Raw genomic sequence first — 55879 nt, 5'->3', positions numbered from 1 at the left:
ACGGTGCCGTTGGTCAAGCGGTCGATGACGATAAACGCACCGGTGGTGCGGTTGCTGTCATAGCCATCCAACGCGATGGCGGCGTCGAGGCTGACCTTGACCCGGCCGATCTCGTTCAACTGCAGCGAACTCGCCGGGCCTTCGGCCAGGGTGTTCACGTCCACACGGTGCACGATGCTGGTGATGGAACCCGGCACGTAGCTGGTGGCGCGCTTGATGTCGTATTTCTTGCCCGGCAGCATCGGCTCTTCGGCCATCCACACCAGCATGGCGTCGAAGGCGTCGGTCACTTGCGGCACGTTGTCGGCATGCACCAGCAGGTCGCCACGGGAGATGTCGATCTCGTCTTCCATGGTCAGGGTCACGGCCTGGCCTGGGCCGGCGTGTTCCAGCTCACCTTCGAAGGTGACGATGGATTTGACGCGGCTGCTCTTGCCCGACGGCAGTACCACGACTTCGTCGCCCTTGTGCACGATGCCGCTGGCCAGGGTGCCGGCGAACCCACGGAAGTTCAGGTTCGGACGGTTGACGTACTGCACCGGGAAACGCAGGTCGGTGTAGTTGCGGTCGTTGGCGATCTCGACGGTCTCGAGGATCTCCATCAGCGACTGGCCGGTGTACCAGGGCGAGTGCTCGCTCTTGTTCACCACGTTGTCGCCCTTGAGCGCCGACATCGGCACGAATGCCATGGTGCTCGGCTTGAAGGCGATGCCCTCGGCGAACTTCAGGTAATCGGCCTTGATCGACTCGAACACGCCTTGGTCAAAGCCATTGATGTCCATCTTGTTGACGGCGATCACGATGTGCTTGATGCCCAGCAGCGAAGCGATATAGCTGTGGCGACGGGTCTGGGTCTGCACGCCGTAGCGTGCGTCGATCAGGATGATCGCCAGGTCACAGGTGGATGCACCGGTGGCCATGTTGCGGGTGTACTGCTCATGGCCGGGGGTGTCGGCGATGATGAATTTGCGCTTGGCGGTAGAGAAGTAGCGGTAGGCGACATCGATGGTGATGCCCTGCTCACGCTCGGCCTGCAGGCCGTCGACCAGCAACGCCAGGTCGATGTCGTCACCGGTGGTGCCGGACTTTTTCGAGTCACGGGTGATGGCTTCCAAGTGATCTTCGTAGATCATCTTGGAGTCGTGCAGCAGGCGCCCGATCAGGGTGCTCTTGCCGTCGTCGACGTTGCCACAGGTCAGGAAGCGCAACATTTCCTTGCGCTCGTGCTGGCCCAGGTAGGCGAGGATGTCCTCGCTGATCAAATCAGATTGATGCGACATGACAGCCCCTTAGAAATAGCCTTGACGTTTTTTATCTTCCATCGAGCCTGCACCATCGTGGTCGATGACACGGCCCTGGCGCTCGGAAGTTCGCGTCAGGAGCATTTCCTGAATGATGTCCGTCAGCGTCTCGGCTTCGGACTCCACCGCGCCCGTCAACGGGTAGCAGCCAAGGGTACGGAAACGTACTTTCTTTTTGACGATTCGGGCTTTGTCTTCGTCGGACAGGTGCTCGAGGATGCGGTCGTCGTCGATCATGATCAACGTGCCGTTCTTCTCGATGACATCGCGTTCGGCGGCGAAGTACAGCGGCACGATCGGGATGCCTTCCAGGTAGATGTACTGCCAGATGTCCAGCTCGGTCCAGTTGGACAGCGGGAACACACGGATCGACTCGCCCTTGTTGACGTTGCCGTTGTAGACGTTCCACAGCTCCGGGCGCTGGTTCTTCGGGTCCCAGCGGTGCTTGCTGTCGCGAAACGAGTACACGCGCTCTTTGGCGCGGGATTTCTCTTCATCGCGACGGGCACCGCCGAAGGCCGCGTCGAAACCATGCTTGTCCAAGGCCTGCTTGAGGCCTTCGGTCTTCATGATGTCGGTGTGCTTGGCGCTGCCGTGGGTGAACGGGTTGATGCCCTGCGCCACGCCATCCGGGTTGACATGGGTGATCAGGTCCAGGCCCAGTTCCTCGACCATTTTGTCGCGGAACTTGTACATCTCCTGGAATTTCCAGCGGGTGTCGACGTGCATCACCGGGAACGGCAGCTTGCCCGGGAAGAAGGCCTTGCGCGCCAGGTGCAGCATCACGGCGGAGTCTTTACCGATCGAGTAGAGCATCACCGGGTTATCGAACTCGGCGGCGACCTCGCGGATGATGTGGATGCTTTCCGCCTCCAGCTGTTTCAGATGCGTCAGTTTGTCGACCATGGTTACTCACGGAAAAACGATCTTATGGACGGCCAGCGGGCCGTGTTCGAGCGGGGCATGCTAGCACAGCACCTTCTTCTATTCAGGGCGCCAGCTAGATCGAAACGGTATATCAATATGCCCCAAGGTTTGGCCATCAAATCGGGTTGGGGCAATCGATGAACAGATGCTCCAGGGCGAAGCGCCGCGCCAGGTAATCGCCCAGCGCCTGTACGCCGTAACGTTCGGTGGCGTGGTGGCCGGCGGCGATAAAGCTGATGTCGTTTTCCCGGGCACTGTGGAAGGTTTGCTCGGAAGCTTCGCCGCTCAGGAACAGATCGACGCCCGCGGCGATGGCGTTGTCGATGTAACCCTGGCCGCCACCGGTGCACCAGCCGACGCGGCGGATCATCTGGCTGCCTTCGATCAGCAGCGGCTCGCGGCCCATCACGTCCTGCACACGCCGGGCGAAGTCGCGGGGCGACAGCGGTTCGACGAGCGAGCCGACCAGGCCGACGACCCTGGGGTTGCTCGGGTCCAGTGGGCCTTCGACGGTGATATCCAACTGGCGGGCGAGTTGCACGTTATTGCCAACGTCGGGGTGCAGGTCCAGCGGCAGGTGGTAGGCCAGCAGGCTGATGTCGTGTTTGAGCAGGGTTTTCAGGCGGCGTTGCTTCATGCCGGTGATACAGGGGCTTTCGCCTTTCCAGAAATAACCGTGATGCACCAGGATCAAATCGGCCTGGGCTTCGACGGCCGCGTCCAGCAGGGCCTGGCTGGCAGTGACGCCGCTGACGATGCGCATCACTTGCGGCCGCCCCTCGACCTGCAGGCCATTGGGGCAGTAATCGGCAATCTTTGCGCTGCCGAGGTAGCGGTCCGCTTCCTCGACGAGGGTGGTAAGGGGGACGGCCATAAAAGACTCCTAAATATCCCGTTCCGAGGCGCTCGCAGCCTCGTATAATGCGCGACATTATGGGCGCTCTCCCGCCCCCTGCAACCTGTCAGGACTTACTTGATGCTCAAGGCACTGCGTTTTTTTGGATGGCCATTGCTGGCTGGCGTGCTGATCGCGATGCTGATTATTCAGCGTTATCCCCAGTGGGTGGGCTTACCCAGCCTTGATGTCAACCTGCAACAGGCGCCCCAGACCAGCTCGGTGGTGCAAGGCCCGGTGACTTACGCGGACGCGGTGGTCATCGCCGCTCCTGCGGTGGTCAACCTGTACACCACCAAGGTCATCAACAAGCCGGCCCATCCGTTGTTTGAAGACCCGCAGTTCCGCCGTTATTTCGGTGACAACGGGCCCAAGCAGCGCCGCATGGAGTCCAGCCTGGGTTCCGGGGTGATCATGAGCCCCGAAGGCTACATCCTCACCAATAACCACGTGACCACCGGCGCCGACCAGATTGTGGTGGCCCTGCGTGACGGCCGTGAAACCCTGGCCCGCGTGGTGGGCAGCGACCCGGAAACCGACCTCGCGGTCCTGAAGATCGATCTGAAAAGCCTGCCGTCCATCACCCTCGGCCGCTCCGATGGGCTGCGGGTGGGTGATGTGGCACTGGCTATCGGCAACCCGTTCGGAGTGGGCCAGACGGTGACCATGGGCATCATCAGCGCCACCGGGCGAAACCAGCTGGGGCTGAACAGCTACGAGGACTTTATCCAGACCGACGCGGCGATCAACCCGGGCAACTCCGGCGGCGCACTGGTGGATGCCAATGGCAACCTGACCGGCATCAACACGGCGATTTTCTCCAAGTCAGGCGGCTCCCAGGGCATCGGCTTTGCGATCCCGGTGAAGCTGGCGATGGAAGTGATGAAGTCGATCATCGAGCACGGCCAGGTGATTCGCGGCTGGCTGGGGATCGAAGTACAGCCGCTGACCAAGGAGCTGGCCGAGTCGTTCGGCCTGACCGGGCGCCCAGGCATCGTGGTTGCCGGGATTTTCCGCGATGGCCCGGCGCAGAAAGCCGGCCTGCAGCTGGGGGATGTGATCCTCAGCATCAACGGCGAACCGGCCGGTGATGGGCGCAAGTCGATGAACCAGGTGGCGCGGATCAAGCCGACCGACAAGGTGGCGATCCAGGTGATGCGCAACGGTAAAGAGATCAAGCTGCTGGCGGAAATCGGCCTGCGTCCACCCCCTGCACCGGTCAAGGAAGAGGAATAAACCACCTCGCCAGGTACCCGTTCGCGGGTACCTGTAAGCATATATTTCAAAGCAAAAGCATTCTCATTAGACATGTTATATTGTTTCAATATCGCTATTGGAACGCTCTATCATGCCGTCTCGAAAGTTTGCCCCCCTGGCTGGCCTGGCCTTGGGTCTGCTGCTGGATCCCGCGTTTGCCGAAGAAAACACCGTTGAGCTGGATACCATCAGCGTCACTACCGACGCCTATGAATCCGCCACCGGCCCGGTCAAAGGCTACCGTGCCACCCGCTCTGCCAGCGCGACTAAAACCGACACCGCCCTGCGCGACATCCCACAGTCCATCAGCGTGATTCCCGCCTCGGTACTCACGGACCTGGGCAGCACTAACGTGGAACGCGCCCTGGAGTTTGCCGGCGGGGTGTCCAAGCAGAACAACTTTGGCGGCCTCACGCTCTACGAATACAGCGTGCGCGGCTTCACCACCTCGGAGTTCTACCAGGACGGTTTCAGCGCCAACCGCGGCTACCCGAGCACACCGGACGCGGCCAATATCGAACGCATCGAAGTGCTCAAGGGCCCCGCAGCCAGCCTGTATGGCCGCGGTGATCCCGGTGGCACGGTGAATATCGTCACCAAAAAACCCCAGCCCGAAGCCTTCACCACCATGCAAACCAGCGCGGGCAGTTGGGACCGTTATCGCACTGCCGTCGATATCAATACGCCGCTGGACAGCGAGGGCGACCTGCTGTCGCGGGTCAACCTGGCGGTGGAGGACAACAACAGCTTCCGCGATCACGTCGAGAGCAAGCGCGTATTCGTCGCGCCCTCATTCAGCTGGCAGCTGGACCCGGACACCCACCTGCTGGTGGAAAGCGAATTCGTACGCCACAGCTCCACCTTCGACCGGGGCATCGTCGATGCCCCAGGCGTATCGCGCTCCACCTTCCTCGGCGAACCCAACGACGGCACTATCGACAACCACAACAACCGCATCCAGGCGACCCTCGAGCATCATCTCAACGACGCCTGGAAACTGCGCCTGGCCAGCCATTACAAACAAGGCAGCCTGTGGGGCGACGCCTCGGAAAACCGCGCGCTGAACACCGACGGCCATACCCTTAACCGCCGTTACCGCGAACGCTCCACGGGCTGGCACGACAGCATCACCCAACTGGAACTGCGCGGCCTGTTCGACCTTGGCAGTTGGCAGCATGAATTGCTGGTCGGCACCGAATACGAGGACTACCGCAAGAAGGAGCGCGTCACCGCCATAGCCGGCAGCCCCTACGCCATCGACCTCTACAACCCGGTCTACGGCCAGCCCAAACCCAATGGCGCACGCTCCGGCACCGACTTCTTCGAACAGACCAAAAGCCAGGCACTGAACCTGCAAGACCAGATCATCTTCACCGACCGCTTGCGCGGCATGGTCGGCGCTCGCTTCGAGCATTTCGAACAGAGCACCGACGACTTCACCCGCAACCACGCCAAGAGTCGGCAAACCCACGACGCACTTACCCAGCGCGCCGGTCTGCTGTATCAACTGACGCCAGAGGTCGGCGTATTCGCCAACGCTTCCACCTCGTTCAAGCCCAACAGCGGCCTGGACGCCAGCGGTAAGACCTTCAAGCCCGAAGAAGGCGTGGGCTATGAGGTGGGGATCAAGAGCGAGCTGTTCGACGACCGCCTCAGCGCCACCCTCGCCGCCTTCCATATCGAAAAGGAAAACGTGCTGGCCCTGGACCCGGCCACCAATACCAACCGCGCCATGGGCAAGGCACGCAGCCAGGGCTTCGACCTGCAACTGACAGGACAACTGACTGATGCGGTACGCGTGATCGGCGCCTTTGCCTACATCGACGCCGAAGTGACCAAGGGTGATAAAGCCATTCCTGCGGGCAGCCGCATCCTCGGCGTAGCCAAGCGCAGTGGCAGCCTGTTGGGGGTGTATGAATTCCAGGACGGCGCGCTGCGCGGTTCAGACCTGGGCGCGGCGTTCACCTATGTGGGGGATCGCTCGGGTGAAGCGGGCAGCCGCTTTGAACTGCCCGCCTACCACACCGTCGACTTGCTGGCCCATTACAAGGCCACGCAGAGCGTCACCGTGGGCCTGAACCTCAACAACTTGTTCGATGAAAAGTACTACGAGCGGTCCTACAGCAATTACTGGGTCAATCCCGGCGAGCCGCGCAATCTCACCGTCAGCCTGACCCTCAACCTGTAACACAATCAAAAACGTGAGAGGGGTTAAGCCCCTCACATTTGGATGACGTGATTACAGCGAAAGCGGGGCTCTTTCACACAAGGTATTGAGCGCCGCCGCCCACTGCGGATCGTCATTCAAACACGGCACCAGCACCAACTCCTCACCGCCCGCCTCGCGGAATTGCTCCCGACCACGATCACCGATCTCTTCCAGGGTCTCGATGCAGTCGGCAACAAACGCGGGGCACATCACCAGCAGCTTTTTCACCCCTTGCCGGGCCAGCGCTTCCAGGCGTGCCTCGGTGTAGGGTTCGATCCACTTCGCACGGCCCAGGCGCGACTGGAACGCCACCGACCATTTGTCGTCGGGCAAGCCCAGGCGCGCGGCGAAGTCGCGGGCAACGCTGAAGCATTGCGCGCGGTAGCAGGTCGCGAGCACCTCAGGCGAGGCGTTCCTGCAGCAGTCCGCATCCTTGAAGCAATGCTGGCCGGTCGGGTCGAGCTTTTTCAGATGGCGCTCGGGCAAGCCGTGGAAGCTCAGCAGCAAGTGGTCGTAATGCGCGTCTATATAAGGTCGGGCGCTGGCTGCCAACGCGTCGAGGTATTCCGCCTGATCGTAGAATGGCTGCAGGATCGAGAACTGTACGTTGAGCTTTTTGTCACGCACTACCCGCTTGGCTTCTTCAATCACTGTGGCCACGGTGCTGTCGGCAAATTGCGGGTACAAGGGCGCCAAGGTGACTTTTTGAATACCTTGGGCGGCCAACCGCGTGAGCGTCGTTTCCAGGGAAGGCTCGCCATAACGCATCGCCAACTCCACTGGCCCCTGGGTCCACTGCGCGGTCATCTGCTGTTGCAGGCGACGGCTGAGCACCACCAGCGGAGAGCCCTCGTCCCACCAGATCGAGGCGTAGGCATGGGCCGATTGCTCGGGGCGCTTGATCAGGATCAGGGACACCAGCAAGCGCCGCACCGGCCACGGCAGATCGATGACATAAGGGTCCATCAGGAACTGATTGAGGTAGCTGCGCACATCGGCCACCGAAGTGGACGCCGGTGAACCCAGGTTGACCAGTAACAACGCGTGATCCGTCATGCAACATCCTATCTCTTAGCGGCGGCTGGAAACGTCGTCCAAGGCCGCACGCAACTCAGTGAACTGGAAAGTGAAACCGGCCGCCAGCAGGCGTTCGGGCAATGCTTTCTGGCCGCCCAGCAACAAGCCGGACAACTCGCCCAAACCCACCTTCAACACAAAGGCCGGCATCGGCATGAACGCCGGGCGGTGCAGCGCCTGGCCCAATGTCCTGGCGAACTCGCGGTTACGCACCGGGTGCGGCGCGCAGGCATTATAAGGACCGCTGGCGTCATCCTTGTGCAGAAGAAAATCAATCAAGGCGATTTGATCCTTGATATGCACCCACGGCATCCACTGCCGCCCGTTGCCGATAGGCCCGCCCAGCCCGAGTTTGAACGGCAGCAACAGGCGCGACAAAAAGCCGCCCTCGGCCGCCAGTACCAGGCCGGTGCGCACCAGCACCACGCGGATGCCCATCGCTTCGGCACGTTGGGCGGTTTCTTCCCAGGCGATGCACAGTTGGCTGGGGAAATCGTCCTGTACCGGCCCACTCGCCTCGGTCAGTTCGCGCTCGCCGCCGTCGCCGTACCAGCCCACCGCCGAACCGGAAACCAGCACCGCCGGCTTCTGCGCCTGGCTTTCGAGCCAGGCCAGCAGGGTTTCGGTCAAGCCGATGCGGCTGCTCCAGAGCAGCGCCTTGCGTTTGTGGGTCCAGGGACGGTCAGCTATCGGCGCGCCTGCCAGGTTGACCACCGCGTCCACCGCGCCAATCACCTCCTCCAAGCGAGCCACCCCGAGCACCGTTGCACCGCATAACCGGGCGACGTCTTCAGGATGGCGGCTCCACACCGTCAGGCGATGACCTTGGGCAATCCAGTGTTGGCAGAGTTGGCGACCGATCAGGCCGGTACCGCCGGTCAGCAAAATATGCATGGGACGCTCCTCATGTAACGTTCGCCGCCGATCACTAGTCTATTTTATAAGCAGGGATCAATTTGTAATCGAGCGTGACTTTTGTTTAAGCCTCATGCTTAACCATAGGTCACGCCAAGCGATCAGGTACGCCAAAACTTATACCAAAAAATAATATTGTACAGCTATTGGTGTCGGCGTAGCCTGTACCCAACGGTAAAACGAGGCCTCCCATGACTGTCCCCATCGCGATCATCGGCACCGGCATCGCCGGTCTCTCCGCCGCCCGAGCGTTACAAGACGCCGGGCACGTTGTACAACTCTTCGATAAAAGCCGCGGCAGCGGCGGCCGCATGTCCAGCAAGCGCAGCGACGCCGGCGCATTGGACATGGGCGCCCAATACTTCACCGCCCGCGACCGACGCTTCGTCAACGAAGTGCAGCGCTGGCAAAGCAACGGCTGGGCCGAGCAGTGGAAGCCCCAGCTGTACAACTTCAAGTCCGGCCAACTCACGCCCTCCCCCGATGAACAGATCCGCTGGGTCGGCACGCCGCGCATGAGCGCCATTACCCGCGCCCTGCTCGATGACCTGCCGGTGGAGTTCGGTTGCCGGATCACCGAAGTGTTCCAAGGCAAGCAACACTGGAACCTGCTGGATGCCGACGGCGAAAACCACGGCCCGTTCAGCCATGTGATCATCGCCACGCCTGCGCCCCAGGCCACGGCCCTGCTGGCGGCAGCGCCCAAATTGGCGAGTGCCGCCGCCGGCGTGAAGATGGACCCGACCTGGGCCATTGCCCTGGCCTTCGACAAGCCCCTGGATACCCCCATGGAAGGCTGCTTCGTGCAAGACAGCCCGCTGGACTGGCTGGCGCGCAACCGCAGCAAGCCCGGGCGCGATACGACCCTCGACACCTGGGTGCTGCATGCCACCAGCACCTGGAGCAAGGCCCACCTGGACCTGTCCAAGGACGCGGTGATCGAACACCTGCACGGCGCCTTCGCCGAATTGCTGCACAGCGCCATGCCCGCACCGTCCTTCAGCCTGGCCCACCGCTGGCTCTACGCACGGCCGTCAGCCGCCCATGAGTTCGGGGTGCTGGCCGACGCCGACCTGGGCCTGTACGTGTGTGGCGACTGGTGCCTCTCGGGCCGCGTGGAAGGGGCGTGGCTCAGTGGCCAGGAAGCCGCGCGACGGTTGATCGAGCACCTGCAATGAACCGCATCAACCCGGCCAAATTGCTGCTGTCGAAGTGGACGGCAGCCCGGCCCCGCAACAAGGAAAAACACTTTCTGGTGACCGAACTGTTTCGTGACGAAGACGGCACAGTGCTGGAAATCGAGTTGCAAGCCGTGATGACCCTGCGCGCCCAGCGCCTGGCCTGGCAAACCCTGCAAAATGCCGAGGCTTGGCAAATCGGCTGGAAATAGCCCTGCGCAAATACTTGTACAAAATATTTGACTTGTACAGCATCAAACCTATGATGAGATTTAGTTGTACAGATTTCAGATCTTGTACAGGAATCTTGCAGAGGTTTGGCCATGCCCAGCACACCGTCCATCAAGCCGAAGATTGGCATCAGCGCCTGCCTGCTGGGCGAGAACGTGCGTTTCAATGGCGGTCACAAGCAATCCCAGCTATGCAGCGAGGTCCTCGCCGAGTACTTCGACTTCGTGCCTCTGTGCCCGGAAGTGGCGATCGGCCTGGGTATCCCCCGTGAAACCATTCGCCTGGTGGGCGATGCCGAACAGCCCCAGGCCGTCGGCACCGTACACCGCGAGCTGAATGTCACCGCGCCGCTGGACGCATACGGCCGCAAAATGGCCGCCGAACACACCGACCTGTGCGGCTACATCTTCATGCAGAAGTCGCCGTCCTGCGGCCTGGAACGCGTCAAGGTCTACCGTGAAAACGGAGCGCCGGTGGAGGGTGGCGGGCGTGGCATCTACGCCCAGGCGTTCTGCGCGCGCCACCCGAACCTGCCTGTGGAAGAAGACGGCCGCCTGAATGACCCGGTACTGCGGGAAAACTTCCTGACCCGCGTCTTCGTCTACGCCAGTTGGCAGCAACTGCTGGCCGAGGGCCTGACCCGCCACCGCCTGCTGGCGTTTCACGCGCGCTACAAGTATTTGCTGATGGCCCACAGCCTGATGCACTACAAGAGCCTGGGCCACCGCCTCGGCAGCATGGCCAGGGACGTCAACCTCGACGAGGTGGCCGCCTGCTATTTCAGCGACTTGATGACCGGCCTGAAAAAGTGCGCCACCCGCGGCACCCACACCAACGTGCTGCAACACATCAGCGGTTACCTCAAGCAGGCCATCAGCGCCGATGACAAACAGGAAATGCAGACAGTCATCAGCCAGTATCACCAGGGCATCGTGCCGCTCGTGGTGCCGTTGACTCTGCTCAAGCATCACTTTCGCCAACACCCGGACCGCTACATCGCGCAGCAGGCCTACTTGCAGCCGCACCCGGAAAATCTCAGCCTGCGGAATGCGATCTAAACCATGAAAAGCGTCATGACCGCTATCTTGCAAGACGAACCCGGCGCAGACATCGCCCAAGCCCTCGAAGACGGCTGGCTGCCGATCCGCGAAGTGGCGCGCCAGACCGGCGTCAACGCCGTGACCCTGCGCGCCTGGGAACGCCGTTATGGCCTGATCGTGCCCCAGCGCACCCCCAAGGGCCATCGGCTGTTCAATGCCGACCATGTCCAACGCATCCACACCATCCTCACCTGGCTCAATCGCGGCGTGCCGGTCAGCCAGGTCAAAGGCCTGATCGATTCCGCCCAGGCCCTTCCCGATGCCGTCGAGAACGAGTGGCACGCCTTGCGCCAGAACCTGGTGCAGGCCGTCAGCGAACTGGCCGAACGCCGGGTGGACGATGTGTTTAACCAGGCGATGGCGCTGTACCCGCCGCGCACCCTGTGCGAGCAATTGCTGCTGCCGTTGCTGCAGGAGCTGGAACAGCGCTGGCAAGGCCAGTTTGGCGCACAGATGGAGCGGGTGTTTTTCCTGTCCTGGCTGCGCAGCAAGTTCGGTGCACGCATCTACCACAACAACCGGCAGTTGCACGGCGCGCCGCTGCTGCTGGTCAACCACTCCGACCTGCCCCTGGAGCCGCACCTGTGGCTCAGCGCCTGGCTGGCCAGCAGCGCCGATTGCCCGGTGGAAGTCTTCGACTGGCCGTTGCCCACCGGCGAGCTGGCCCTGGCGGTGGAACACCTGCAACCGCGCGCCGTGCTCCTGTATTCGAGCATGGCCCTGCAATTGCCGGCACTGAGCAAGCTGCTGGCTGGCGTCAATTGCGCAAAACTGCTCGTCGGACCCACGGTCTGCATCCACCAGACCGAGCTGTCCGTATTAACCCAAGACATTGCGCAATTGTTCGTGGCCGAAGACCCGTTGTCGGCCCATCAGCTCCTGATCCAGCGTGGACTTATCTAAATGCACTTGATCTGGCTGCGCACCGACTTGCGCCTTCACGACAACACCGCCCTGGCCGCGGCCTGCCAGCGAGGCCCGGTGGCGGCCGTGTACCTGGTCACGCCCGAGCAATGGCTGGCCCATGACGATGCCCCCTGCAAAGTGGATTTCTGGCTGCGCAACCTGCAGCACTTGAGCCAGGCCCTGGGCGCCCTGAACATTCCCTTGCTGATCCGCCATGCCGCTGACTGGGATCAGGTTCCCGCCATGTTGAGTCAACTGTGCCGGGAACTGGCCGTGGAGTCGGTGCACGTCAACGAGGAATACGGCATCCATGAAAGCCGTCGCGATGCCGCCGTTGCCAAGGCCCTGGAGGCCGTCGGCGTGACGTTCCACAGCTACCTGGACCAACTGCTTTTCCAACCGGGCAGCGTGCTGACCAAGACCGGCACCTACTTCCAGGTGTTCAGCCAGTTCCGCAAGGTCTGCTACGCGCGCCTGCACAGCGCCCTGCCGCGTCGGGTCGCAACGCCCAAGGCCCAAGCCCCGCTCGCGCTCAAGAGCGATCCGATTCCCGAACAGGTCGACGGCTTCGAACCGCCCAGCGACACCTTGCGCGCCCTCTGGCCCGCCGGCGAAGACGAAGCCCGCCGCCGCCTCGACGCCTTTGCCGACCAGCAGATCAGCTACTACAAAGACGAACGGGACTTTCCGGCCAAGCCCGGCACCAGCCAGCTCTCCGCCTACCTGGCCGCCGGTGTGGTTTCGCCGCGCCAATGCCTGCACGCCGCCCTGCAAACCAACCAGGGCGAGTTCGAAAGCGGCGACATCGGCGCCATCACCTGGATCAACGAACTGCTATGGCGTGAGTTCTACAAGCACATTCTGGTCGGCTACCCGCGGGTCTCCCGTCACCGCGCTTTCCGTCCCGAGACCGAAGCCCTGGCCTGGCGCGATGCGCCCGAGGACCTCGCCGCCTGGCAACAGGCGCGCACCGGCCTGCCGATCATCGATGCCGCGATGCGCCAGTTGCTGGAAACCGGCTGGATGCATAACCGCCTGCGCATGGTAGTGGCGATGTTCCTGACCAAGAACCTGTTGATCGACTGGCGCGAAGGCGAGCGCTTCTTCATGCGCCACCTGATCGACGGTGACCTCGCCGCCAACAACGGCGGCTGGCAATGGAGTTCATCCACCGGCACCGATTCGGCGCCGTATTTCCGGATTTTCAGCCCGCTGAGCCAGTCGGAAAAATTCGACGGCGACGGCGTGTTTATCAAGCGCTGGCTGCCGGAGCTGGCCACGCTGAACAAGAAGGAAGTGCACAACCCGCAAGCGCTCGGCGGCCTGTTTGGCGTGGCGGATTACCCGCGCTCGATTGTCGACCTGAAAAAATCCCGCGAACGCGCCCTCGCAGCCTTTCGCAACCTGCCTTCACGCCAGGAGGTCGCCGAACATGAGTGACTTCCTGCGCCGCTTCGCCCAGGCCTTTGCCTCGCTGGACAAGCACAATCTGCAGCTGCTCGACAGCCTCTACAGCCAGGACATCGCGTTCACTGACCCACTGCATGAAGTCCATGGACTGACCGCGCTGCACACGTATTTCGCCGAGTTGTACAGCAACGTCAGCCAGCTGCGCTTCGACTTCCATGGTTTCGACCAGGTGGCCGAAGGCGAAGGTTACCTGCGCTGGAACATGAGTTTCTGCCACCCGCGCCTGGGCAAAGGCAAGGTCATCCGCGTGGAGGGCTGCTCGCATTTGATGTGGCGTGACAAGGTGTACCGCCACCGCGATTACTTCGACGCCGGCGCCCTGTTGTACGAACACCTTCCCGTGTTGGGTGGGGTCGTCAGTTGGTTGAAAAGGAGAGTGGGATGAACGCACTGCCGCCCCGTCGTTATTGGCTGACCGGTGCCAGCAGTGGCATCGGTGCTGCGCTGGCCGTGGAGCTGCTCAACAGCGGCGCCCACGTGGCCCTCAGTTCACGCACCAAAGGCCCGCTGGAAGCACTCGCCCAACGGTACCCCGGCCAGGTGCTGGTGGTGGCCGGCGACCTGACCAACAGCCAGACCGTGCGCGAGATCGGTGAACACATCGGCGCGACCTGGGGTTCGGTCGACACCGTCATCCTCAACGCCGGCACCTGTGAATATGTCGACGCCAGGCAATTCGATGCCTCGATTATCGAACACGTGGTGCGCACCAACCTGCTGGCCAGCAGTTACTGCATTGAAGCGGCGCTGCCGTTGTTGCGCGCCGGGCGCACGCCACACCTGGTGGGCGTCGCCAGCGCCGTGACCTACCTGCCGATGCCACGGGCCGAAGCGTATGGCGCGTCCAAGGCCGGGCTGCGCTACCTGTTCGAATCCCTGCGCATCAGCCTGTCGACCGAAAACATTGATGTCACGGTGATCAGCCCGGGCTTCGTCGACACCCCACTCACCGAGCGCAATGACTTCCCGATGCCCCTGAGCTGGCCAGCCGACAAGGCTGCGCGGCATATCTTCGCCAAGCTGGAAAAACGCCCCCTGGAGATCGCCTTCCCCGCGCTGTTTATCGCCACGCTGTGGCCGCTGTCGAAACTGCCGAACCGCGCGCAATTGATCATCGGCAAACGCATGTTGCGCAGCCCGCCACCGAAAAAGGACGACCTGTGAAGATCGCCATTATCGGCAGCGGCATCGCCGGGCTGACCAGTGCCTACCTGCTCAGCCGCCGCCACGACATCACCCTGTTCGAGGCCGGCGACCGTATCGGCGGGCACACCCACACGGTCAACGTCACCGTCGAGGGCAAACCCTATGCCGTGGACACCGGCTTCATCGTGTTCAACGACTGGACCTACCCCAACTTCATCCGCTTGCTGGGGCAGATCGGCGTGACCTTCAAACCCACCGAGATGAGCTTTTCGGTGTGCGACCAGGGCAGCGGCTTCGAGTACAACGGCAACAACCTCAACAGCCTGTTTGCCCAGCGCCGCAATATCCTCTCGCCAGGCTTCTGGGGCATGCTGCGTGACATCCTGCGCTTCAATCGCGAGGCGCCGCGGGACCTGCAAGAACAGCGCATCAACGCCGAGATGACCTTGGGTGACTACCTCGAAGCCGGGCGCTACGGGCCTCGGTTTATCCGGCATTACATCGTGCCGATGGGCGCGGCGATCTGGTCGATGTCCCTGGCGGACATGCTCGACTTTCCGTTGCAGTTCTTTGTGCGTTTCTTCAAGAACCACGGTTTGCTCTCGGTGAACAATCGGCCGCAGTGGTGCGTGATCGAAGGTGGCTCCAACCGTTATATCGAACCGTTGACCCGCAGCTTTCGCGAGCAGATCCGCCTCGACTGCCCGGTGCATCTGGTCGAGCGTGACACAGAGGGCGTAATCATTTACAGCGCCGCCGGCACCGAAGCCTTCGACAAGGTGGTGTTCGCCTGCCACAGCGACCAGGCACTGGCCCTGCTCGGCGACCCAAGCCAGGCCGAGCAGGAGATCCTCGGCGCCCTGCCCTACGCCGACAATGACGTGGTGCTGCACACCGACACGCGCCTGCTGCCCGAGCGCAAACTGGCCTGGGCCAGCTGGAACTACCGGCTGAGCGGCGACACGCAGACCCAGGCCGCTGTCACCTATGACATGAACATCCTGCAAGGCATCGACAGCGCCACCACCTTTTGCGTCAGCCTCAACCAGACGTCGATGATCAACCCGCTGAAGATCCTCGCGCGCTATACCTACGCCCACCCGCAATACAGCCTGGCCGCCGTGGCCGCACAAGCACGCTGGGAAGAACTGAACGGCACCCGCCATACCTGGTACTGCGGCGCCTATTGGGCCAACGGCTTCCATGAAGACGGCGTCGTCAGCGCCCTGCGCGTAGCCGAAGCCTTCGGGGAAAGCCTGTGAACAGCGCCCTGTACAGCGGCTGGATCGCCCATCGGCGGTTTGCCCCCAAGGCCCATGCCTTTCGCTACCGCATCGGCCTGCTGTATCTGGACCTCAGCGAACAAGACGAAGTGCTCGGGCTGTCGCCCCTGGCCGGTGCAAGTCGCCTGGCGCCCTTCGGCTTTCGCCAGCAGGACTACCTGCGTGAATTCACGCGCCACGGCATGAGTTTGACCGATGCCGTGCGCCAGGAAGTCGGCAAGGCCCTGGGGCATACACCCCTGGGCGTTATCTGCCTGCTGACCCAGGCCCGCAGTTGGGGCCTGGCTTTTAACCCGGTGAGTTTCTTCTACTGCTTCGAGGCCGATGGGCAACTGGCCGCGATCCTGTGCGAAGTGACCAACACCCCATGGCGCGAGCGCTATCACTACGTGCTGCCGGCCCAGGCCCTCGGCGCGGATCAGCACCAACACTTCGCCGTGGCCAAGGCGTTTCACGTGTCGCCGTTTTTGCCGCGCGACCTGGAATACCGCATGAGCTTCAGCCCGCCCGCCACCAGGCTCGGCGTGCACATGGCCGATTGGCAGGGCGAGGTGAAAGTCTTCGACGCCACCTTGAGCCTGCGCAGGGAAACCCTGAACCGCGCCAGCCTGCACCGTTACCTGTGGCGCTATCCGTGGATGACCGCCAAGACCTGCCTGGCCATCTATTGGCAGGCCCTGCGCCTGTTGCTCAAGCGCACACCGATTTTTTCCCATCAGGCCGCCGACGGCGCTTCTCGCACAGCAGTCGGGTACACCAAGGATCGCCGCCATGAAATCCCCTAGCTTATCGGTCAAGACCCACCGCCTGAACGTCAACGGCATGACCGGTGCGCTGCTGCGCAAGGGCGTGCTGCGCCAACTCAGCCAACTGCGCCATGGCCAGTTGGTGGTGATCGAGGACGGCGAGCGCCAGGTATTCGGCGCACGGGAAGCGCACCTGCTGGGGGAAATCCAGATTGTCGATTCGGCGGTCTGGGGGCTGGTGGCGGCCAACGGCTCCATCGGTGCGGGCGAGGCCTTTATCCACGGCTATTGGACCAGCCCGGACCTGACGGCGGTGGTGCGGGTGATGGTGAGTAACCTGGATGTGCTCGATGCAATGGAGGGTGGCCTGGCCAGATTGGCACGGCCGTTCACCCAAGGCCTGCACTGGCTCAACCGCAACACGCGCAAGGGCTCGCAGAAAAACATAGCCGCCCACTACGACCTCGGCAATGAGCTGTTCGAAGAATTCCTCGACCCGACCATGATGTATTCGGCCGCGCAGTTCCTGACGCCCGACGACAGCCTGGAACAGGCGCAACTGAACAAACTGCAACGCATCTGCCAGAAGCTCGCGCTCAAGCCCACCGATCATCTGCTGGAAATCGGCACCGGCTGGGGCAGCATGGCGCTGTATGCGGCGCAGCAGTACGGCTGCAAAGTCACCACCACGACCTTGTCCAAAGAGCAGTTCGCCTACACCGAAAAACGCATCGCCGCCTTGGGCCTGCAAGACCAGGTCACGTTATTGCTGCAGGACTACCGCGACCTGACCGGCGAGTACGACAAGCTGGTGTCCATCGAAATGATCGAAGCGGTGGGCCATCGTTTCCTGCCGACCTACTTCAAGCAGTGCGCGCACCTGCTCAAGCGTGATGGCCTGATGTTGCTGCAAGCCATCACCATCCGTGAGCAACGCTTTGAGCAGGCGAAGAACAGCGTCGACTTTATCCAGCGCTATATCTTCCCCGGCGGCGCCCTGCCCAGTGTGCAGAACATGCTGCATATCGTCAGCCGCGACACCGACATGAACCTGTTGCACATGGAGGACTTCGGCCTGCACTACGCGCGAACCCTGCGCCTGTGGCACGAGAACTTTCGCCACGCCCACGGCCGCCTGACGGAGTTGGGCTACGACGAATATTTCCTGCGACTGTGGGAGTTTTACCTGTGCTACTGCGAGGGCGGCTTTATGGAGCGCACCATTGGCACAGCGCAATTGCTGTTGGCCAAACCGTCGGCCATCAACCCTCCGTTGCTCGGGCGCTTCAGTGCTTAAACCACTGATCAATGCCGTGCTGTTCCAGTGCGGGTGGTTTGCCTGCGTACTCGGTGGCGATAGCCCTTGGTTGCTGGTGGGGCTGGCGGTGCTGGCAATCCACCTGCTGTGGATAAGTTCGTGGGCCACCGACGGCGCGCTGATTATCCGCGTGACGCTGCTGGGCACGGTACTGGATACGTTGCTGCGCAGCCTGGGGGTGTTTCACTTCAGCGAGCCCGGACCGCTGATTCCCTTTTGGCTGATCCTGCTGTGGGCGGTGCTGGCCACCACCCTGCGCCATTGCCTGGCCTGGAGTGCACGGCCCTGGTGGCGTGCGGCCGCATTGGGGGCGATCGGGGGGCCGTTGTCGTATTACGCCGGGAGCCAGTTGGCGGGCGTGCATTTTGGCTACCCACTGCTACCCACCCTGGCGGGGCTGGCGCTGCTTTGGGCGGCGGTGTTCGTCGGACTGCATCGGCTGGCGCGCTGACGCCTGTCAGACCTTTCACACCTGCGTCACCCGCTTGCCTTACACTGCGCGCCTATGACCAACATCCCCCACATCCAGATCACCGAACCCGCCGTCACCTGCTCGACCTGCGCGGCCTGCTGCTGCCAGTTGGAAGTGATGCTGATCACCGACACCGGCGTGCCGGAGCGCTATATCGACACTGACGATTGGGGCGGTGAAGTGATGCTGCGCCTGGATGACGGCTGGTGCGCGGCGCTGGATCGGGACACGATGATGTGCACGATTTACGAACGTCGGCCGTTGATTTGCCGGGAGTTCGAGATGGGTGCACCGGAGTGCCTGACCGAACGCGAAGGCATCGCCACGGCCTACCGCTGATCTCAGGCCAGTGAGGACCTTAATGTGGGAGGGGGCTTGCCCCCTCCCACACTGTCTTGCAGCGTTCCTGGGAATTACAGCGGCATGGTGTAGTGCAGCGAGTAGCTTTCTACACCATCGTTATTGCTGCTGATCCCGGCATTGGAGTAGTGCGTGGCGCGAATGCCGACTTCATGCCCACCGGTGAAGCGCAGGCCAAAGCCCAGGCGGTCTTCGAACTGGAAAGCCTGGCCGATGTTGTTGTCTTCCAGCTTGGTACGCGAGAACACCGCCACGCCAATCCCGGCTTCGATGTAGGGCTTGACCGACTGCCCGGCAAACTCATACACAAATACCGGCGAGAACGACAGGCTGCTGGCACCTGCACGGTCATCACCCTCCCAATAGGTATAGGCGCCGCTCCAATAGCCGGTCAGGCGACCGACGTCGCTCTGCATCCAGCTTTTATCCCAATCCGAGGTCAGGCCCAGCCGATAGGTCAACGTCGAATCGCTGGTACTGCCCACCCCAAACTCCAGGCCTGCAGCCTGGGCCGAAACAGAGTGTCCCACCACTACGGCCGCAATCGCGGCCAAACAGAACAAGCGCTTCATAAGAAACAGTCCTTTGAAAACAAAGTTTGTATGAATTTTTACAGGCCATCTCGCTATAGAAGCTGACGCACACTCAGAAGTTCAGCGACATTTCACGAAATTTTCACGACCCGAAGCTTCGCACAACTGCAGAATGTTTCCATAGTGTCGGTAGGATATTTCTTAGGTGATACACATCACCACTGGTCCAGAACTGTGCAGGCTCAGGATCGCCGAGGGCCAGCAGTTCGCGTTCACCCAGCAAACGCTTGAGCTGTCGCGCGACAGCAGCGCCGGTGTCGATGAGGATGATGCTGGCGGGCAGCATCTGCGCCAGCAGCGGCTTGAGGAAGGGATAGTGGGTACAGCCGAGGATGATGGTGTCGCAGCCGGCGCTGAGCAGCGGGTCGATATAGCCCTGCAACAACTGACGCAGGGCCGGGCTGTCCAGATCACCGGTTTCAATCAGCTCCACCAGGCCCGGGCACGGCTGGGTGATCACCCGCACATCGGTGGCAAACCGATCGAGCAACGCGGCGAACTTGGCGCTTTGCAGGGTGCCGGTGGTGGCGAGCACCCCGACCACGCCACTGCGCGTGGCCGCCGCGGCGGGTTTGACCGCGGGCTCCATGCCCACCAGGGGCCAATCGGGGTAGTCCTGGCGCAAATCCGCGACGGCCGCCACGGTTGCGGTGTTGCAGGCGATCACAAAAGCCTTGGCGCCCTGCTCGCGGAAAAATTCGGCGACAGACCGGGAACGCTCAAGAATGAACGCCGGGGTTTTCTCGCCGTAGGGGATATGCCCGCAATCGGCCACGTACAACAGGGACTCATGGGGCAGCAATTGCTGAATCTCAGCCAGCACCGACAAGCCGCCGACGCCGGAATCGAACACACCGATTGGCGCGTCCTTACCCATGTTGTGTCCCGCAGACACTGCAAGCGGGATCACGCTTGACCCGCAGTTCGCGAAAACGCGTGGTCAACGCATCGATCAGCAGCAAGCGGCCCACCAACGGCTCGCCGAAACCCGCCAGCAACTTCAAGGCCTCCAGGGCTTGCAGGCTACCGACCAGGCCCACCAGTGGGCCGACCACACCCGCTTCGCTGCAGGTCAGTTCAGTGTCGCTGCCATGCCCGTATAAACAGTGATAGCACGGGCTTTCGGCACGACGTGGATCGAACACCGACAGTTGCCCTTCAAGCCGGATCGCCGCGCCGCTGATCAATGGCCTGGCCGCCGCCACACAGGCAGCATTGACGGCCTCGCGGGTGGAGAAGTTGTCGCTGCAATCGAGCACTACGTCCACACCCGCCACCGCCGCCGCCAAGGTATCGGCATCCAGCGCGATGGGATGGGCGACCAAAGTGATTTCGGGGTTGAGGGCACTCAGGCGGCGCATGGCCGAATGGACCTTGGCCTGCCCGACGCTGTCGGTGTCATGGATGATCTGGCGTTGCAGGTTGGTGAGGTCGACGGTGTCGAAATCCGCCAGGTGCAACTCACCGACACCCGCGGCGGCCAGGTACATCGCCACCGGGGCACCCAGGCCACCGAGGCCGACGATCAACGCGCGGCCGTTTTTCAGGCGCAATTGGCCGTCGATGTCGACATGCTGCAACAGAATCTGTCGGCTGTAGCGCAACAGCTCCTGATCGGTCAGCACGGCCGGCGTCCCAGGGAGATGCGTTCGTGACCGCCAAGGTCGATGCGGCTGTGCACCTGCTCGAAGCCTTGGCTCAGCAACAGGTCGCGCACCGCGCCAGCCTGGTCGTAACCGTGCTCCAGCAGCAGCCAACCCGCCGCGTTCAGGTGGGCCGGGGCCTGGGCGATGATCAACCGCAGGTCATCCAGGCCATCATGGCCCGCCACCAAGGCGCTGGCCGGCTCGAAACGCACATCGCCCGCCACCAGGTGCGGATCGTTGGCGGCGATGTAGGGCGGGTTGCTGATGATCAGGTCGTAGGCGTGGCCTGCCAGGGCGCTGAACCAATGACTGTTGATCACCGTGGCGTTATGGAGGTGCAGGCGCTGGCGATTGCGCTCGGCCAGCGCCACGGCTTCCAGCACGCGATCGACGGCCGTGACGTGCCAGGCCGGACGCTCGCTGGCAAGGGCCAGGGCGATGGCGCCGCTGCCAGTACCGAGGTCGAGGACCTTGACCGGTGTGGCCGGTAACAATTCCAGGGCCGCTTCCACCAGCAGCTCGGTGTCCGGACGCGGGATCAGCGTGTGGGGCGCGACCTCCAGGTCCAGCTTCCAGAAACCTTGCTGACCGAGGATATAGGCGACCGGCTCGCCGGCGCGGCGGCGTTGCAGGTAGCCGGCAAACGCCAGGGCGTGTTCGCTGCTGACGATTTTTTCCGGCCAGGTGTGCAGGTAGCTGCGGGACTTGCCCAAGGCCGCCGCCAGCAATAACTCGGCATCCAGGCGCGCCGTGGGCGAGTCGGGCAGGTCGGCGGCGCGCAACAGGCTGGCGATAATGGTCATTTATTCACCTATCGCCGCCAGCTGATCGGCCTGGTATTCGGCGAGCAGTGGCTCGATCACCGCATCCACGCCACCGGCGAGAATCTCGTCCAGGGAATAAAGGGTGAGGTTGACCCGGTGGTCGGTGACCCGGCCCTGGGCAAAGTTGTAGGTACGGATGCGCTCGGAGCGGTCGCCCGAGCCCACCAGCAATTTGCGCTCGCTGGCAATCGCGTTGGCGGCGGCGCTGGTCTGCTGGTCATTGAGCTTGGCCGAGAGCCAGGACATGGCCCGTGCACGGTTCTTATGCTGGGAACGTTCTTCCTGGCACTCCACCACGATGCCCGACGGCAAGTGGGTGATACGAATCGCCGAGTCCGTCTTGTTGACGTGCTGGCCACCGGCGCCCGACGAGCGGTAGGTATCGACCCGAAGGTCGGCCGGGTTGATCTCGATGGCTTCCTGCTCGTCCGGCTCGGGCAACACGGCCACGGTGCAGGCCGAGGTGTGGATGCGACCTTGGGATTCCGTTGCGGGAACCCGCTGCACACGGTGGGCACCGGACTCGAACTTCAGCTTGCCATAGACATTGTCGCCTTCGACCCGCGCGATGACTTCTTTATAGCCGCCGTGCTCACCTTCGTTCTCGGACAGGATCTCGACCCGCCAACCGCGACGCTCGGCATAACGCGAATACATGCGGAACAGGTCGCCGGAGAAAATCGCCGCTTCATCACCGCCGGTGCCGGCACGGATTTCAAGGAACACATTGCGCCCGTCGTTGGGGTCTTTGGGCAGCAGCATGCGCTGCAGGTCACCTTCCAGCTCGGCCAACTTTTCCTTGGCCTCGCGGACTTCTTCCACGGCCATTTCACGCATGTCCGGGTCGCTGTCCTTGAGCAGCGCCTGGGCGCCTTCAAGGTCGGCCTGCACTTTGGTGAGATTCTTGTACGTGGCCACAATGGGCTCAACTTCGGCGTATTCCTTGGAATAGGCGCGGAACTTGGTTTGATCGGAAATGACTTCGCCGTCGCCGAGCAAGGCGGTCAGTTCTTCGAAACGGTCCTGGAGCACGTCCAGTTTATTGAGCAGTGACGCTTTCATTGCGATTTTTTATCCGAAGAGCTGGGCGCGCCCTCACCGAGGGCAAAGAGTTCCTGGGCCATGGCCAGCGCATCGAGGCGGCCTTCGGCAGTCAGTTTTTTTAATTGTACGCTGGGCGCATGCAGCAACTTGTTGGTCAGGCCGCGGGCCAGTTGCATCAGCACCTCCTCGGCGCTGCTGCCGTTGGCGAGCAGGCGCTGGGCCTTGATCAACTCTTCATCACGCAGGCGTTCGCCCTGCTGACGATACGCCTTGAGCACGTCCACCGCCGCCAGCTCACGCAGGCGCACCATGAACTCTTCGGCACCGACGCTGACCATCTCTTCAGCCGCCTGGGCAGCGCCCTGGCGACTCTTGAGGTTTTCGGCGACCACTTCATGGAGATCGTCGACGCTATAGAGGTAAACGTCGTCCAACTCGCCGACTTCGGGCTCGATATCCCGGGGAACGGCAATGTCCACCATGAAGATCGGCTTGTGCTTGCGCAGTTTCAGCGCGCTTTCCACCGCGCCCTTGCCGAGGATCGGTAGCTGGCTGGCGGTGGAGCTGATGACGATATCGCTGCGCACCAGTTCGGCCGGGATGTCCGACAGCAGCACCGCATGGGCGCCGAACTGCTCGGCGAGAATGCTGGCGCGCTCCAGGGTACGGTTGGCGACCACGATGCGCTTTACGCCCAGGTCATGCAGGTGGCGGGCAACCAGGGTGATGGTCTCACCGGCGCCGATCAACAGCGCCTGGCTGCGCTGCAGGTCGCTGAAGATCTGCTTGGCCAGGCTGACGGCGGCAAACGCCACGGACACCGGGTTTTCACCGATGGCGGTGTCGGTGCGCACCTGCTTGGCGGAATTGAAGGTGGCCTGGAACAGACGCCCCAGCAGCGGACCGACGGTACCGGCCTCGCGCGCCACGGCATAGGCGGATTTCATCTGGCCCAGGATCTGCGGCTCGCCCAACACCAGCGAATCGAGACCGGATGCCACGCGCATCATGTGACGAACTGCCGCATCGTCTTCGTGCACATAGGCGCTCGCGCGCAGGTCGTCGAGGCTCAAATGGTGATAATCGGCCAGCCAGCGCAGTACCACATCCGCCGAGAGATGTTCCTGCTCTATATAAAGCTCACTGCGATTGCAGGTCGAAAGGATCGCAGCTTCGCGGCTGTCGGTGAGACGGCAGAGCTGCTGCAAGGCCTCAACCAACTGCTCTGGCGTAAACGCCACGCGCTCGCGCACGTCTACGGAAGCAGTCTTGTGGTTAATACCGAGTGCGAGGAAGGCCATTCAATATCGCTGATGATGTCGGGAAGCCGACAATTGTCCTACTTCGAAAGATTCAGAACAACCACCGTCGTCTATTGTCCTAATGCCTTGTGTCTATAAAGGCATCAACTGAGACTCGGTTATGTTTGGCCGAAGGCTTGTGTCATGATGATCCGACCGCAGGTTAGTCGTCCTCTTCCTATATGAATAGATCTTCCGCGTTGCTCCTTGCTTTTGTCTTCCTCAGCGGCTGCCAGGCCATGGCACCCGTGTCGCCGGACGGTACACCGCCGGTGGAAGACAGCACACCCGCCCCTGAAAAGCCCAAGGTTTATTCCTCGTTCAGTGAAGAAACGGTGTTCAGCCTGCTCAGTGCGGAACTGGCCGGCCAGCGCAATCGCTTCGATATTGCGCTGGATAACTACGTGACCCAGGCCATCAACACCCAGGATCCGGGAATTTCCGAGCGGGCGTTCCGCATTGCCGAGTACCTCGGGGCCGATCAGGCCGCGCTGGATACTTCGTTGATCTGGGCAAAGAACGCGCCGGACGATCTGGAAGCCCAACGGGCAGCCGCCATTCAATTGGCGCGGGCCGGGCGCTATGACGACTCCATGGTCTATATGGAGAAAGTCCTGCAAGGCAAGGGCGACACCCATTTCGACTTCCTCGCGCTGTCGGCTGCCGACACCGACCAGGACACCCGCAATGGCCTGATGAAGAGTTTCGACCGCCTGCTGCAAAAACACCCGAAGAACAGTCAACTGGTGTTCGGCAAGGCCCTGCTGCTGCAACAGGATGATGAAGCCGAAGCCGCATTGAAGCTGCTGGAACAGAACCCGCCGGAAGACGGCGAGATCGCGCCGATTCTGCTGCGCGCGCGCCTGTTGCAGAACCTCAACCGCGGCAAGGAAGCGATTCCACTGCTGGAAAAAAGCATCAAGAAATACCCGGACGACAAGCGCCTGCGCCTGACTTACGCACGCACGCTGGTGGAGCAGGACCGCATGGAGGACGCCAAAGTGCAGTTCGCCAACCTGCTCCAGCAATACCCGGATGACGATGAACTGCGTTATTCCCTGGCACTGGTGTGCCTGGAAGCCAAGGCCTGGGACGAGGCCAAGGGTTACCTGGAAGAGCTGATCGAGCGCGAAAGTCATGTCGACTCGGCGCACCTGAACCTGGGTCGCATCGCTGAAGAGCGCAGCGACCCGCAGGCCGCCCTGCTCGAATACGCACAGGTCGGCCCAGGCAACGACTACCTGCCGGCCCAACTGCGCCAGGCCGACATCCTGATGAGCAACGGGCGTACCGATGAGGCAGAAAAACGCCTGGCCGCTGCACGGGATGCCGAACCGGACTACGGGATCCAGCTTTACCTGATCCAGGCCGAGACCTTGTCAGCCAATAATCAGGGCGAGCGCGCCTGGAAGGTGCTGCAACAGGCCTTGCTGCAATTCCCCGACGATTTGAACCTGCTGTACACCCGTGCCATGCAGGCGGAAAAACGCAATGACCTGGCGCAGATGGAAAAAGACCTGCGCCTGATCATCAAACGCGACCCGGACAACGCCATGGCCCTGAATGCCCTGGGCTACACCTTGTCCGACCGCACCACGCGCTACGACGAAGCCAAGGCGTTGATCGAGCAGGCGCACAAGCTCAACCCGGAAGACCCGGCCGTACTCGACAGCCTGGGCTGGGTGAACTATCGCCTGGGTAACCTCGACGAAGCCGAACGCTTGCTGCGCCAGGCCCTGGAGCGCTTCCCCGACCAGGAAGTCGCTGCACACCTGGGCGAGGTGCTGTGGGCCAATGGCAAGCAGCGCGAAGCCCGCCAGATCTGGGAAAAATTCCTCAAGGAACAACCCGAAAGCCCCATCCTGCGCGGCACCATCAAGCGCCTGACCGGATCCGAGACCCTTTAAGCTTATGTTCTTGCGCCACGTTATCGTTTTCAGCTTCATCGCCCTGCTCGCCGGTTGCGCGGGCTTCGGTGCCCGCGAATCCGTTGAGGGCCAGGGCAACCCGGCGCAATGGAAGCAGCACAAGGATCAGCTCGGCAGCATCGACGGCTGGCAGATCGAAGGCAAAGTCGGGGTTCGCGCACCGAAAGATTCCGGCAGCGGCACCTTGTTCTGGCTGCAACGCCAGGATTACTACGACATTCGCTTGTCCGGCCCCTTGGGGCGTGGCGCCGCGCGCCTGACCGGCCGCCCGGGACAAGTCAGCCTCGAAGTCGCCAACCAGGGTCGCTACGAGGCCACCTCGCCCGAAGCGCTGCTGGAAGAGCAGATTGGCTGGAAACTGCCTGTCTCGCACCTGGTGTGGTGGGTCCGCGGCTTGCCCGCGCCGGACAGCAAGAGCCGCCTGAGCCTCAACGGTGACAGCCGCCTGGCCACCCTGGAACAGGATGGCTGGCAGGTCGAATACCTCAGCTACGTGGAACAGGGCGGTTATTGGCTGCCAGAGCGCATCAAGCTGCATGGCACCGACCTTGACGTCACGCTGGTGATCAAGGACTGGCAACCGCGCAAGCTGGGGCAATAACGTGGCCGTACAAAAACTGACCCTGCCCTCTCCTGCCAAACTCAATCTGATGCTGCACATTCTCGGTCGCCGTGAAGACGGCTACCACGAGCTGCAGACACTGTTTCAATTTCTCGACTACGGCGATGAGCTCACCTTCGCCCTGCGCGACGATGGCGTGATCCAGCTGCACACTGAATTCGAAGGCGTGCCCCACGACAGCAACCTGATCGTGAGGGCCGCGAAAAAACTCCAGGAGCAGTCCGGCTGTTCCCAGGGCATCGATATATGGATCGATAAGATTCTGCCCATGGGTGGCGGAATCGGTGGTGGCAGCTCGAATGCAGCGACCACACTGCTGGGTCTGAACCATTTGTGGCAACTGGGCTGGGACCATGATCGCCTGGCTGCGCTGGGCCTCACGCTGGGCGCCGACGTCCCGGTTTTCGTGCGTGGACACGCCGCTTTTGCTGAGGGCGTGGGGGAAAAACTCACCCCGGAATACCCCGAAGAGCCGTGGTATGTCGTGCTTGTCCCGCAAGTATCTGTAAGTACAGCAGAAATTTTTTCAGATCCGCTGTTGACACGTAACTCTCCTCCCATTAAAGTGCGCCCCGTTCCCAAGGGAAACAGTCGAAATGACTGCTTACCGGTTGTAGCAAGGCGTTATCCAGAGGTACGTAACGCTTTGAATTTGTTAGGTAAATTTACCGAAGCAAAATTAACCGGAACTGGAAGTTGTGTGTTTGGGGGCTTCCCAAGCAAAGCTGAAGCTGATAAAGTCTCGGCCCTTCTTACAGAGACCCTTACAGGGTTTGTAGCAAAGGGAAGCAACGTTTCGATGTTGCATCGCAAGCTGCAAAGTCTGCTCTAAAAGGAATCGAGTACTGGGTACTCGTTGCAACAGATACAGGGGCGTCGCCAAGCGGTAAGGCAGCAGGTTTTGATCCTGCCATGCGTTGGTTCGAATCCAGCCGCCCCTGCCATTTTCTAATACTCATCCAGGTTACCCTCAGCCTCTAGGTACTGCGCGTGTCCAAGATGATGGTCTTTACGGGGAACGCCAACCCCGATCTGGCTCGACGTGTCGTACGTCAGCTGCATATCCCTCTCGGTGACATCTCTGTCGGTAAATTCTCCGACGGCGAAATTACAGCCGAGATCAATGAAAACGTCCGCGGTAAAGACGTCTTCATTATCCAGCCGACCTGCGCTCCGACCAACGATAACCTGATGGAACTCGTCGTGATGGCTGATGCCTTCCGCCGCTCCTCAGCGACTCGAATCACAGCTGTAATCCCTTACTTTGGTTATGCCCGCCAGGATCGCCGTCCGCGTTCCGCACGTGTGGCTATCAGCGCGAAAGTCGTTGCTGACATGCTGACCGTGGTAGGTATCGACCGTGTGCTCACGGTTGACCTGCACGCTGACCAGATCCAGGGGTTCTTCGATATTCCGGTAGATAACATCTACGGCTCCCCCGTCTTGGTGGATGACATCGAAGACCAGCGCTTTGAAAACCTGATGATCGTGTCCCCGGACATTGGTGGCGTCGTGCGTGCACGGGCTGTTGCCAAATCCCTGGGCGTGGACCTCGGGATCATCGACAAACGCCGTGAGAAAGCCAATCACTCTGAAGTGATGCATATCATCGGTGATGTCGAAGGGCGTACCTGTATTCTGGTTGATGACATGGTCGACACCGCCGGCACCCTGTGCCACGCGGCCAAAGCCTTGAAAGAGCACGGTGCTGCTAAAGTCTTCGCCTACTGCACACACCCTGTGCTGTCGGGCCGAGCGATCGAGAACATCGAGAACTCCGTGCTGGACGAACTGGTGGTGACCAACACCATCCCGTTGTCCGCCGCTGCTCAAGCCTGTGCGCGTATCCGTCAACTGGATATCGCACCGGTAGTTGCCGAAGCGGTTCGCCGCATCAGCAATGAAGAATCGATCAGCGCGATGTTCCGCTAAGGGTCAAACCTTCGGAACACCTCACTGACGAAAAGCGCCCCGCCCCAGCATACTGTTGGGGCGGGGCTTTTTTGCCCATATCGCCTTTAGCGCTGGTCGCAAACGCTGGGGCGAATGTGGTTATTTTGGAGATACAACATGAACGATTTTACTCTGAATGCTGAAGTGCGTTCCGACCTGGGGAAAGGTGCGAGCCGCCGCCTGCGTCGTCTCGCAAGCCTGGTTCCAGCTGTAGTTTACGGTGGCGACAAAGCCCCTGAATCCATCAGCATGCTGGCTAAAGAAGTTGCCAAACTGCTCGAAAACGATGCGGCCTACAGCCACGTTATCGAACTGAACGTTGGCGGCAAAAAGCAAAACGTCATCATCAAAGCCCTGCAACGTCACCCATCCAAGGGTCATGTTCTGCACGCTGACTTCGTACGCGTCGTAGCCGGCCAGAAACTGACCGCTATCGTGCCTGTGCACTTTGTTGGTGAAGAAGCTCCGGTCAAGAAAGGCGGCGAGATCTCTCACGTCCTGAACGAAATCGAAGTGACCTGCCTGCCGAAAGACCTGCCTGAGTTCATCGAAGTCGACCTGTCGGCTCTGGAAATCGGCGCAATCATCCACCTGTCCGACCTCAAGGCTCCTAAAGGCGTTGAGTTTGTCGCACTGGCTCACGGCGATGACAAAGCTGTTGCAAACGTACACGCTCCACGCGTTGCTCCAGAAGCTGAAGAAGGCGCTGCAGAGTAATTCACTCTGTATTGCCGGAGCTTGAGGAAACATCGCGGACCGAAACGTAGCGAGAAAGCGGGCGATAACGCGGCGTTTACTCTTGAGTAAATGATCTCTTGTCGTCCACTTTCGCCGCACGCAGGTGTAGCGATGTTATCCACAACTCCAAAGGAAGGGCCCCTGTCGTGACTGCCATTAAACTGATCGTTGGCCTGGGAAATCCAGGCGCCGAATACGAACAGACCCGGCATAACGCGGGGGCCCTTTTTGTTGAGCGCATCGCCCACGCCCAAGGTGTAAACCTGGTGGCCGATCGCAAATATTTTGGCCTGACCGGACGCTTCTCGCATCAGGGTCAGGATGTTCGTCTGTTGATTCCCACCACCTACATGAACCGCAGCGGCCAGGCTGTAGCGGCGCTTGCGGGCTTCTTCAGGATCAAACCCGAAGAAATCCTGGTGGCCCATGACGAACTGGACCTGCCACCCGGCGTTGCCAAGCTCAAGCTCGGCGGCGGGCACGGCGGGCACAATGGCCTGCGCGACATCATCGCGCAGTTGGGCAATCAGAATAATTTTTACCGCCTGCGGCTCGGCATTGGCCACCCAGGCGTCGCCAGTATGGTTTCAAATTTCGTCCTGGGTCGTGCGCCACGCGCCGAACAGGAAAAACTCGATGCCAGCATCGACTTTGCCCTCGGCGTGCTGCCGGATATCTTCGCCGGTGAATGGAACCGCGCGATGAAAAACCTGCACAGCCAGAAGGCCTGACTTTTTTCCGAGGGGAAACACCATGGGATTCAATTGCGGCATCGTCGGCCTGCCCAACGTCGGCAAATCCACCTTGTTCAACGCTTTGACCAAGTCCGGTATTGCGGCGGAGAACTTCCCCTTCTGCACCATCGAACCCAACAGCGGCATCGTGCCGATGCCCGATCCGCGCCTGGACGCACTGGCGGCCATCGTCAATCCCAAGCGCATCCTGCCGACCACCATGGAGTTCGTCGACATCGCAGGCCTGGTAGCCGGCGCGTCGAAAGGTGAAGGCCTGGGCAACAAGTTCCTGGCCAACATCCGTGAAACCGATGCCATCGCCCACGTGGTCCGCTGCTTTGAAGACGAGAACGTGATTCACGTCTCCAACAGCGTCGACCCGAAACGCGACATCGAGATCATCGACCTGGAACTGATCTTCGCCGACCTCGACAGCTGCGAGAAGCAACTGCAGAAAGTCGCGCGCAACGCCAAAGGCGGCGACAAGGACGCAGTGGTCCAGAAAGGCCTGCTGGAACAGTTGATCGCGCACTTCACCCTGGGCAAGCCAGCACGCAGCCTGATGAAGACCATGGGCGCTGACGAGAAGGCCGTGGTCAAGGGTTTCCACCTGCTGACCACCAAGCCTGTGATGTACATCGCCAACGTCGCTGAAGACGGCTTCGAGAACAACCCTTTGCTCGACGTGGTCAAGGCCATCGCCGACGAAGAAGGTGCCATCGTGGTACCGGTGTGCAACAAGATCGAAGCGGAAATCGCCGAACTGGATGACGGCGAAGAGAAAGACATGTTCCTTGAGGCCCTGGGCCTGGAAGAGCCTGGCCTGAACCGTGTGATCCGCGCCGGCTACGAAATGCTCAACCTGCAGACCTACTTCACCGCCGGTGTCGAGGAAGTCCGCGCCTGGACCGTAAAAGTCGGCGCCACTGCGCCACAGGCTGCCGGTGTGATCCACACCGACTTTGAAAAAGGCTTTATCCGCGCGGAAGTGATCGCCTACAACGACTTTATCCAGTTCAAGGGTGAGGCCGGTGCCAAGGAAGCGGGTAAATGGCGTTTGGAAGGTAAGGAATACATTGTTAAAGATGGCGATGTGATGCACTTCCGCTTTAACGTGTAAACGCTACCTGCGAAGTCTACGACAAATAAAAAAGCCGATGCACTGCATCGGCTTTTTTGTAGGTGAAACTTCCTAACATAGGACAAGCATCGTTCACACTTCACTACCAGACTTCCCCTACTTACCCCTCCGCCTTTAATGCAGCCAGGCAGTTGCACAATTTAAACTCAATAATGCCGGGGTTTTCCTACATTATTCCGGCCCACACTTACGTCAATATCCCCGTATAAGTTCTATACCCTCATTCCTGATTGACGAGCATAGACTGTCCTCTCAACACTGAAGTCGAGCGATAATGGAGAACTCTTCGATGTCGGTCTCCACCCTTGGAGAAAATGAAAAAGATACTTCACTCTTCGAAGACACGGATATTGAAAACACACTGAGCAGCACGGCCCCCCTCAACATAGACATACTGTTGCTGGGAGAAACCGGCACTGGCAAAGATACCCTGGCGCAGCGGGTTCACCGCCTATCGACACGGCGGGGCAATTTTGTCGCGGTCAATTGTGCGGCTATTCCTGATAGCCTCGCCGAAAGCCAATTGTTCGGCGTCAACAGCGGTGCCTATACCGGCGCCATCCAGTCCCGTGCCGGTTTTATCGAGGCAGCCCATCTCGGCACCCTGTACCTCGATGAGATCGATAGCATGCCGTTGAACCTGCAAGCCAAACTGCTGCGCGCGCTGGAGTCGCGGGGGGTAGAGCGCCTGGGCTCAACCCGCTTCATCCCGGTGGACATGCGTGTGATCGCGTCTGCCCAACAATCGCTCCACCAGATGGTCGAACTCGGAACCTTCAGGCGCGATCTGTACTTCCGTCTGAATGTCGTCAACATCCAGCTTCCAGCCTTGCGTGATCGGCGAGAGCACATCATCCCGTTGTTCCTGGAGATGATTCAGCAGGAAGCCCACCGGTTCAAACGCACTGCCCCGCCGCCCACTGACGGGCTGCTGCAACAACTGCTGTGCCACACCTGGCAGGGTAATGTTCGGGAGTTACGTTCTACGGCCAAGAGGTTCGTGCTGGGCCTGCCACCGTTTTCTACCTCGGTGAGCGACCAACAGAAAATCCAGATGGGCCTGAAGGCACGCCTACAACACGTTGAAAAAGCGTTTATTGAGGAGTCGTTGCGCAGGCATCACCACTGTGTAGAAACCGTCGCGCTTGAACTGGGTGTTGCCAAGCGCACGCTGTACTACAGGATGAAACAATTAAATATATCATTAATGTAGAAAAACTGTTCCAGCTAAGTGCCTCGCCTAACTAGACACCAGCGCATCTAAAAAAACACATTTAGGAACATCTATACCGAGCAATATTCGGAACCATTTTCTTCTAGCAACCACACACTCATCGTCAGATTCAAGTTGTGGAGAAACATGTCACAGACTCAATACAATTTGCTTTACTGACGGTTAGTACCACTTAAATACCTTAAGATAGGAAGTTATTATGAGCGCAATTTCCGCTTCAAGCCCTGTTTCTTCTGGCTACGCCACAAATAATTACGCTTCACCAACGTCATCGGATTTGTCCGGAGCAATGGGCGGAGGCGACGATGATCTGATAGCCCAAGCAAAAGCTGTCGGCAGGGACGGTGCGATGAAAATGCTTGATATGAAAGCGTTTAACAACGTCACCTCGGCCGCTAAAGCAGTCCAATAATAAAAGCACCTCTCCGAGCTGATGATTGGAGAGGTGCTTGTACTGCTTGAATGATTCAATCGTTAACGTCAGCGACAAAAAACTATCGCCCCCACACAGTAGACTTCACATGTGGATAGAAAATATTGAGTCTTCAGTATCTGACGAGACTGTCGAGAGGAACGACAAGACGTCTGAATTTTTGGCGCTGGATACGGATGTCAACTTTTTCAGCTCAATGCTCGAACACTCATTCCCGGCTACCTCCGCCTCAGGAAAAAGAGGCCTGCCGACGGCGCTGATAGAAGCGATTGAGCCGCTCAATATCACAAGAGCGCGTCTTGCGCGAGCACTGAAATCCACAAACAAGCAGATAAATATCCAAGAACTTAAAAAATTTCCGGGAGAGCTTTCCGGTGCGGTTCTCACGTCTCAACTACTGGTAAAAACCCTTGGCAAGACAACTCAAGGCATCGACAAGATTTGCAATATGCAATAGTGAACATGAATAGATTGTTATCCGCCGCGCTGATTTTTTTTATTACGTTGATATTAAGCGGTTGCGGTGACCGCGTTGAACTTCATCGTCAGCTCTCTGAACAAGAGGCCAATGAGGTCATAGCAGAATTGGCAGATAAACATATTCGAGCCTTAAAAATCCCGGCCAAAGATGGTGTCGTCGTGGCGGTTAACGCAATCGATATCGGACGCGCCGTACGTACCTTGGAAGCCGCCGGTCTACCGAGAATGGCCCGGGCAACATTGGGCGATACCTTTCGCAAGGAAGGCGTTATTTCCACGCCATTGGAGGAGCGCGCACGTTACATCTATGCCTTGTCCCAAGAGCTTGAGGCGACCTTCTCTAACATCGACGGCGTTATCGTTGCGCGGGTACACGTAGTGTTGCCCGAACGCATCGCACCTGGGGAACCTGTCCAACCCGCATCCGCGTCAGTATTCATCAAGCATGATCCGCGCCTGGATCCCGATAACATCCAAGCACGCATTCGCAGAATGGTGGCAAGCAGCATCCCTGGCATGACCACAGCAGTGGAAAATCCGCAAAAACTGACCGTGGTATTTGTACCTGCCACCGCTTACCAGGAACAGCAGCGCCTCGTGTATTTTGGCCCTTTCCTGGTACCCAGCGATGACCTGGGGTTTTGGCGCAACAGCACAGTCTTCACTCTGCTAGCCATGGTTGCCGTCGTGAGCACCGGACTATTCCTACGCAATCGGCGTCAGCGTCTTGTAAAAGGTGCGTCCGTGGCAGGCGAATCGACTGGCCTCTCCCATGACGCCTAGACCCGTCAATCCAATGAGCGAACATCTGGCCTGGGCTCAATGGTGGGCATTCCCATGGAAGTATGCCCACGAGGACTGGAGAGGCGAAAAATACCCAGCGATCAGCACGCTATATCACCTTGGACGGTTGGCGCCGGGCAACCTCACGGGGGTTGCAACCTGCTTGCCTGCTGCCCCTCACCCTACCGTGCTTCGCCTGGCCCTCGCCTCAACTGAGCAACTCGACCTGGCGATGACACTGATTCACGACACCTTTAATCCTGAGGCAGCAGCCCCCTTGAGCAACAGCCATCATCTGTGGTGCATGCGTCTGTCCAAGGCGCTGCCCCCAGCCATGCTGCCTTGCGACGCTGATCCATTGCAATTGCTCCATAGCTGGGTGGAACCGGCGACTTGGCAACGTCTTCGGTTGCGCTTCCCACGTGAGCGTGTAGGTGATGTCGAAAAAAGAAATATCTCATTCGAGAACGCCAGCAGCCGCCTGAACACACTGTGGCAAGCCGTGGTCTGGCGCGTGACGAATTTGGCAAGCGACCCCACGCCCCCCTGAATCGAAGGGGTAAGGAAATCAGCGATGTTATGTCGATACACCATTGAGTTGCTCAAGGACGCTACGCACGTACAGAGCAGCCTGATCCTGCGGGAAGAGCTTGCCAACTGGAAGCAGGCCGACCAACTCTTGAACCGGGCCCATGCACAGGCCGATGAGCTGATAAGCCTGGCAGAGGAAAAATGCGAAGCCTTGCTGGAAAAAGTATCCCTGGAGGTCTGGCAGCGCGCGGATGCCCAATTCAAGCGATGGGAGCACGACCGTCAAGCGATGTACGACAGCCTGGAGCACTACGCAACATCGATCACCAACCAGGCAATTCGCTGCCTGCTTGACGAGACGGTAGCCCAACAAAGGCTTGGAGCCCTTCTCAAGCATTTGATGGCGAACCAGATTCAAGAGGTCAACGCCACACTACTCTGTCACCCCCATGACCTGGAGGAGGTGAAACAGTTTTTTGTTCGTCACACCTCCACACGCTGGAAACTTCAGGCTGATGGCACAACCCCCCTGCAGACACTGGTACTGAAAACAGACGAGGGCGATTTTCGCATCAGTTGGAATTCGATGATCGAAGCTTTTTTCAACGGCAGTTACGCAAACGAGTCCTCTCCACAATAAGGAAAACCATATGGACTTTTTCGATAAGTTGTCACGCCAACTTTTGAAGAATAACGCTGTCAGCGATAAACGTCTTAGGGCTTTAGTGGAGATGGAAGAAGAGGATGAAGAGTCTGCCGAACTATTCTACAACCTCGCGCTAAGACGCTCTGCGAGCGATATGGCTTATCACGAGCACAAGCGGGCGACCCATCTTATGTACAAATCGACGTTTGAGAGTTTCACCTGATATGCACGAGTTGATCAATGAATGGTTAAACAGCCATAACGAACAGATCAGTTTGTTCGAAGGCGACGATGAAATCATTCTTAAACGTCAAGGGGAAGTGCTATTACTGGGTGCTCAACTAACTTCAGTTCGTCCCGATAATGCAATCCTGCAGAATTGGATGCGACTGGGCGCCGCCAGCCTGAATCATTTCCAAGGCGCACTGGCCCTCAAAACTGAAAGCGGCGCGCTATGGCTGGTTCAAAGTCTGCGCAGCGGGCAGGAAAAGAGGGCTGTGCTCGGCTGTCTCGAAGCCCTGCTTAACCAACGTGACACATGGCGCTCAACGGTGACACGTCTCGCTCAGCCGGCCCGAAACCTCAAACCCACTTCGCTACGCTCACTATCCTACTGAACAGAGAACTGTGAATGTCTAACAAGCCTCACAAGCGCAGTCGCTTGCGTCCAGACTCGCCTGCCGATTCCCTTAAAAGATTCCATTGGCGCAACATGATCCTGCTTCCCTGGCTGCTGATCCCAGCAGGGAACACACTGGCGGCCATACCCCCCGAGTGGAAAAACACCGCATACGCTTATGAAGCTGAACATAAGCCACTCCGGGAAGTGCTGGAGGATTTCGCCCAGACCTTTGGGACACAACTACATGTCGAGGGCCTGCTGGAAGGCAACGTAAATGGCAAGATTCGCGCCAATACCCCGCAGTCGATGCTCGACCGTCTGGGGGTAGAACACCGTTTCCAGTGGTACCTGTACAACAACACCCTCTATATCAGCACGCTGGACCAGCAAGACTCGGCGCGCCTGGAGGTTTCTTCCGAGACCATTGCCGACCTTAAGCAAGCGCTCACCGATATTGGCCTGCTCGATAGCCGTTTCGGTTGGGGCGAGTTGCCCGAAGACGGCGTGGTACTGGTTTCGGGCCCTCGACGCTATATCGAGCAGATCAAACAGTTCAGTACCCAGCGCCGCTCTCCGGATGAAAAGCAGAGTGTGCTGAGTTTCCCGCTTAAATTCGCCAATGCGACGGATCGTCAAGTGGATTACCGCGGCGAGAAGCTCACTATTCCGGGAGTGGCCAGCATTCTGCGTGGATTGCTGGAGCCGCGCTCCAATTCGACCCTCAACAGGCTGAACCAACCCTCCCCGTCACAGCCAGCGCCGCTCGTACCGAACATTCCCCGATTGAACAACCCTTTACTGCGGCAGATGCTGGGTACAAACGTTAACACCGGGCAGGTGGATCCGCTCCCGACACTCACCTCGCGAGCCCCGGTCTCACCCAGCAGGATTCGCGTCGAAGCCGATGTACGCAATAACGCTGTGCTGATCTATGACCTGCCTGAGCGGCAGGGCATGTACCGAGAGTTGATCACTCAACTCGATGTCGCGCGCAAACTGGTGGAAATCGACGCGATCATTCTCGATATCGAGCGCACCCAATTGCGAGAGTTCGGGGTGAACTGGGGGTTTCAGAACAGCCGATTCCGTGGCGGCGTCAATATGGCACCGGGCACCTCTTCACAGGTGTCGATTGAGAACCGCGAGCGCTTCTACGCAGATATACGCGCGCTGGAAGCCAAGGGGCTGGCAAGCATGGTCTCCAACCCCTCGGTGCTCACCCTGGAAAACCAACCGGCGGTCATCGACTTCAACCGCACCCAGTACCTGACCCCCGGCCGGGAGAATGCAACCATTTTACCGGTCACCGTGGGCACCAGCTTCCAGGTGGTCCCCCGTGTCATCACCAGCCGTGGCAGCCACCAGATCCATTTGGCGGTGGATATCGAAGATGGCAACTTCAACGAAACCAACCCCACTCCCGGCAACCTCGATGTACGCCGAGGCAAGGTCAGCACCCAGGCCGTCATGGCGGAAAAGCGCTCACTGGTGGTCGGTGGTTTCCACGTCACCGAAAGCAGCGACAAGCGCAACAAAGTCCCCCTATTGGGTGATATCCCGCTACTGGGCAAGGCGCTGTTTTCCTCGACAGAACGGCAGAATAATCGACGTGAACGCCTGTTCATCCTCACCCCGCGCGTCATCGGTGACCAGGCCGATCCGTCGCGCTACCTGCCCCAGGCCGACCAGGTCGAATTGCAGGCAGCCCTCGCACCGTTGGCGCGGCGCTACAGCCCTCACCAGCCGGTAATCAAGCGCAGCGACATCATCAGTACCCTGGCGCACATGGTCAGCGGGAAAGTGCCCAAGGCCTTCAAGGCGGCACCAATGCCCCTGGGGCTGAACAGTTTGTGCAGCACCCGCGACTTGCTCGCGCTGAACACCGAACGCAGCCAATGGTATGCGGGACCGGACTACAACGTGGCGGTAGTGGTCCTGCGTAACCAGGTCAAACGCCACGTGCGTATCGACGAAAAGGAATGCAGCAACTCGCAGACCCTGGCCGTCAGCGTATGGCCGCGCGCCTGGCTCAAGCCGGGTGAGGAAGCCGAGGTGTTTATCGCCATGCGCCCGGTGGTGAAGGATGAACACCTCAGCGTGCCTCGCCCCTCCTTGATTACTCCTGCTCAGAAGGCCACGCCATGAAACACCGCTTATTGTGCGTCACCCTGATCGCAACGGCACTGCTTGTCACCGCCTGCACGCCCACCTGCAAGGGGGACTCCTGCTCACGCCCGCAATCGAGCAAGGACAAGATGGTGATCTGGTGGCCACCGCAGATGCGTGCCGAGCCTGGTCCCGCCGGGGAACGTGCGGATTACCAGACTATCTCGCTGGAACGATGAGCCGCCAGGAAATGCCCGACAATCAACGCCAGGTATTTCTGGACAATCTGGTGAGTGGCGCTGCCGCTCACCTGATACTCGCTCCCGGTATCAAAGCATGTGCACTGCACGCCGGCAAACGCCCGGGCATGGCCTTGCAAGTCGCTCGTTCAGCATTACAGGCAGGGCAGTTGCAGCAGGTATTGGAGCGGCGCTTTGAGCTTGCCGTGGTGTTCGATGGTTGTTTTATCTACCTGGACGCGCAGGATGCCTTGGTAATCTGGCACGCGCTGCCGGCTGCAAACGATGCGCTCGACGGACTCCTCAGCCGGATGCTTTCCCTGGCCAATCTCCAAGCCCTGGACACACGCTCCACCTGCTGATCAGCGACGTTCCAACTCAGGCAATTCCAGCGTTTCGCGCTTGGCTTCATCATCAAGCTCACGCAAGGTGCGATAGATCAGTGCCACAGCCTGCAAGGATTCGCGGGGAATGCTTGCTCCCAACGCTTTGGTATAGAGCAAGCGTGCCAGCCATACGCATTGGATGACCGGCACCTCGGCAGCCTTCGCCTGCGCAATCAACTGGCGGGCGACGGCATCCGTACCTTTGCTGACCAGCAGCGGAAGCGGTGTCTTGCCCGGGCGGTAATACAGGGCGACAGCAAAGTGGGTCGGGTTGACCACCAGCATGTCGGCTTCCTCCAGCTTGGGCAGCTTGACCTTCGGTTCCTCCTGGGCCAATTGCTGCGCCAGCGCGCGGCGCTGGCCCTTCACATGCGGGTCGCCTTCCATATCCTTGTACTCTTTGACGACCTCGACCTGGGTCATGCGCATGCGCTTGGCGAAGAAGTACTTCTGCAAGGTGAAATCGATAACTGCCAGTACCAGTAACAATGCAAGACAGGCATGCAGCAGATAGCGGAACAGGGCGATCAACGCCAGTAGGTAACTTTGCAGATCGCTGTTGGCCAGGTTGATCAACGTCCCAAGAGAGGGCCAGACCACCAGGAATACGATCAGCCCCAAAAGAAACGCCTTGGCGATGCTCATCAACAGATTCATCAGCGACTGGGCAGAAAAGAATTGTTTAACTTGGCTGATCGGGTTGAGACGATTGAAATCGAGCTTCAGTGCCTCGGGTGCAAACAGCAATCCGAACTGCATCCAACTGGCGATCAGCTTCGTGGCAATCGCCACGCCGGCCATCAGCAGGCCGAATGAGAAGAACACCACCAGGCCTTCAATCAGCACTTCTTCCAACGCCCGTACAAAGGGCTGGTCCAGGCGTGAGATCGGCAACACCATCAATTGCTGGAAACGTTGCAAGCTGGTATCGGCGGTGAACAAGGCGATCTCGCTGATGGCCGCCAGCACCATCAACTTGGCCACATCCTGACTTTGAGCGACCTGGCCTTTCTGGCGCTGGTCACGCAGCTTCTTGGCTGACGCCGGGTGCTTTTTTTCCCCCGAGTCACTCATGGCATCGGGGCCTTGAATAAAAGGCCCAGCGAGTGCTTCAGGTCACTCAGTTGGCTCATACTCCCCACGATCAAGTCCTGCAGCAGCGCAAAATACAACAGCAGAATACCGATCCCCGCCAGGCACTTGACCGGTGGCGCCAGCGTACTCACCTGTAGCTGCTGACTGTAGACCCCCAGCAGTGCGATGCCGAACTCCAGCAACAGCAGCACCGCGATAAAGGGAGCAGCGTAGAGCATCATATGGGTGAAGGTGTCGCCCAGCAGGCCGACAAATACGCTCATGCCATCAGGCGCCGGGAGTGGGAACCATACGGTGGGTGGCCAAATCAGGTAACTGTCCCAGATCACCTGAGTCAACGCGCCTAACCCCAGGGTGGCCATCAATAGAAAAATCGCCAATTGCTTGAACAAATGCCCTATCGGCGTCGCATCCGGCCCCAGTGAAGGATTGAGCTGACCACCGGCCAAGGCTCCGCGCTGGTTATCGAGCAAAGCCCCCACCGACTCGAACAGCCAGAACGGCATCGCAAGCAACATCCCCAGCAACACCCCCAGTGCCAGCTCCTTGAGCGCCAATGCAGCGAGCACAAACGCTGAGTAATCATGCTCCGTCAACACAGCATGAATACCCGGCGCGGGCATCAGCGCCATGACCATCACAAGGATGTGCCGGAGCATGCCGCGTATATGCTGGAAACAGAACGCCGCCACCAGTATTCCGCACGGGTAGATTCGCGCCATGCCGATCATCAGACTGGGAAGGAAATCAAGATAAGCCAACACGGGCGAGGCCTCAGTTCCGGGCCGAGCGGCCAATCATTTCGAAGGTCAAGTTGATCAGTTGGATCAACTCCACGCCAATCCAGCGCCCCGTCAGGATCAACGTAACCCCTACGGCCACCAGCTTGATGCCAAAAGGCAGCGTCTGGTCCTGTATCTGCATCAATGCTTGCACCAGAGACACCAGCACCCCCACCACCACCGCCACAATCAATGGGGGGGCAGACAGCACCACCACCAGCAACATGCCCTGCTTGAACAGCACAATCGGGTCCATACGCCACTCAGAGATAGGAGAGGAACAAGCTGTCGAGCAACCGTGACCAACCCGACACCAACACGAACAACAGCAATTTGAGCGGCAGGGAAATGGTCATCGGCGAGACCATTTGCATGCCCAGCGCCAGCAGCAGGTTGGAAACAATCAGGTCGATCACGATGAAGGGGATATAGATCAAGAAGCCTATCTCGAACCCTGCCTGCAGCTGCGACAACACGAAAGCCGGAATCACCAGGATCAGATCTTCGCGTTGCACCTCCTGCGCCATTTGTGCAGGCCAGAGGCGCGTGGTGTTTTCCAGCAGGTGCGTCAATATATCCGGGTCCACATTGCGCAGCATGAATGCGCGTAACGGTGTGATGGCCTCATTGCCCGTCTGCAGAAACGTTTGCACGTTACTCATGTCCAGGGGCGATGCCTTGACGCTCTCGGCGATCTCATAACCCACTGGTGCCATGATGAACAGCGTGGCCGCCAACGCGATGCCATTGATGGCCATGCTGGGCGGTACCTGCTGCACACCGATGGCATTGCGGGTGATCATCAGCACGATGACGATCTTCAAGAACGATGTGCAGACGATCAACAGCATGGGCATCAGCGTTAATGCCCCCAGGAATACCGCCAGAATGAGGGGGTCTATCCCCTGCAAACTCATCGGCCGAACATCACGCGAGACAACTGCAACCCCAGGCGCCCATCGACTTCCACCAACTGCCCCTGGCCAATCGGCCGATCGCCGTAATACAGGCCGGCCATGCCGGGAGCGTAACCGCTAATGCCCAATACCGAACCGGGCGCGAGGTTACGCAGTTCGCCCAAGGTAAGGTTCAGCGTTCCACAGCGCACATTCAGCGCCATGCTCAACTCATCGAATGGTTCGTGGCCAAATACATCCACGACCGGTTCATCATCCTCATGCGCCGAGTAATGGGGCGCTGCAAAATGTTCGTCCACAGACGAGTCCTCGATAGAAGTAAGCGCCAGGCACAACGGCCCGGTGTCATCGTCAATGCGGCCATGCAAACGTTGCCTGCCAACCTGCACGTAGCCGCTGCCTTGGGCGGAAAAAAAATACGGGCCGAGCACCAGCACATCACCGGTACGCAGGCTGCGCACCTGCGCAATCGGTAACTGCACGCGGCCCAGGGTCACGGCGATTGCCAGTTGAAACGGCGCCGGCAAAGCTGCCGCAGTGGCGCGCCAAGGCCCTGCCTCACACAAGGCCAGGAAACTCTGGGGGGTCAACCATAGGTAGCCTTCAACCCGGGACGCCCCCTGGGTCACACTGAGCCGGCAGCCAAACCCCTTGGGTCGATCCGTTTCCAGCAAGCGCACATAACCCAGCAGCGCCCGCACCTGGGGACTCATGTGGTACTGGTACAAGGCCCAGAACCAGGAGTCCGGATCGTTGCCAACCTGGGACAGGGTCACCGGGCACTCACCCAGCAGACTGAGCAACGGCCCTGCTTCTACAAGCGCCAGCACGCCACACACCGTCTCAAAGCACAAAGCCTTGCCGCCAGCTGGGGCACGCCCGGGCTCAATCAGCAACTCGCCGGCCTGCCCGGCCACCTTGAACGGCAGGCGCAGGCCGCGCCCCAATCGACGGCGCGCGGCAACCGTATCGCTATTAATCAAGGGAAAGGTCAGCGCCGGCATCAGCATGCGCAACCGACGCTGGGCATCAGCAAGTTCACCGGCAGCCCCAGCGCTCCCGCGAATCGACCCTCGCACTGTTGGCGTACACCGCAAAGCCAGCGCGCCGTAGCGTCCTGCTCCGCCTCCAGCTCGATCGTCCAGGCGCCCTGCTCGCGGCGCACGCTGGCGTTGATCCGCCCCAGGCGAGGCAAGTACAGCACCGCCTGCAACGGCCACTGCGACGCAGCCTGCACACGAGGCGCCAGTTGCTCGGCAAGCGCCTCGATCAGGGCTATACCGGTACACGCCTGTTTGCCCGATAAGGCAGTCCCCACACCAGCGCCGCCATCGTCTCCAGTAAAAAATTGAGTGAATAATCGCCCGAGTTCCATGGACACGGCTGTCGTGGCCCCCGGCTCACGCTCGTCCCGCGGCTCGCGCTGGCGCGGACGCTCAGTGGGTTTATTTGAAACCTGGGTCATGTCGGCTCCTGAGCCAGTAAGAGGGATAACTCCTGAAGTTTTTCCACCTGCCGCAGGCACTCCGTGACGTGTTTCTGGGCGCTGCCAACCCGACTTTCGCTTTCCCCCTGCTGGCCCCGCAACGCCTCCAACTGGCCTATCTCCCGCTGAGTACTGGCAGATAGGGAGCGCTCCTGCGCGCCCCAAGATTTCAAGGCCTTGAGGCTCAGCACCTGACCCTGATGCTGACTGAGCAATTCAGCACTTTGCCGGGCCTCCTCCTGCCGAGTCTGCTCAAGCGCATCCTTAGCCTGCTGGATATGTGCAAGCAGGGCCTGCTGGGCGCGCCTGGCCTCACGCAGGGCGCGCTCGGCGCGGTCAGCTCTGTGCCTGCGCAGGCGCCGCAACGTCTCGACTTCACCGAGAAGCACATCAGAATGGGACATGGGCGGTCAGATCCTTAAGTTGCTCCAGCGTCGCCACCATCGGCGTAGGCACACGCAAGTCCTGGCGCAGGAACCCGTCGACCGCCTGACGGCTGTCCACCGCCAGATCGGTCAGGGCATCGCTGCCGGGTTGATACTCTCCCAGCTTGAGCATCAGCTCGATCTGTTGGTACGCCGACAACAACCGTCGCAATGCCGTACCCGCCTGGATGTCCTCCGGCTCCGCGACGTTGCTCAAGATCCGTGAAAGGCTTGCCAACACATCCACCGCCGGGTAGTGCCCACGCTCGGCAAGCTTGCGGGACAGCACGATATGCCCATCGAGCAGCGAGCGAACTTCGTCGGCCACCGGATCGTTCATGGAGTCCTGCTCAATCAGCACCGTATAGATCGCGGTGATCACACCGTCACGCGTCAACCCGGCACGCTCCACCAGTCGTGGCAGCAGGCTGTATACCGAAGGAGGCAAACCTCCGCGCCCCAGGGGTTCGCCGGCAGCCAGGCCGATCTCACGCTGGGCCCGGGCGAAACGGGTCAAGGAGTCAATCAGCAGCAATACCCGCTGCCCCTTGCGCCGAAAACCTTCGGCCAATGCCGTGGCCGTGAACGCGGCGCGGGCGCGCTCCATGCTGGAGCGATCGGAGGTGGCGCACACCAGTACCGCCTTGGCGCGCAGCTGGTCATCGAGCTCATGGTCGAGAAATTCACGCAGCTCCCGCCCCCGCTCGCCGATCAGGCCGAACACGATGACATCGCACTCGACGTTACGCGCGATCTCGGCCAGCAGGGTGGTCTTGCCACAACCGGCCCCGGCGAACAGGCCTACACGCTGCCCCTCGCCAATCGTCATCAGGCCATCGATCGAACGCACGCCGGTGGCCAGTGCACGGTTAATCCTCGGCCGCTCAGTGGGCAACGGCGCTTCACACAACACCGCACTGGTATCCGGTAAGTCAGCCTCGACAAACGCACTCACGCCCTGCCCCGTAATCGGCCGCCCAAAACCATCCAGCACCTGGCCCAACAGGGCCTCGCTGACCTGGACTCGATGCGATACCCCAAGGCGCTCCACTCCAGCACCTACCCGCACGCCTTCCAAATTACCCAAGGCGCTGAGCACCGCGTCCTGCTGATCGAAGCCGATGATCTCGGCGAGCATGTAGTCGCCCGGACTTTTTTCCACCTGGCACAAATCGCCGATACGCGCCTGGGGTAGCCGGCACTGCAGCAGCATGCCGTTGACGCGCTGGATTCGGCCACGCATCGTCACCGGTGCAAAGGTGCTCAGTGACTGGGCCTGACGCTGTTGCCAGGCGTCCAGACGAGCTTGCAGTTCCGCACTCACCAGCGCACCTCGTAACGCTGCGCACCATCAAAAACCACTTTGCCGTTGTCGATCAGCACCAGCCGCAGCCCTTCCACTTCGTCGCCCACAAACAGTCGGCTGCCTTCTTCCAGGACCACGTGACCATTCGGCCCGCCGACGATTTGCACAATCCTGAATGGCAGTGTGCCGTCGCGCACACGCACACGGCTGATCACCGGCACCGAGCTGTCGAATTGCTCACCAAAACGGCTGAGCATGCGTGCTACCAGCTCCACCTCGTCCTGTGAGACCTCTCCATTGAGCGCCACCTGGTCATTGATCACTTGCAAGGTAACCCGCTGACTCAACTCACGCTCGCTGAGCATCTTCAACAACTGCTGGCGTACTTCAAAAGACGAAGCCAATTCCTGTTTCTGCACCGCGGGCGGCATCAGCGAAGCCTGCGCCTCACGCTCCCCAGTGGAAACCATGCCCACTGCCACAATGATTACCGTCACCACCAGCACCAGGCTGATCAGGCGCTTCTGCTGGGAGGGCGAGATTGACGATAACGTCATCACCTGCGCAGGCACATCGGCCGCTAGCGGCACTACCGGCGCTACCGGAGCAGGGGCTGCGGGTTGAGGCCAGGGTTGCTCGGCCAAGGTCACGCACAGCCGCACCCCTCCCACTGTAAACGGCACATTCAGTTCCAGTTTGGCGATCTGCGCCAGTACCTGGCCTTCGGGGTCTCGCAACAGTCCGGCTTCGGCCTGCACCAACCAGTTGGCGTCGATAAACCGCAGGCACGCATGCTGCTCGACGACTCCCGGATCGTTCAGCATCAGGTCAGCGTCCGCGTGCGCACCAATACTCCATCGCTCCCCAAATAACGGCAACGCAGCGCCCTGGCGCAGCCCATCAAGCACCCTTAACTCAAACATCATCGCAACCTCCACGCTGGCCATGGCCGAATACTCATGCCACCGCACCACGCATCAGCTCGTCCTGGCCCAGGTCAATGCGCCCCAGCACCTTGACCTTGGAGGAGCTCCCCAACTCGGCAAACGACAGCACCGGGACATGGTTGAACTCTTCCAGCAGCAAGGTACGCAAGGGGCTTCGCAGGTCCTGCGCCACCAACAGCACACTTTTACTCTTGGCCCTTAAGGTAAAGGCCTGGTTGAGCAGGCTGATCAACGCAGCGCTGTGCTCATCGTCAAGCGCGAAAAACACCCCGGTCTGGGTCTGTCGCAATGCCTCGCGCAGGATGTTTTCCGTATGCGGTGAAAGCAGCCAGGCATGCAGGCCGTCGGCCTCGCTGTACTGGTGGAAAATCTGCGCCTTGAGCGCAATACGCGCGTAGTCGGCCAATGCTTCCGGTTCACGCTCATGCTGGCCATACTCGATCAACGATTCGACAATCAGCCGTACGGCCCGCAGCGGCACACCTTCGCTGGCCAGGCGTTGCAACACCGACGAAAAGCGCGACAGCGGCATGATTCGCTGCAGTTCCTGCACCAGCTCCGGCTGGTTGTGCTCCAGCCAGCTGAGGATCGACTTGCTCTCCTGGATCCCCAGGAACTGCGGGCCGCTGAGCATCATGGCCTGCTTCATGCGTTCGATGATCAGACTGGTCGCGGTGAAGCGCTCCAGTTGCGGATCGTCGAGCAGTGGATCATCCGGTGCCAGCCAGACCCAGTCCTGTTCATCACGCTCGGCCAGCCCGGGTATTCCATGCTCGGGCTCGACCGTCAAGGCGTTACGCTCAACGGCCAGATAGTTGACAACCGAGGCCTTGACCATCGGCACTTCATGCACACAGAAACGCATTTCGTCGGCGGCCAGCGAGTCATCGAGCTCGACCTCAAATGGCGGCAGGGTCAGGCCGATATTGGCAACCAGTGCATTTCGGGACTGGCGAATCCCATGAATAAGCTCCGTCACCTCAGGCGTCCCACGCAAAACCGGGGGAAACTGCAACAGGTAGGGGCGCGACGGATCGAACCCGCGCAAGTCCTCTTTTCCGTTCTCTTCGGGACGCACGGCTTCGGAGGCTTCGGCCGCGGGCGCTGCCTCTCGCTGACGCTGGCGCATCAGGTAATACCCCAATGTGCCGGTTATCAGCGAAATAAGGATAAATACCCCGGTCGGCATACCGGGCACTATCGCAAAGGCGAGCATGCCCACCGAAGCGATTATCCAGCTCTTGGGCTCGCTGGTCATTTGCCGGGCAATTTCGGCCCCCATGTTACTGATGCCCTTGCGCCCCTCCGGCGCCACCCGGGTGATGATCATGCCGGCGGTCAGGGAGATCAGCAGCGCCGGAATCTGTGCAATCAGGCCATCGCCGATAGTCAGCACCGAATACAACGCCATTGAATCAGCGGCGCTCAAGCCGTGCTGGAACATGCCCGTAGAGAAGCCACCCAGCAGGTTGACCACGACGATGATCAACCCCGCGATAGCGTCGCCCTTGACGAACTTCATGGCCCCATCCATCGCACCGAACAACTGGCTCTCACGGGACAACTGCTCGCGCTTGTCCCGCGCTTGCGTGCCGTCGATCAGGCCGGCACGCAAGTCACTGTCGATGGACATCTGCTTGCCCGGCATGGCGTCCAGGCTGAACCGCGCCGCGACCTCGGCCACCCGTTCCGAGCCCTTGGTGATCACCAGGAAGTTAACCAGGGTCAGGATCAGGAAAATCACCATTCCCACCGCCAGGTTGCCACCCACCACGAAATTACCGAAGGCCTCGACGATATCTCCGGCGTCTTGCTCCAGCAGGATCAGACGCGTGGTTGCAATCGACAGGGCCAGTCGAAACATGGTGGTCAACAGCAGGATCGAGGGGAACGAAGAAAACGCCAGGGGGCCCGGCAGGTAAAGCGCAAGCACGATCAACAGGCACGAAATGCAAATATTGAGGGCGATCAGAATATCCACCAGCCAGGTGGGTAACGGCACGATAAAGATGAATACGATGGCCATGACCACCACAGCGCCCAGCACCTCGGCGCGTTGTGCCACTTTGAGCAACCCACGGTTGATGGCCGACAGAGCGGTCACGTCATCAGCCTCGGTTCACCGGCATACCGTGTGGGTCCACGCAAGGCGCGGTCCAGTTCATCGATCACCGTCAGCAGGATCTGCAGGGTTTCCAGACGTATTCGCTTTTCGGACCACAATGCCAGGGGAAATTGCTGAAAAAGAGGGTAAAGGGCATTGAGGGACATCAGTTGACGGTCAAGCGGACCGCCTCCCAGTTCGTCCCCCAACCGCAGCAATTCATCGACAGCGATACCGGCGCCGGCATACCCCAGCAGGCGTTGCAACAAGCTCACGGCGTTATGCTCGATACTCAAGCGCTGGATCAGCTTGTGACAACCGCCCAATACGCTGCTCAGTTGCCCGCAGTCCCGCAGGCCCATCAGCAAAGTGCGCAACAGGGGTGTGGGCATTGACGACACCGCGGCCGCGATGTCATCCGCCAAAGCCTTACGCATCACCTTGAGCCCGACGTGGAACTGCTCACCACCATATACACCCAGCAAAGCCTGCATCATCGTCGACAGGGACTGGCGCGTGACCACACTGGCATAGTAAAGCACACGCAGTGCCTGGCGCTCCTGCGGGTCGACCCCGGCCGACTGCAATGCCAAGGCAATGTTCAGGCCGGCCTGGATCTCCCCTTTGAAACGAGCCTCAAGCTTGGCAATTGCATCGCGCGCCAACGTAGTGTCGGACGGGCGGCCCTCGCTGTCTGCCTTGGCCACCACATGCTTGAGCACCACGAACGCGCGCGCCGGGTCCCCGTCCGCAAGCTTCAGCAATTTTTCGACAGTCGGTCTGTCCTGCAATTGCTGCCTGAAGAGCAGTGAGAGGAAAGCCAGGGTTTTCTTGGCCGGATGGCCCAACTGATCATAAAGTTGCGCAAGCTGCTCGGCCGGGAGCACGCGTACCACCATCTTTCGTTCGTTCAGCGCCCGGCTGTTGAGCTCCACCTCCTGACCAAACAGATGTGCAAGCTCATCGATGCCCTTCGCGGATGTGTGCACTTGCGCTGAGGCATGGCTGACAACCGCTTCACCCTCAGAGGGGTGGGTGCGCACATCGTTACGAGGGTCAGTTGTTTTACGGGATACTTGTTCCATGGACACGCCAGTACAGGAAGAGTGTTTCCCTGTGTGGCAACGTCTCCCCATGCAGTTCCATCAAAATCCGTGCTCACTAGGAATTTGAAAAAACTTGCAAAAGCCTTAGGCGCCCCATGCAAATCACTGCATAAAAACCCACCAAATAAAAATATTTATATATGTAAATCATATAGTTATGTGTTTTTTTCGATTGGCACAGGGAGTGCTAAGGGGACCTGTCGACACCCGCTCGACTGCGTCTACCCTAAGGAAAAAAAACATGAATCTCCCCATTGAAGCTTTAGCTCACCTCGTTGGCAGCTCGCCTCAATTCATGCATCACCTGACAGACGACCAGCAGAAAAAACTCAGGCGCTTCATTCACAAGCGCGTACTTAACCCCGAAGATGCGGATGATCTTCTGCAACTGACGTACCTGGAGGCCTGGCGCAACCGCGAGCGCTTCTGCGGTAACGCCTCGCTCAGCACCTGGATGTGCGGCATCGCGCAAAACCTGATTCGCAACCACTTCAGGCGCATGTATGCCAAACCCGTGCATTGCGAATTTGATGAATCGTTGTGGCATGGACAGGAAGAAAACAACAACCTGGATTGGGAGTTTGAGATCAACCGCCGCCTGGAGAACACCCTGAGCGCCATTGACCACCTGCCGACGGAAATGCGCAGGACGATGTACGCCTCGCTGGAAACCGACGGCAGCTACCAGGACACCGCCGATGTATTGGACATCCCTATCGGCACCGTTCGCTCACGCTTGTCGCGAGCACGCGAACAGCTCAAGCGCACCACCCAGAACCCGTTCCAATCGTAAAACCGGCTGACTGGCCAAGCGTTGGGCGAAAGGGATATCTGCCCAACCGAATCAGACCTTTTTCGTACGTGCCAGGAAGATCACCAATCACCCTGACAGCGTCGCACCGATCCCGCCAAAACCGAACATCAGCCCCAAGCCCCTTGAGCGATCAGTCCCGTTGCAAGCAGGATCAACGAGCTGCTTTGCCCAGCAGCCGAGGGATTGCCTGGCGCCAGGGGGGTCCCTTCATAGAAGCAGCGAATCATCAACCACTCGTCGCCCAACTCGCTCATTTCCGATAAACAATTGAAAGCGTAGATAAAAACTCAAAATAAATGCTTGACGCATTCCCGTTCTACGCGAATAATGCGCGCCACTTGGCTACATAGCTCAGTTGGTTAGAGCATAGCATTCATAATGCTGGGGTCCGGGGTTCAAGTCCCTGTGTAGCCACCAAGTACCTGTTTATAGATGTCTACAGCAGTCTATAAACAACCCCAAGAAGCCCGCCTAGTGCGGGCTTTCTTGTTTCTGGCTGTTCACCTCTGTCTACCCCTATACCTTCCCACCGTGTATCCCCCTGTGTATCCTTGGTTAAAAATAGAACTCAGGGGATACATGCCCATGAAACGTTCTGAAATCAAGCGCCGCCCCTTGTCTGACACCGTCCTGGCAAGCCTGGAGCCCGACATCAAGGAATACCGGGAGCAGGACGGCAACGGTCTGTATTTCCGCGTGAAACCCGACGGTCAAAAGTCCTGGCAACTGCGCTACAAAACGCCAGCTGGTAAATGGAGCTGGTTAGGTCTCGGAGGTTATCCAGAGGTCAGCGGCGCATTTGCAAGGCAGAAGGCTTCCGTACTGCGCAGTGACGCAGCCGACGGCAAGAACCCAATGGCGACCAAACAGGCTCGCCGAGCTGCTGAGCTAGCGGCCAGTAACAATACGTTCGAGCCACTCGCACGGGAGTGGCATAGCTCGCGACTCAACTCCTGGGATGCCGGCACCGCTAAACGGGTCATAGGTGCGTTGGAGCGCCACGTGTTCCCCTCCTTCGGCAATCGCCCATACACCGGCATTCTGTCGATGGAGTGGATGGAACTGCTACGCGGAATGGAACGACAAGGCATCCTTGAGCAGATGAGCCGAGTCAGAGCCTATTGCAAAGACATTTATGACTTAGCTCGCGTAACCGGTCGGGCGATAAACAACCCACTCGACGGTGTGCATAAATTCCTTTCGGCAGGTAAGCCCGAAAACTATGCCCACGTCAGCATTGAAGAACTACCCGCCCTCCTCCGCGCCATTCGCTCCTACCCCCACGCCAAAGATGTGCAACTGGGCTTGCGCTTGCTGACACTCCTCGCTGTTCGCCCCAGTGAGCTACGTGAAGCGTTATGGGACGAATTCGACCTTGATAAAAAACTTTGGACAATCCCGGTGGAGCGCAAAGGCCGTAAGAAAGGCCTCGAGCATTTAGTACCACTCAGCCGTCAGGCCGTTGAAGCCCTCAAAGAGCTGCACGTCCTGACCGGCGCTTACCCGTTACTCTTTCCTGGCAGAAGCGACCGCACCAAACCTCGAAGCGATACGGTATTTCTAATGGCTCTACGCCGTCTCGGGTATGAAGGTCGACAGACAGGCCATGGGTTTCGGCACATCGCTAGCACCGCCCTGAATGAACACCGATTTGATGCTGACCACATCGAGGCCCAACTCAGTCACAAGGCACCAGGCGTGCGCGGAATTTACAACAAGGCCCAGTACCTGGCGCCACGTACAACGATGATGCAGTGGTACGCCGATTACCTAGATGGACTGGAGAAAGGTAACGTGATCGAAGGGCATTTTGGCAGGGTCGAATAATGATGCATTTCCGTACCCCCTCAAAAAACGGTGTTCCAGGTGTTCCAGGTGTTCCACAAACGCTGAAAGCCACGTATTTCGTGGCCTCCAGACGTGGAACACCTTTTTGTTTTAGCTGGAACACCTGGTGTTCCACACAAAAAAGGTGTTCCACCCAAAAAGCGCCTCAAATGGAACACCTCAAACCCGCCATACCCGGCTGTAGGCCCCGTGCACTGCGGTTCCTGAGGAATTTATGGATCGCGCGTTCACTGAATTATCTCAGGGGTGCGGGGGTGGCCGATGCCTTATAGGGATCTTCTTGGGCACCCGCTGGATGTCGATACTTATGACCCACCCAGAACGCTTACGACCCGCGCTTTATACCCTGAATTTGAGGATCGCTTCGCGGAGGCATTTGATGTGATCTGCAAAGGGCAATCGTTCTGGAAAGAATTCTACGTTTGCGACGAGCTCTGGGATCCTCATGCCCGTAAGGTCGTTTCTGCGGTATGTCATCTGTCGTACAACATTCGACAATCGTTCAACAGGTTTCCTGCATTAGGGCTAGCGTTTGCAACACGCACTAGCCGTCTTGATAGCTCTGGAGTATCTGATGCTCAGCTAGTGGCGACCCTAGCGATGGATCGTGCGTGTCGAGCAATCTTCACGCTTTGGAGATGGATAGACCTAGTCGAGGGTGATGCAAATCGTGGTGACCATGAACGAGCTATAAAAATGGCGCGCGTCTTCCCTGACTCTTATCTCGAGATGGTCAACAAACATCGTGAACAGTTCAAGGTCGAGGAAAGTGAAACTGGGGAGTCTTTCGCGACCTATTTAGGGGATGCTCGGAGTTACATTGCAGAGGCCGAGACCTATGCCGTAAAAGCCGAAGCGGATAAAAAAAATGCTGCAACTCAACAACAAACAGCTCAAGAATATCGCAAAGCCGTCTCACGCAAAGGCTCCGATAAATCGGCGAAAGTCAGACGCTTAGGTAATGCCCCACGAGACAAAAGTATTTGCGATGCCTACGAGCGCGATACGGGATCAGGAAAGATCCACGCCGAGGTAGTGGCTTCCCTTTCGAAAAAACACTCCCTCAGCCAGAAACAAATAAAAAACATCCTGGTTCAGGGCAAGGTATGGGCCCCCAAGAAAAAGCGTTCAAGCGCAGATGATGAGCAGGCGAGTGAAGCCTATCGGGAGATTCTTGAGCGGATGAGAAATATATGGGAATGAGCTAAGCACAGTTCCAATTGGGTAAATAAAGTCGCTCCTGTCGATCACGGATACGCAGGAGATTGATATGTACGCAAACACCGCTCCATCAGAATCGCTAAACACCGCTGCTCCCACCCAGGCGCGGACAAACGTCACCCACGGCCCGCATGAGTTTTTGACTGGCGGGCAAGTCGCTTACGCACTGCGCATCTGCCCCGAAACCCTTGCGGAATGGCGCCGCAAGGGTAGACCTCTCAACTGGACGAACATCGACGGTAGGCCCAAATACCGAAGGTCCGAGGTATTGCGCTGGTTGTACCGTTGCAGCAAAAACATCGGAGATTTAGAACCGCTCGTAAGTGTTCCTCATGGTTTTTTGTCTGAAGGACAAGTCGGTTACGCGCTGCGCATAGGCTACGAAACTCTAGCGGATTGGCGCCGCCGGGGTAAGCCGCTCACATCGACAGGGATCGCAGGGCAATACCGCTATCGCCTTGTCGAGGTGGTTCAGTGGATATTCCAATCCCGGAATGAAATTCTTTCTTTGGAAGCGACCACATTTGGGCCAGAGGGGGACGATCATGACTGACCGGCCCCCACTCCCCTTTCAACTTGATCCAGCCACTACGCTGATCCGCATAGGCGAAGTTTCAGCCATCGTCGGTCTTGCCAGATCCACGATTTACAAGCTGATGTGCCAGCCGGAAAGCGGCTTTCCTCTCCCCGTCAAACTCAGCGAAAGCAACGCCCGTGGAGCGCCGGTAGCCTGGGTTTTAAGCGAAGTTCAGAACTGGGTCCGAGCACGCATCGCACTGCGCGCCAAGGAGGCCGCATGAGAGCGTCTGTAGCCCATAAAGCGACATTACAACCATTCTCTCTCCTCCAGGAAATCGGCCTGTCTCGGGCAGCCATGCAGCGCCTCATCCGGTATCGAAATAAGCATGAAAGCCTGGGCCGGACTGTCGTCGTCATGACGTGGCCTGACGGCAACTGGGGCGTACTCGCGATGCACACAGAAAAACTCAGCCTCGTCGCTATCGAGGATGACCAAAAAGCAGCTGCCTATGAGTATGCACATTCGATGATCGAGGGCGGCTATCTGCCGCTGCTTCACCTGCGCTGGGAATTTCATGCTTGAAATGAAAACGCCCCCGGCGGCAACCGGGGGCGTTGGAGGTAAATCTAGATGCCCAATCAATGTATTTCGCCCCCAGCAAATCTGCAAGATTCGCTTGTGGTTGCACGTCGGAAAACTGAGCGCTATGCTCTGGCCGTCGCTGCAAATTCAGCGTCCGGGTTTGGCGACCCGAGTTTAAGAAGGCGCACAGGCGCCACCATATCGATTGCAGGCGCTTTTTTTGTGCCCGCATTCCTGCTTTATGGCGGCTGTGCGCGGGAGACCTTCGGGTCTGCCGGGTTCCTTCTTACCCGGTTCGCCAACCTGCGTACAGCTGCCACCTTTATTCGTTTGGCGACGTTCCGTGGCAGCTTCCACTTAAGAAGGAGCTCCACCATGCACGCCCTAAATCCGTCCAAAATCCGTGCTGCTGCCCACCGGGCAATGGCTCGCGCCGCTCTACACGCAAACTCCAGCCTCCGTTCTCGCCTCGCCCGTTACAACTCTCACATGGAAAAAGCACGCGCCCTGGAAGCCACAGGGGGTGTGAAATGAAATCGAAATGCCTTGCTCTGCCAGAAGAGCTTTTGACCGTCTCCGGCGACGTCGAAGCAGGCATACCGATCGATGCGATCAGCTGCACCATCATTCGCGCCGACTCGGTCTTGGCCTTGCTTGAGGAACACTTCATAGAGGGCAGACCGCCGCTCCCATCAGCGATAGTGGCGGGCACCCTTTGGGATGTACGCGGCGCACTGGCTCTCATAAAAACACTGGCCGAACACGGCCATGATTCCACTCGCAAAATGCCTCGTGATGGAGGTGCCCAATGACCTCGCCAGCCGAACACAAAACACCGGGCCATACACAGTTCACCAAGGTGAACAAAGAAGGTAGGATGCTGTTTCGCGTCAACCCAGGCATATCAATCGATGAGGCTTTAGAGGTCGCATCACACCTGCAATTTTTCGCCAATCAATTCGCGTTCGACGCCGCCATGACCGATAACTGCGAGCGGCTAAGTTGGGCGTCTTATTACCTGGGCGAAATGGCGAAAGCACTAATTGATGACGTCACGGACGGGCTATTTCTTGCGAGGCCCGACCAATGACCGAGCGCCCCGCTAAAACTGGCAAACGCCCCAGCTTCGCCCAGGTGAAAGGCGCCTCCCTTAAGGCTATTGACCGAGTGTTGTCTCACTGGCTACCCAACGGGAAACGCGAAGACGGCGGCAAGGAATATTCAGCGCCGAATCCAACTCGCGCCGACAAGCACGCCGGATCGTTCAAGGTGAACTTAGCCAAGGGCACCTGGGCGGATTTTGCCACCGGCGACAAGGGCGGCGACCTGATTGATTTGGTCCGTTATTTGGATGGTGGAACAGAGGTCGAAGCGTGCAACAAACTCGCCGACTTTCTGGGTGTGGCCAACGACTCAAATAGCGTCTCAACAACCGCAAAATCGGCGCAAAACAGAACACCGGACTGGGTGGCCGTTCGCCCCATTCCTGATGAGGCCATGGCGAAAATTTTGGTCAAGCATCGCCAGCATGGAACGCCCTCAAAGGTTTGGATTTATCGAGACGCCGACGCCCTGCCGTTGATGGTGCTCTATCGCTTTGACCTGCCTCCAGATGACAGCGGCAATCCGCGTAAGGTGTTTGCACCTCTGACCTGGTGCAAAGGCAAAAATGGTGTCCTCCAGTGGCGCTGGCAAGGTTTGCCGGAACCGCGTCCGCTGTTACACCTCGACCACCTCAAGCAACGCGACGTGGCCCCCGTCGTGGTGACCGAGGGCGAGAAATCTGCCGACGCCGCCGCGCTGCTAATGCCGGGGTACGTGGCCACCTGCTGGCTCAACGGAACGAACTCTTGGCGCAAGTCGGACTTTAGTCCGCTGATTGGGCGCGATGTGCTGCTGTGGCCTGATAACGATGCGCCGGGGCTCAAGTGCATGGAAGAGCTGGCCGAGC

At 59.5% G+C, this 55879-nt stretch carries 63 protein-coding genes and 2 tRNA genes (2 of these 65 only partly in view); 43 read left to right on the top strand and 22 right to left on the bottom strand.

Translation table 11 applies throughout. The features are described 5' to 3' along the window. The 3 genes from cysN to B9N88_RS27935 all read right to left on the bottom strand — a co-directional run. Nucleotides 1-1280 carry the 5' portion of a sulfate adenylyltransferase subunit CysN gene (cysN, locus tag B9N88_RS27945; protein WP_027606862.1) on the bottom strand. Its footprint begins 619 nt before the window's first position, so 1280 of the gene's 1899 nt are visible here — the first part of the coding sequence; it begins with the start codon at nt 1278-1280; its stop codon lies off the left edge, out of view. Between the two features lie 9 nt (nt 1281-1289). Next, entirely contained in the window at nt 1290-2207 is a 918-nt protein-coding gene (gene cysD / locus B9N88_RS27940; protein WP_017137614.1) for a sulfate adenylyltransferase subunit CysD, read from the bottom strand. A 136-nt stretch (nt 2208-2343) separates the two neighbouring features. Then, nucleotides 2344-3102, bottom strand: coding sequence for a Nif3-like dinuclear metal center hexameric protein (locus tag B9N88_RS27935; RefSeq protein WP_027606863.1), 759 nt, complete (start codon nt 3100-3102; stop codon nt 2344-2346). A 102-nt stretch (nt 3103-3204) separates the two neighbouring features. On the opposite strand from B9N88_RS27935, the gene algW reads away from it, so the two are divergent. Both algW and B9N88_RS27925 read left to right on the top strand, forming a co-directional pair. Then, the gene (gene algW / locus B9N88_RS27930) at nt 3205-4359 is read left to right on the top strand and encodes a Do family serine endopeptidase AlgW (protein WP_027606864.1); all 1155 of its coding nucleotides are present in this window, start codon (nt 3205-3207) and stop codon (nt 4357-4359) included. 112 nt (nt 4360-4471) lie between these two features. Further along, nucleotides 4472-6568: a TonB-dependent siderophore receptor gene (locus B9N88_RS27925; protein ID WP_027606865.1), complete on the top strand. Its 2097-nt coding sequence runs from the start codon at nt 4472-4474 to the stop codon at nt 6566-6568. 51 nt (nt 6569-6619) lie between these two features. Here B9N88_RS27925 and hemH read toward each other — a convergent pair whose 3' ends face one another. Beyond that, entirely contained in the window at nt 6620-7645 is a 1026-nt protein-coding gene (gene hemH / locus B9N88_RS27920; RefSeq protein ID WP_027606866.1) for a ferrochelatase, read from the bottom strand. Nucleotides 7646-7660: 15 nt separating this feature from the next. After that, entirely contained in the window at nt 7661-8560 is a 900-nt protein-coding gene (locus tag B9N88_RS27915) for a TIGR01777 family oxidoreductase (protein WP_027606867.1), read from the bottom strand. A 212-nt stretch (nt 8561-8772) separates the two neighbouring features. Here B9N88_RS27915 and B9N88_RS27910 point away from each other — a divergent pair, with 212 nt between their 5' ends. The 12 genes from B9N88_RS27910 to B9N88_RS27855 all read left to right on the top strand — a co-directional run bounded on the left by B9N88_RS27910 (nt 8773) and on the right by B9N88_RS27855 (nt 18770). Continuing rightward, on the top strand, nt 8773-9759 hold the full coding sequence (locus tag B9N88_RS27910) for an NAD(P)/FAD-dependent oxidoreductase (protein WP_027606868.1): 987 nt from the start codon (nt 8773-8775) through the stop codon (nt 9757-9759). After that, the gene (locus tag B9N88_RS27905) at nt 9756-9971 is read left to right on the top strand and encodes a TIGR02450 family Trp-rich protein (RefSeq protein WP_027606869.1); all 216 of its coding nucleotides are present in this window, start codon (nt 9756-9758) and stop codon (nt 9969-9971) included. The genes B9N88_RS27910 and B9N88_RS27905 overlap by 4 nt, the downstream gene beginning before the upstream one ends. A 111-nt stretch (nt 9972-10082) precedes the next feature. Continuing rightward, entirely contained in the window at nt 10083-11048 is a 966-nt protein-coding gene (locus B9N88_RS27900; protein ID WP_027606870.1) for a YbgA family protein, read from the top strand. Between the two features lie 15 nt (nt 11049-11063). Continuing rightward, nucleotides 11064-11993, top strand: coding sequence for a MerR family transcriptional regulator (locus tag B9N88_RS27895; protein ID WP_027606871.1), 930 nt, complete (start codon nt 11064-11066; stop codon nt 11991-11993). After that, nucleotides 11994-13436 (top strand): deoxyribodipyrimidine photo-lyase, encoded by a 1443-nt coding sequence (gene phrB, locus B9N88_RS27890; protein ID WP_027606872.1) that lies wholly within the window; start codon nt 11994-11996, stop codon nt 13434-13436. It abuts the gene before it with no gap. Then, nucleotides 13429-13851: a nuclear transport factor 2 family protein gene (locus B9N88_RS27885; protein ID WP_027606873.1), complete on the top strand. Its 423-nt coding sequence runs from the start codon at nt 13429-13431 to the stop codon at nt 13849-13851. Before phrB ends, B9N88_RS27885 begins: the two co-directional genes overlap by 8 nt. Continuing rightward, entirely contained in the window at nt 13848-14630 is a 783-nt protein-coding gene (locus tag B9N88_RS27880) for an SDR family NAD(P)-dependent oxidoreductase (protein WP_027606874.1), read from the top strand. The genes B9N88_RS27885 and B9N88_RS27880 overlap by 4 nt, the downstream gene beginning before the upstream one ends. After that, entirely contained in the window at nt 14627-15874 is a 1248-nt protein-coding gene (locus B9N88_RS27875; protein ID WP_027606875.1) for an NAD(P)/FAD-dependent oxidoreductase, read from the top strand. The genes B9N88_RS27880 and B9N88_RS27875 overlap by 4 nt, the downstream gene beginning before the upstream one ends. Then, nucleotides 15871-16680 (top strand): DUF1365 domain-containing protein, encoded by an 810-nt coding sequence (locus tag B9N88_RS27870; protein ID WP_027606876.1) that lies wholly within the window; start codon nt 15871-15873, stop codon nt 16678-16680. Before B9N88_RS27875 ends, B9N88_RS27870 begins: the two co-directional genes overlap by 4 nt. Further along, the gene (locus tag B9N88_RS27865; RefSeq protein ID WP_027606877.1) at nt 16667-17938 is read left to right on the top strand and encodes an SAM-dependent methyltransferase; all 1272 of its coding nucleotides are present in this window, start codon (nt 16667-16669) and stop codon (nt 17936-17938) included. Before B9N88_RS27870 ends, B9N88_RS27865 begins: the two co-directional genes overlap by 14 nt. Next, nucleotides 17931-18410 carry a DUF2878 domain-containing protein gene (locus tag B9N88_RS27860; protein WP_027606878.1) on the top strand — a complete coding sequence of 160 codons (480 nt, stop codon included), beginning with the start codon at nt 17931-17933 and terminating at the stop codon, nt 18408-18410. Before B9N88_RS27865 ends, B9N88_RS27860 begins: the two co-directional genes overlap by 8 nt. A 54-nt stretch (nt 18411-18464) precedes the next feature. Then, entirely contained in the window at nt 18465-18770 is a 306-nt protein-coding gene (locus B9N88_RS27855) for a YkgJ family cysteine cluster protein (protein ID WP_027606879.1), read from the top strand. A 74-nt stretch (nt 18771-18844) separates the two neighbouring features. On the opposite strand, the gene B9N88_RS27850 is transcribed toward B9N88_RS27855, so the two are convergent. The 6 genes from B9N88_RS27850 to hemA form a co-directional block, all read right to left on the bottom strand. Next, complete coding sequence (locus tag B9N88_RS27850; protein ID WP_027606880.1) at nt 18845-19363, bottom strand: acyloxyacyl hydrolase; 519 nt, start codon at nt 19361-19363, stop codon at nt 18845-18847. Nucleotides 19364-19466: 103 nt separating this feature from the next. Next, nucleotides 19467-20261, bottom strand: coding sequence for a glutamate racemase (gene murI / locus B9N88_RS27845; protein WP_027606881.1), 795 nt, complete (start codon nt 20259-20261; stop codon nt 19467-19469). After that, a complete protein-coding gene (locus B9N88_RS27840) occupies nt 20254-21009 on the bottom strand; it encodes a molybdopterin-synthase adenylyltransferase MoeB (protein ID WP_027606882.1) in 756 nt (251 codons plus the stop codon). Before B9N88_RS27840 ends, murI begins: the two co-directional genes overlap by 8 nt. Then, nucleotides 21003-21833 (bottom strand): peptide chain release factor N(5)-glutamine methyltransferase, encoded by an 831-nt coding sequence (gene prmC, locus B9N88_RS27835; RefSeq protein WP_027606883.1) that lies wholly within the window; start codon nt 21831-21833, stop codon nt 21003-21005. The genes B9N88_RS27840 and prmC overlap by 7 nt, the downstream gene beginning before the upstream one ends. After that, nucleotides 21834-22916 carry a peptide chain release factor 1 gene (gene prfA, locus B9N88_RS27830; protein WP_027606884.1) on the bottom strand — a complete coding sequence of 361 codons (1083 nt, stop codon included), beginning with the start codon at nt 22914-22916 and terminating at the stop codon, nt 21834-21836. Beyond that, the gene (hemA, locus tag B9N88_RS27825; protein ID WP_027606885.1) at nt 22913-24199 is read right to left on the bottom strand and encodes a glutamyl-tRNA reductase; all 1287 of its coding nucleotides are present in this window, start codon (nt 24197-24199) and stop codon (nt 22913-22915) included. Before hemA ends, prfA begins: the two co-directional genes overlap by 4 nt. A 182-nt stretch (nt 24200-24381) precedes the next feature. Here hemA and B9N88_RS27820 point away from each other — a divergent pair, with 182 nt between their 5' ends. From B9N88_RS27820 to B9N88_RS27735, 19 genes are all read left to right on the top strand, one after another. Next, complete coding sequence (locus B9N88_RS27820) at nt 24382-26106, top strand: tetratricopeptide repeat protein (RefSeq protein WP_027606886.1); 1725 nt, start codon at nt 24382-24384, stop codon at nt 26104-26106. 4 nt (nt 26107-26110) lie between these two features. Continuing rightward, nucleotides 26111-26728, top strand: a complete 618-nt coding sequence (gene lolB / locus B9N88_RS27815; RefSeq protein ID WP_027606887.1) for a lipoprotein insertase outer membrane protein LolB — start codon at nt 26111-26113, stop codon at nt 26726-26728. A 49-nt stretch (nt 26729-26777) separates the two neighbouring features. Further along, nucleotides 26778-27581 (top strand): 4-(cytidine 5'-diphospho)-2-C-methyl-D-erythritol kinase, encoded by an 804-nt coding sequence (gene ispE / locus B9N88_RS27810; RefSeq protein WP_205885421.1) that lies wholly within the window; start codon nt 26778-26780, stop codon nt 27579-27581. A gap of 37 nt (nt 27582-27618) precedes the next feature. After that, a tRNA-Gln gene (locus B9N88_RS27805) sits at nt 27619-27693 on the top strand. Nucleotides 27694-27739: 46 nt separating this feature from the next. Beyond that, a complete protein-coding gene (locus B9N88_RS27800) occupies nt 27740-28681 on the top strand; it encodes a ribose-phosphate pyrophosphokinase (protein WP_003171603.1) in 942 nt (313 codons plus the stop codon). A gap of 138 nt (nt 28682-28819) precedes the next feature. After that, the gene (locus B9N88_RS27795; protein ID WP_027606889.1) at nt 28820-29419 is read left to right on the top strand and encodes a 50S ribosomal protein L25/general stress protein Ctc; all 600 of its coding nucleotides are present in this window, start codon (nt 28820-28822) and stop codon (nt 29417-29419) included. Between the two features lie 167 nt (nt 29420-29586). Continuing rightward, the gene (pth, locus tag B9N88_RS27790; RefSeq protein ID WP_010213318.1) at nt 29587-30171 is read left to right on the top strand and encodes an aminoacyl-tRNA hydrolase; all 585 of its coding nucleotides are present in this window, start codon (nt 29587-29589) and stop codon (nt 30169-30171) included. 22 nt (nt 30172-30193) lie between these two features. Then, nucleotides 30194-31294, top strand: coding sequence for a redox-regulated ATPase YchF (gene ychF, locus B9N88_RS27785; RefSeq protein WP_027606890.1), 1101 nt, complete (start codon nt 30194-30196; stop codon nt 31292-31294). Between the two features lie 310 nt (nt 31295-31604). Next, complete coding sequence (locus tag B9N88_RS27780) at nt 31605-32528, top strand: sigma 54-interacting transcriptional regulator (protein WP_027606891.1); 924 nt, start codon at nt 31605-31607, stop codon at nt 32526-32528. A gap of 220 nt (nt 32529-32748) precedes the next feature. Next, nucleotides 32749-32961, top strand: coding sequence for a hypothetical protein (locus B9N88_RS32495; RefSeq protein ID WP_133822121.1), 213 nt, complete (start codon nt 32749-32751; stop codon nt 32959-32961). Between the two features lie 46 nt (nt 32962-33007). Beyond that, nucleotides 33008-33439: an EscI/YscI/HrpB family type III secretion system inner rod protein gene (locus B9N88_RS27775; protein WP_256221293.1), complete on the top strand. Its 432-nt coding sequence runs from the start codon at nt 33008-33010 to the stop codon at nt 33437-33439. A 5-nt stretch (nt 33440-33444) separates the two neighbouring features. Further along, the gene (gene sctJ / locus B9N88_RS27770) at nt 33445-34245 is read left to right on the top strand and encodes a type III secretion system inner membrane ring lipoprotein SctJ (protein ID WP_027606893.1); all 801 of its coding nucleotides are present in this window, start codon (nt 33445-33447) and stop codon (nt 34243-34245) included. 13 nt (nt 34246-34258) lie between these two features. Then, nucleotides 34259-34795 carry a hypothetical protein gene (locus B9N88_RS27765; RefSeq protein ID WP_027606894.1) on the top strand — a complete coding sequence of 179 codons (537 nt, stop codon included), beginning with the start codon at nt 34259-34261 and terminating at the stop codon, nt 34793-34795. A 24-nt stretch (nt 34796-34819) separates the two neighbouring features. Continuing rightward, entirely contained in the window at nt 34820-35416 is a 597-nt protein-coding gene (gene sctL, locus B9N88_RS27760) for a type III secretion system stator protein SctL (RefSeq protein ID WP_027606895.1), read from the top strand. Between the two features lie 10 nt (nt 35417-35426). Then, nucleotides 35427-35645 (top strand): hypothetical protein, encoded by a 219-nt coding sequence (locus B9N88_RS27755; protein WP_027606896.1) that lies wholly within the window; start codon nt 35427-35429, stop codon nt 35643-35645. A gap of 1 nt (nt 35646) precedes the next feature. Next, on the top strand, nt 35647-36039 hold the full coding sequence (locus tag B9N88_RS27750) for a hypothetical protein (protein WP_027606897.1): 393 nt from the start codon (nt 35647-35649) through the stop codon (nt 36037-36039). A 14-nt stretch (nt 36040-36053) separates the two neighbouring features. Next, nucleotides 36054-38189 (top strand): type III secretion system outer membrane ring subunit SctC, encoded by a 2136-nt coding sequence (gene sctC / locus B9N88_RS27745; RefSeq protein WP_027606898.1) that lies wholly within the window; start codon nt 36054-36056, stop codon nt 38187-38189. Beyond that, a complete protein-coding gene (gene hrpT, locus B9N88_RS27740) occupies nt 38186-38389 on the top strand; it encodes an HrpT family type III secretion system protein (RefSeq protein WP_027606899.1) in 204 nt (67 codons plus the stop codon). Before sctC ends, hrpT begins: the two co-directional genes overlap by 4 nt. An 11-nt stretch (nt 38390-38400) precedes the next feature. Next, complete coding sequence (locus B9N88_RS27735; protein WP_043293689.1) at nt 38401-38751, top strand: hypothetical protein; 351 nt, start codon at nt 38401-38403, stop codon at nt 38749-38751. Here B9N88_RS27735 and sctU read toward each other — a convergent pair whose 3' ends face one another. From sctU to sctW, 11 genes are read right to left on the bottom strand one after another with little or no spacing between them, the layout of a single operon-like run. Beyond that, on the bottom strand, nt 38752-39849 hold the full coding sequence (gene sctU, locus B9N88_RS27730) for a type III secretion system export apparatus subunit SctU (protein ID WP_027606901.1): 1098 nt from the start codon (nt 39847-39849) through the stop codon (nt 38752-38754). Further along, on the bottom strand, nt 39846-40634 hold the full coding sequence (gene sctT, locus B9N88_RS27725; protein WP_027606902.1) for a type III secretion system export apparatus subunit SctT: 789 nt from the start codon (nt 40632-40634) through the stop codon (nt 39846-39848). The genes sctU and sctT overlap by 4 nt, the downstream gene beginning before the upstream one ends. 10 nt (nt 40635-40644) lie before the next feature. Further along, entirely contained in the window at nt 40645-40908 is a 264-nt protein-coding gene (sctS, locus tag B9N88_RS27720) for a type III secretion system export apparatus subunit SctS (RefSeq protein WP_027606903.1), read from the bottom strand. 7 nt (nt 40909-40915) lie between these two features. Beyond that, entirely contained in the window at nt 40916-41569 is a 654-nt protein-coding gene (sctR, locus tag B9N88_RS27715; protein WP_027606904.1) for a type III secretion system export apparatus subunit SctR, read from the bottom strand. Further along, nucleotides 41566-42579 carry a FliM/FliN family flagellar motor switch protein gene (locus B9N88_RS27710; RefSeq protein ID WP_027606905.1) on the bottom strand — a complete coding sequence of 338 codons (1014 nt, stop codon included), beginning with the start codon at nt 42577-42579 and terminating at the stop codon, nt 41566-41568. The genes sctR and B9N88_RS27710 overlap by 4 nt, the downstream gene beginning before the upstream one ends. Next, on the bottom strand, nt 42573-43034 hold the full coding sequence (locus tag B9N88_RS27705) for a type III secretion system HrpP C-terminal domain-containing protein (RefSeq protein ID WP_027606906.1): 462 nt from the start codon (nt 43032-43034) through the stop codon (nt 42573-42575). The genes B9N88_RS27710 and B9N88_RS27705 overlap by 7 nt, the downstream gene beginning before the upstream one ends. Next, nucleotides 43031-43459, bottom strand: coding sequence for a type III secretion system stalk subunit SctO (locus B9N88_RS27700; RefSeq protein WP_027606907.1), 429 nt, complete (start codon nt 43457-43459; stop codon nt 43031-43033). The genes B9N88_RS27705 and B9N88_RS27700 overlap by 4 nt, the downstream gene beginning before the upstream one ends. Beyond that, nucleotides 43446-44804, bottom strand: a complete 1359-nt coding sequence (locus B9N88_RS27695; RefSeq protein WP_027606908.1) for a FliI/YscN family ATPase — start codon at nt 44802-44804, stop codon at nt 43446-43448. Before B9N88_RS27695 ends, B9N88_RS27700 begins: the two co-directional genes overlap by 14 nt. Beyond that, complete coding sequence (locus B9N88_RS27690) at nt 44801-45709, bottom strand: FHA domain-containing protein (protein WP_027606909.1); 909 nt, start codon at nt 45707-45709, stop codon at nt 44801-44803. Before B9N88_RS27690 ends, B9N88_RS27695 begins: the two co-directional genes overlap by 4 nt. A 34-nt stretch (nt 45710-45743) precedes the next feature. Further along, entirely contained in the window at nt 45744-47837 is a 2094-nt protein-coding gene (gene sctV / locus B9N88_RS27685; RefSeq protein WP_027606910.1) for a type III secretion system export apparatus subunit SctV, read from the bottom strand. Continuing rightward, nucleotides 47834-48922: a type III secretion system gatekeeper subunit SctW gene (gene sctW, locus B9N88_RS27680; protein ID WP_169899173.1), complete on the bottom strand. Its 1089-nt coding sequence runs from the start codon at nt 48920-48922 to the stop codon at nt 47834-47836. Before sctW ends, sctV begins: the two co-directional genes overlap by 4 nt. Nucleotides 48923-49184: 262 nt before the next feature. Here sctW and B9N88_RS27675 point away from each other — a divergent pair, with 262 nt between their 5' ends. The 10 genes from B9N88_RS27675 to B9N88_RS27635 form a co-directional block, all read left to right on the top strand. Further along, a complete protein-coding gene (locus B9N88_RS27675; protein ID WP_027606911.1) occupies nt 49185-49736 on the top strand; it encodes an RNA polymerase sigma factor in 552 nt (183 codons plus the stop codon). 361 nt (nt 49737-50097) lie between these two features. Then, a tRNA-Met gene (locus B9N88_RS27670) sits at nt 50098-50174 on the top strand. A 168-nt stretch (nt 50175-50342) separates the two neighbouring features. After that, nucleotides 50343-51584, top strand: a complete 1242-nt coding sequence (locus B9N88_RS27665; protein WP_027606912.1) for a tyrosine-type recombinase/integrase — start codon at nt 50343-50345, stop codon at nt 51582-51584. Nucleotides 51585-51866: 282 nt separating this feature from the next. Then, nucleotides 51867-52808, top strand: a complete 942-nt coding sequence (locus tag B9N88_RS32490) for a hypothetical protein (protein ID WP_143491274.1) — start codon at nt 51867-51869, stop codon at nt 52806-52808. 67 nt (nt 52809-52875) lie between these two features. Next, on the top strand, nt 52876-53379 hold the full coding sequence (locus B9N88_RS32485) for a MerR family transcriptional regulator (protein ID WP_143491273.1): 504 nt from the start codon (nt 52876-52878) through the stop codon (nt 53377-53379). Next, nucleotides 53372-53626: a helix-turn-helix transcriptional regulator gene (locus B9N88_RS27655; RefSeq protein ID WP_027606914.1), complete on the top strand. Its 255-nt coding sequence runs from the start codon at nt 53372-53374 to the stop codon at nt 53624-53626. The genes B9N88_RS32485 and B9N88_RS27655 overlap by 8 nt, the downstream gene beginning before the upstream one ends. Further along, entirely contained in the window at nt 53623-53928 is a 306-nt protein-coding gene (locus tag B9N88_RS27650; RefSeq protein WP_027606915.1) for a hypothetical protein, read from the top strand. Before B9N88_RS27655 ends, B9N88_RS27650 begins: the two co-directional genes overlap by 4 nt. A 530-nt stretch (nt 53929-54458) precedes the next feature. Beyond that, nucleotides 54459-54740 carry a hypothetical protein gene (locus B9N88_RS27645; RefSeq protein WP_027606916.1) on the top strand — a complete coding sequence of 94 codons (282 nt, stop codon included), beginning with the start codon at nt 54459-54461 and terminating at the stop codon, nt 54738-54740. After that, entirely contained in the window at nt 54737-55018 is a 282-nt protein-coding gene (locus B9N88_RS27640; RefSeq protein WP_027606917.1) for a DUF3077 domain-containing protein, read from the top strand. The genes B9N88_RS27645 and B9N88_RS27640 overlap by 4 nt, the downstream gene beginning before the upstream one ends. After that, nucleotides 55015-55879, top strand: the beginning of a protein-coding gene (locus B9N88_RS27635; RefSeq protein WP_027606918.1) for a DUF927 domain-containing protein. Its footprint extends 2042 nt past the window's final position; the window shows 865 of its 2907 coding nt (coding positions 1-865); the start codon lies at nt 55015-55017; the stop codon falls past the right edge of the window. The genes B9N88_RS27640 and B9N88_RS27635 overlap by 4 nt, the downstream gene beginning before the upstream one ends.

The organism is Pseudomonas sp. LAMO17WK12:I1, assembly GCF_900177315.1.
Classification (GTDB): Bacteria; Pseudomonadota; Gammaproteobacteria; order Pseudomonadales; family Pseudomonadaceae; genus Aquipseudomonas; species Aquipseudomonas marginalis.
This window is presented reverse-complemented; position numbering and strand designations above follow the sequence as displayed.

Coding starts and splice junctions, on each gene's coding strand:
- sctJ (WP_027606893.1), top strand. CDS start 33,445: ATGAATAGATTGTTATCCGCCGCGCTGATTTTTTTTATTACGTTGATA.
- prfA (WP_027606884.1), bottom strand. CDS start 22,916: ATGAAAGCGTCACTGCTCAATAAACTGGACGTGCTCCAGGACCGTTTC.
- B9N88_RS27640 (WP_027606917.1), top strand. CDS start 54,737: ATGACCTCGCCAGCCGAACACAAAACACCGGGCCATACACAGTTCACC.
- B9N88_RS32495 (WP_133822121.1), top strand. CDS start 32,749: ATGAGCGCAATTTCCGCTTCAAGCCCTGTTTCTTCTGGCTACGCCACA.
- B9N88_RS27820 (WP_027606886.1), top strand. CDS start 24,382: ATGAATAGATCTTCCGCGTTGCTCCTTGCTTTTGTCTTCCTCAGCGGC.
- sctR (WP_027606904.1), bottom strand. CDS start 41,569: ATGAGTTTGCAGGGGATAGACCCCCTCATTCTGGCGGTATTCCTGGGG.
- B9N88_RS27645 (WP_027606916.1), top strand. CDS start 54,459: ATGAAATCGAAATGCCTTGCTCTGCCAGAAGAGCTTTTGACCGTCTCC.
- ispE (WP_205885421.1), top strand. CDS start 26,778: ATGCTGCACATTCTCGGTCGCCGTGAAGACGGCTACCACGAGCTGCAG.
- B9N88_RS32490 (WP_143491274.1), top strand. CDS start 51,867: ATGCCTTATAGGGATCTTCTTGGGCACCCGCTGGATGTCGATACTTAT.
- B9N88_RS27690 (WP_027606909.1), bottom strand. CDS start 45,709: ATGTTTGAGTTAAGGGTGCTTGATGGGCTGCGCCAGGGCGCTGCGTTG.
- B9N88_RS27915 (WP_027606867.1), bottom strand. CDS start 8,560: ATGCATATTTTGCTGACCGGCGGTACCGGCCTGATCGGTCGCCAACTC.
- sctC (WP_027606898.1), top strand. CDS start 36,054: ATGTCTAACAAGCCTCACAAGCGCAGTCGCTTGCGTCCAGACTCGCCT.
- B9N88_RS27855 (WP_027606879.1), top strand. CDS start 18,465: ATGACCAACATCCCCCACATCCAGATCACCGAACCCGCCGTCACCTGC.
- B9N88_RS27885 (WP_027606873.1), top strand. CDS start 13,429: ATGAGTGACTTCCTGCGCCGCTTCGCCCAGGCCTTTGCCTCGCTGGAC.
- sctL (WP_027606895.1), top strand. CDS start 34,820: ATGTTATGTCGATACACCATTGAGTTGCTCAAGGACGCTACGCACGTA.
- ychF (WP_027606890.1), top strand. CDS start 30,194: ATGGGATTCAATTGCGGCATCGTCGGCCTGCCCAACGTCGGCAAATCC.
- sctS (WP_027606903.1), bottom strand. CDS start 40,908: ATGGACCCGATTGTGCTGTTCAAGCAGGGCATGTTGCTGGTGGTGGTG.
- B9N88_RS27795 (WP_027606889.1), top strand. CDS start 28,820: ATGAACGATTTTACTCTGAATGCTGAAGTGCGTTCCGACCTGGGGAAA.
- cysD (WP_017137614.1), bottom strand. CDS start 2,207: ATGGTCGACAAACTGACGCATCTGAAACAGCTGGAGGCGGAAAGCATC.
- B9N88_RS27735 (WP_043293689.1), top strand. CDS start 38,401: ATGCCCGACAATCAACGCCAGGTATTTCTGGACAATCTGGTGAGTGGC.
- murI (WP_027606881.1), bottom strand. CDS start 20,261: ATGGGTAAGGACGCGCCAATCGGTGTGTTCGATTCCGGCGTCGGCGGC.
- B9N88_RS27780 (WP_027606891.1), top strand. CDS start 31,605: ATGTCGGTCTCCACCCTTGGAGAAAATGAAAAAGATACTTCACTCTTC.
- sctW (WP_169899173.1), bottom strand. CDS start 48,922: ATGGAACAAGTATCCCGTAAAACAACTGACCCTCGTAACGATGTGCGC.
- B9N88_RS27900 (WP_027606870.1), top strand. CDS start 10,083: ATGCCCAGCACACCGTCCATCAAGCCGAAGATTGGCATCAGCGCCTGC.
- B9N88_RS27755 (WP_027606896.1), top strand. CDS start 35,427: ATGGACTTTTTCGATAAGTTGTCACGCCAACTTTTGAAGAATAACGCT.
- B9N88_RS27655 (WP_027606914.1), top strand. CDS start 53,372: ATGACTGACCGGCCCCCACTCCCCTTTCAACTTGATCCAGCCACTACG.
- hemA (WP_027606885.1), bottom strand. CDS start 24,199: ATGGCCTTCCTCGCACTCGGTATTAACCACAAGACTGCTTCCGTAGAC.
- B9N88_RS27905 (WP_027606869.1), top strand. CDS start 9,756: ATGAACCGCATCAACCCGGCCAAATTGCTGCTGTCGAAGTGGACGGCA.
- B9N88_RS27705 (WP_027606906.1), bottom strand. CDS start 43,034: ATGACCCAGGTTTCAAATAAACCCACTGAGCGTCCGCGCCAGCGCGAG.
- B9N88_RS27895 (WP_027606871.1), top strand. CDS start 11,064: ATGACCGCTATCTTGCAAGACGAACCCGGCGCAGACATCGCCCAAGCC.
- prmC (WP_027606883.1), bottom strand. CDS start 21,833: ATGACCATTATCGCCAGCCTGTTGCGCGCCGCCGACCTGCCCGACTCG.
- sctU (WP_027606901.1), bottom strand. CDS start 39,849: ATGAGTGACTCGGGGGAAAAAAAGCACCCGGCGTCAGCCAAGAAGCTG.
- B9N88_RS27925 (WP_027606865.1), top strand. CDS start 4,472: ATGCCGTCTCGAAAGTTTGCCCCCCTGGCTGGCCTGGCCTTGGGTCTG.
- B9N88_RS32485 (WP_143491273.1), top strand. CDS start 52,876: ATGTACGCAAACACCGCTCCATCAGAATCGCTAAACACCGCTGCTCCC.
- B9N88_RS27935 (WP_027606863.1), bottom strand. CDS start 3,102: ATGGCCGTCCCCCTTACCACCCTCGTCGAGGAAGCGGACCGCTACCTC.
- B9N88_RS27865 (WP_027606877.1), top strand. CDS start 16,667: ATGAAATCCCCTAGCTTATCGGTCAAGACCCACCGCCTGAACGTCAAC.
- B9N88_RS27675 (WP_027606911.1), top strand. CDS start 49,185: ATGAATCTCCCCATTGAAGCTTTAGCTCACCTCGTTGGCAGCTCGCCT.
- B9N88_RS27710 (WP_027606905.1), bottom strand. CDS start 42,579: ATGCTGATGCCGGCGCTGACCTTTCCCTTGATTAATAGCGATACGGTT.
- lolB (WP_027606887.1), top strand. CDS start 26,111: ATGTTCTTGCGCCACGTTATCGTTTTCAGCTTCATCGCCCTGCTCGCC.
- hemH (WP_027606866.1), bottom strand. CDS start 7,645: ATGACGGATCACGCGTTGTTACTGGTCAACCTGGGTTCACCGGCGTCC.
- hrpT (WP_027606899.1), top strand. CDS start 38,186: ATGAAACACCGCTTATTGTGCGTCACCCTGATCGCAACGGCACTGCTT.
- B9N88_RS27650 (WP_027606915.1), top strand. CDS start 53,623: ATGAGAGCGTCTGTAGCCCATAAAGCGACATTACAACCATTCTCTCTC.
- B9N88_RS27880 (WP_027606874.1), top strand. CDS start 13,848: ATGAACGCACTGCCGCCCCGTCGTTATTGGCTGACCGGTGCCAGCAGT.
- B9N88_RS27910 (WP_027606868.1), top strand. CDS start 8,773: ATGACTGTCCCCATCGCGATCATCGGCACCGGCATCGCCGGTCTCTCC.
- B9N88_RS27765 (WP_027606894.1), top strand. CDS start 34,259: ATGAGCGAACATCTGGCCTGGGCTCAATGGTGGGCATTCCCATGGAAG.
- phrB (WP_027606872.1), top strand. CDS start 11,994: ATGCACTTGATCTGGCTGCGCACCGACTTGCGCCTTCACGACAACACC.
- B9N88_RS27750 (WP_027606897.1), top strand. CDS start 35,647: ATGCACGAGTTGATCAATGAATGGTTAAACAGCCATAACGAACAGATC.
- B9N88_RS27700 (WP_027606907.1), bottom strand. CDS start 43,459: ATGTCCCATTCTGATGTGCTTCTCGGTGAAGTCGAGACGTTGCGGCGC.
- B9N88_RS27665 (WP_027606912.1), top strand. CDS start 50,343: ATGAAACGTTCTGAAATCAAGCGCCGCCCCTTGTCTGACACCGTCCTG.
- algW (WP_027606864.1), top strand. CDS start 3,205: ATGCTCAAGGCACTGCGTTTTTTTGGATGGCCATTGCTGGCTGGCGTG.
- B9N88_RS27850 (WP_027606880.1), bottom strand. CDS start 19,363: ATGAAGCGCTTGTTCTGTTTGGCCGCGATTGCGGCCGTAGTGGTGGGA.